We start from the raw sequence: 45354 nt of genomic DNA, 5'->3' as shown, positions 1-45354 counted from the left end.
CGGGCAGAGCTGATCGACGGCTGCCTCACCGAGACCGGATTACTCATGGGCGCCGGATGATCTACCGGCCCGCCACTGCGAGTTCAACCTCAGTACGCAGCGGCACTGCCCTGGTACGAACGGCCCCTTGGCCCCCCGCCCACGTTCGTCGAGCGATGCCGACCGGGTTCCTGATCTAGTCCGCGGCGACGAACTCCCCGGCCTGCGTTGCCTGCGTGACGGGCCGTCGCCGGATCACCAGCGCCATCAGCGCGGCCGCCGCGCACAGCGCCCCCGACGCGTACCACATCACGTCGTACGACCCGAAGGTGTCCCGCGCGACCCCGCCGAGGAAGGCGACGAGGGCGGCGCCGACCTGGTGGGAGGCGAGGACCCAGCCGAAGACGATGGCGCTGTCGTCGCCGTAGTGCTCGCGGCACAGGGCCATGGTCGGCGGAACCGTGGCGACCCAGTCGAGGCCGTAGAAGACGATGAAGAAGACCATCGGCAACTCGACGCTCGGCGCGAGCAGCATCGGCAGGAACAGCAGCGACACGCCCCTGAACGCGTAGTAGACCGCCAGCAGCCGCCGTGGCTCGAAACGGTCCGTGAACCACCCCGACGCGATCGTGCCCAGCACGTCGAAGACGCCGATGACCGCCAGCAGCGAGGCCGCGGCCGTGATCGGCATGCCGTGATCGTGGGCGGCGGGGACGAAGTGGGTCTGGATCAGGCCGTTCGTCGAGGCACCGCAGATCGCGAACGTACCCGCCAACAGCCAGAACGGTCCCGTACGCATGGCCGACAACAGCACCGACACCGTACGCCGGGCGGCCCCCGGCACGGGCGCGGGCTTGGGCACGAACTCCGTCGCCCCGTACGGCTTCACCCCCACGTCGGCCGGATGGTCCCGCAGCAGCAGCCATACGAAGGGGACGACGGCCAGCGCCGCCAGCGCGACCGTGACGGCGGCCGGGCGCCAGTCGTACTCGGAGACGATCCACGACAGCAGCGGCAGGAAGATCAGCTGCCCGGACGCCGAGGCGGCGGTGAGGATGCCGCTCACCAGCCCGCGCCGCTCGGTGAACCACCGGTTCGTGACCGTCGCCGCGAACGCGAGCGCCATCGAACCGGCGCCCAGGCCCACCAGCAGCCCCCAGCTGAGCATGAGCTGCCAGGCCGAGGTCATCCACACCGTCGAACCCGAGCCGATCGCGATCACCGTCAGCGCGACCGCGACCACCCGGCGGATGCCGAAGCGGTCCATCAGCGCGGCGGCGAACGGCGCCGTCAGCCCGTACAGCGCCAGATTGATCGACACCGCCGCCCCGATCGTGCCCCGCGACCAGTCGAACTCCTGGTGCAGCGGATCGATCAGCAGTCCGGGCAGCGATCGGAACGCCGCCGCGCCGATGATCGTCACGAACGTGACGGCGGCGACGAACCATGCCCGGTGGATACGCGAACGGGAGGGCTTGGCGGGCCGAGGTCCTGGTACGGAGGCTGGGGATTCCGTCGTCTGAGTCACGTCATCGAGCTTCGTTCCCGCGATCACGACAATCGAGTGGCCCGAAGGACAGCATTCGTTAAGATCGGGCCATGGCCACCGACAAGGACCCCGAGCACACCCCCCGACACCGCGTGGTCGTCCTCGCCCTCGACGGCCTGATCCCCTTCGAACTGGGCATCCCGCAGCGCATCTTCGGCAAGACACGGGACGCGGTCGGCCGGCACCTGTACGAGGTCGTCACCTGCTCGATCCGCCCGCCCGGCCCGGTCAGGACGGACGCCGACTTCGCGATCCTCGTCCAGAACGGCCCCGAGGCCCTGGCCACCGCCGACACGGTCGTGATCCCCGCCTCGTACGAGTTCGGCCCGGTCCACGAGGAGGGCGTCCTGACCCCCGAGCTGGCCGCCGCCCTCGCCCACATCCGCCCCGGCACCCGGCTCGTCGCCATCTGCACCGGCGGTTACGTCCTGGCCGCCGCCGGCCACCTGGACGGCCGCCCGGCGACCACGCACTGGTCCTCGGCGGAGCACTTCCAGCGGCTCTTCCCGAAGGTCGAGGTGGACGCGGACGTCCTGTTCGTCGACGACGGCGACGTCCTGACCTCCGCCGGCGTCGCGGCCGGCATCGACCTGTGCGTCCACATCGTGCGCCGCGACCACGGCACCGCGGTCGCCAACGAGGTGGCCCGCCGTACCGTCGTACCCCCGCACCGCGACGGCGGGCAGGCCCAGTACATCCAACGCCCGCTGCCCGAACCCCGGGCGGCGACCACGACCACCGCCCGCGCCTGGGCCCTCGGCCGCCTCCACGAACCCATCCAGCTCCGCGACATGGCCGAGCAGGAGTCCATGTCCGTCCGCACCTTCACCCGCCGCTTCCGCGAGGAGGCCGGCATCAGCCCCGGCCAGTGGCTCACCCAGCAACGCGTCGAACGCGCCCGCCACCTCCTGGAGTCCACCGGCCTCTCCATCGACCAGGTCGCCCACGACGCCGGCTTCGGCACGGCCCAGTCGATGCGCCAGCACCTACAGGCGGCGCTCGGGGTCACGCCGACCGTGTATCGGCGGACGTTCCGGGCGGGGGGTCGCAGCGACAGCCGTGTCCCCGGCGACGGCAACCTTCGTTCCCCCAGCAGGAGTTGATCCAGTGGAAGCCTTCGCCGAAACCGCAGCGCGCCTGCTCTCCCCCACCGCTCCGATCGCCGTGAGCGCCAGGGTCAGGGCGACGCCCGCGAGGATCGCCGGCGACGAGCCGACGAGGTTCAGCAACGCGCCCGCGAGGGCGTCCTGTTCGTCGTACGACTGCTGAGCTTCGCGACAGATGCTTGGTCGCCACATCGCCGCTCAAGGGGACGTACGTGATCCGGGTCGAGCCGTCCTCCGAGAGCACGCCCGGAACCGTCGAGGGTGACCGGAGCAAGCAGTAAGTACCCCCGGTGAAGGGGCGGGCAAGCCGGGCAGCCGGTGGGAAGTCACACAGCCGCGCGATGGGCCGCCCAGGAGCTTGCGGCGAGGCGCATGCGTACGGTCCACGGGTCCGGGTCCGCGTCGGCGATCTCCTCCCAGAGGTTTTCGTTGGCCTCGGCGAAGGCGGTCACGCCGACGGGCGGAGCGCTACGGAACGCCGGGATGCGGTCGGCCCACTGCTCGGCGCACTCCGGGCTCTGACCGCCTGCGGCCACGAGCCAGATGACCCAGTAGGCGGCGTCGAGCCAGTCGGCGCCGCGCGTGGCCCAGGCCCAGTCGACGAGACGGGCCTGATCGCCGACGATCACATTGGTGTCGTTCAGGTCCGTGTGCGCGAGAGCATCTCCGGCGAAGTACTCCAGGTCCGCAGGCGTCGCGACGTAGTTCTTCAAGCGGTCCTCGGCTCGCTTGAGGGTGATCCCCTCAGGGGCTCGGATCGCCGAGAGACGCGTGAGCGTCTCGGCGACGAGCCGCAGGTCCGTGGAGTGGGGGCGGTAGTCGGCGTGGTGGCCGTTCAGAACGTCGAACGCGATCAGGTCCCAGCCCTCGGCCTCGATCCGCCAGAACAGCCGGGGAGCCACCCGGCCACTGACGTACGGATTGATCTCGGCCTCGCGCTTCTGCGTCCAGACGCGCGGATGCGTCGACCGGAGGCCCTTGACATAGCAGACACCTGACGCCGTGGTGAGGCAGGCCGAGATCTCCGAGTTGAAGCCGTCCCGCACATTGTCGATGGCCTTCACAGGGCCCGTGCGCTCCTCGATCAGTGCGAGCAGCGGTGCCGGGAGATCTTCAAAGGGGATGCGCGCTGTGGCCATGACGACACACCTTTACACGAACGACGAGATGTGGGCCCTGCGACACCGACGGCGCAGGGCCCACGCGATTGACGGATCTACCGGTAGGGGTTGTCGTCGTTGCAGGGGGCGGCGGACTCCTCGGCCAGCGCCTCCAGGTCCTCGACGATGACCAGCCCTGTCGGCTCCTCCTCGGTCTCCGGGCGTCGGGTGATCTCGATGGCTACAGCGGTCCTTCCGGTACTCCTCGCAGTCCGTGTCGGCAGTAGGTTTCCAGTAGTGCCTTCGCGTTCTGGTACGCCTTGGCCAGCGGTCGGCACACCCGCGGCAGGAGCCGGAGAGCTTGCAGCCGGAGCATCCACCAGTGCGAAGCATTTGGGCGTCGGCGATGGCGGGCAGTTGGCGCTGGCTTTGTTAGTGGAACCTGACACCACTTGTTGCTCAGGCCCGAGAACGCCTTGTTTCGCCCGAGGGCGCTGTCTGTAAGTTCTGGCAACACTTGAGGGCTTGCGGTGGGAGCATGGACGTGCTCTGCGGGATGAGGCTGCGATGGCGCCACCGAAGTCCAAGGTCGACTTGTACGCGGCGATCCGCCGTGACGCCCGGGCAGGGATGTCGTACCGGGCCTTGATGCGTGAGTACGGAGTCGGATTCCGCACGGTGAAGGCCGCGTTGGAGTCGGTCTGACCGGAGCCGCGGAAGAAGCCGCGGCCGCGTGGGACCCGTCTGGATGCCTACAAGCCGTTGATCGACGAGATGCTCCGGGCAGATCTGGATGCGCCGCGCAAGCAGCGTCACACGGTCAAGCGGATCTTCGACCGGCTCCTGGACGAGCACGGGGCGGAGGCGGTGACCTATCCGATGGTGCGGGCCTATGTCGCCGACCGGCGACCCCAGATCGCCGTTGAGGCCGGCCGCGGGGTGGTGCACGCCTTTATTCCGCAGTCCCACCGGCCGGGGGCCGAGGCTGAGGTGGACTTCGGCGACGTGAAGGTACGCCTGGCCGGTGAGCTGGTCACCTGCTTCGTGTTCGCGATGCGCCTGCCGTATTCGGGCAAGGCCGTGCATCGAGCGTCTTCGCCTCCTGCGGCCAGGAGGCGTTCCTCGAGGGCCACGTTCACGCTCTCAGCGTGCTGGGCGGAGTGCCGACCGGCAAGGTCCGAAGGGTCTGCCGCTCTGCCTGATCGGCGACTCCGGCACGGGCAAGTCGCACCTGCTGATCGCGCTGGGCACCGAGGCCGCCATGGCCGGATTCCGGGTGCGCTACACACTCGCCACCAAGCTGGTCAACGAGCCGGTCGAGGCCGCGGACGAGAAGATCCTGACCAAGACCATCGCCCGCTACGGGCGTGTCGATCTTTTGTGCATCGATGAGCTGGGCTGTATGGAGCTGGACCGCAGGGGCGCTGAGCTGCTGTTCCAGGTCCTGACCGAGCGCGAGGAGAAGACAGCGTCGCCATCGCCTCGAACGAGTCGTTTGGGGGCTGGACGAAAACATTCACCGATCCGCGGCTCTGCGCGGCCATCGTCGACCGGCTCACCTTCGGCGGCAACATCCTAGAGACCGGCACCGACTCCTACCGGCTCGCCAGCACTCGGGGGGGCAGGGACAGGACACCGCCACTACCTGATCGCTCCTGCCGGCGCCCGCGGTTGCCATCCCCGAGTTGGTGCGAGCCAGTCACGCTGGGTTTGTCCGGGCCGCTACTTGGGCTGCTCGCTTACTGCTCGGCGAAGAGTTCGGCGTATCAGTTCGTCCACGCCGTGCCGTGGTACGAGTCCGTCGGCGGCGGCTCGCAAGCCCGTGTAGACGGTGCTCCAGATCATCAACTCTATCCACCACGCGGGAACTGCCGAGTCGAGTGCACCTTCACGCTGGCCTCGTTCGATCTCGGCGAGGATCAGCTCGTCGACCTCGCGTGCGATACCGGCGTCAGCCTCAGAAGGCGTGCCTTCGGTGGTGGTGAACAAGAAGCTCATCCGATCACCAGCGTGCGCCATCGCGGTGATGATCCGTTGGATCACCTCGAGCGCCGAGTCTGTGGCGGGGCCGGCATGCTCGATCGCCGCTCGTAGCGTCATCCACGAGTCGGTGATGAGCGCTGTGTGAAGGACCTGACGGTCGGAGAAATACCGGTGAATGGTTGCTCGCCCCACGCCGGCGGCGGCGGCGATGTCGCCAAGGCCGACGGTGGGATCGCGAGACCACTGCGCTGCTGCGGCGTCAAGGATCGCCTGACGGGTCCGTGCACGTTGAGGGGAGAGGTCCATTGCATCATGATACGTCGACGTCTTATAGTGAGAATCTATGTCTCATTTAAAGAAGATCCCTCCCATTATTGTCATCGGGGCCACTGGGACGATCGGCAGCCTGGTCGTCGAAGGGCTGCTTGATGCCGGTCACACAGTGCGCGGAATGTCGCGACACCCGCAACGTGCCTCACTCCCGGATGGTGCGGACGTGGTCTTCGGCGACCTGGACGACCCGTCCACACTGAGGCACGCATTCGACGGTGCCGCGCAACTCGTCCTGATCGCGGTCCCTGAGACCGTTGAGGCGGTCGTCTCTCGCGCAAAGCAGGCGGGCGTCGAGCACGTGGTCGTGGTCTCCTCCGCCGCCGTAACGGCCGGCTACGACACCACGCACAACGCCGTCGTCGAGCAGGCTGTCATGGACTCGGGACTGGATTGGAGCATCGTGCGTCCCGGTGAGTTCGCGACAAACTCACTCCTCATATGGGGACCAGCGATCAAGGCAAATCGCCGAGCTGTGGAGCCCTTTCCTGATCAGATCGGGCATCCCATCCATGAGGCCGACGTTGCCGACGTCGTCCTGGCCAACCTGCTCGACCCACGCCGCCTCGGACGGATCGACACGATCATTGGACCGGAAAGTCTCACCAAACGCGAACAGGTTGCAGTGATCGCGGAAGCGATCGGAGAACAGATCACGCTCGATGAGGTCTCCGCCGAACAAGCCCGCGGCTTCTACCGAGCCCAAGGGGGCTTCGCGGCCGCGAACGCAGACTTCCTGTTCGGCTTCGAAAGCTACGACGGCGTCGAAGGCATCACAGATGAACCCCATGACACGAGCGCCCCGGACGACGATGCCTACCTCACACTCGACCAGATAACGGGAGCTCCAGCTCGCACCTTCCGCCAATGGGCGCACGGTCACGCCTCCGACTTCATTTGAGCGATGGCAGGGGCAAGCGCACTCTCAGAGGTCGCTTCCTCCCGATGTTTCATCCCGGAATTGGTATTTCATCCGGTTATACCGCGTCGCGCCACGGGGTGGCGGCTTCTCCAGTGAGGCGGCGGGCCATCAGGTCGGTCATATTGATCAGAAACACATTGGGTTCATTCGTCGAGGAAGAGCTCTTCGATCCTCAGGCCGAACAGCTTGGCAAGACGGAAGGCGAGGGGAAGGCTTGGGTCGAACTTCCCTGTTTCGATGGCGTTGATCGTCTGCCTGGACACGCCGGCACGCTGAGCCAGGTCGGCCTGCGTCCAACCGCGTTCGGCGCGAAGGTCCGTGATGCGGTTCTTCATCGGTATCGGATCTTGCCGACGACGAAGGCGACCATAAAGACGACTCCCATGAGCGCGGGGAGGACGGCGATATCGACATCGCGGGCGACGAGGCTGGCAGCGTCCGCGACGACATAGGAGAATCCGACGACCCACCCCACGCCGAGGGTGACCGCCAGCGCATCCTGCATGATCTTCCGTTGCAGCTCATCGAGCGCGCGGAGAAAGCCCGTGAAGGCGACGATCCAGCCGATGCCGACGGCGAGATTGACGGCAACGGCGGCCCAGCTCGCCACCTGCTGTGGACGTACTGCCGGACCCTGCGCGGTATGTCCTTGCAGGCATCAAACCTCGGCTTCGGCAAGAAGTCGCTGGACCTCGCGGACTCCGCGGCCGAGGCGGCGCCGAAGGCGGGTCCTCGTCTCGTCGCCTTCCTGCGCGGACAGCAGGCGCACGCGGCCTCGATGGTGGGCGACCGTCACGCGGCGTTCACCCGACTGCGGGAAGCTGAAGCCGCCCTTGCGAAGGCCGACTCGCGGCGGGAGTCGATCGGTGGATACGACCAGTCCGCGTACCAGTTCCACGTGGCCCACGTGCTGTACGAGATGAAGGACCTGCCCGGTTCCATCGCGGCCATGAAGCAATCACTGAAGGTCCAGCCCCGGCAAGAACGGCAAGGTCGCGTTCACTCCAACGCGGTCTTGGCCCAACGGCAATTCGAGTATGGGTACTTGGAAGAGGCGTGCTCGACGTGGGGCGTCTTCCTCGACGACTACATGATGTTGTCGACAGCTCGGGGCGACGAGCACTTCGCGACCATGCGCAAGCGCATCGCCCCCTACCGCAAGGCGCGAGCCGTGCGGGAACTCGATGAGAGGGCCCGCCAAGTCGCGGTCCTCAAAGGCTGACACGAAGGCGGCCACGGCCCTGGTCCGCTCAGACACCGGGCGTACTGAGGGCCGCCGGTTGGCGTGGGTGTGACCGACGGCCCTACGGCGGCCGGGCTGCCGGTCACCGCAGCCCTACTTTCGTCCGGGCGGCCGTTCCCACACATCGGCCGAATGGCCGGCGACCCGGCCGGTCTCCGTCCCTGAACCCGGCCGAATGGCCGAGCCGCGCCCCCTTCACGCGTACGCGTCTCCTTGCCCGCGCGTCCGACCGGCGGGTGCAGCGGACACAACGGGCACATGGGCCTCGACCGGTATTCGGTCGGGCCCCATGTGTTCAGAACGTCAGCACCGCCCGCGCCACCCTCCCCCTCCGCGCGTCCTCCACCGCCTTCTCGAACTCCTCCACCGGATACGTCGCCGTCACCAACTCGTCCAGCAGGAGCCGTCCTTCGCGGTACAGGTCGGCGTACAGGGCGATGTCACGCTGCGGGCGGGAGGAACCGTAGCGGCAGCCCAGGATGGACTTGTCCAGGTACATGGAGGAGACGAGGAAGGTTGCCTCGGCCGTGGCCGGGGGTACGCCGAGCAGGACCGCCTGGCCGTGGCGGTCGAGCAGGTCGATGGCCTGGCGGACGAGTTCGACGCGGCCGACGCACTCGAAGGCGTGGTCCGCGCCCGTGGGGAGGATGTCCCGTACGCCTTCCGTCGAGGTCAGGAAGTGGGTCGCGCCGAACTGCCGGGCCACCGCCTCCTTGTCGGGGTTGGCGTCCACCGCGACGATCCGTGGGGCGCCGGCGATGCGGGCGCCCTGGATGACGTTGAGGCCGATGCCGCCCGTGCCGATGACCAGGACGGACTCGCCCCGGTCCACGCGGGCGCGGTTCAGTACGGCGCCCACCCCGGTCAGCACCCCGCACCCGATCAGCGCGGCCGACGGCAGCGGGATGTCCTTCGGGATGCGAACCGCCTGCACGGCCTTGACCACCGTGCGTTCCGCGAAGGCCGAGTTGGACGCGAACTGGTACAGGGGCCGCGCGGCCCGCTTGAACGGCTGCCCCGGTCGCCCGATCGCCTTGCGGCACATCGTCGGGCGGCCCCGGTCGCAGTCCGCACAGGCGCCGCAGTTCGCGAGGGTGGACAGGGCCACGTGGTCGCCGGGCCGGACGTGGGTGACGCCCTCGCCCACCGCCTCCACGACTCCCGCGCCCTCGTGACCGAGCACCACGGGGACGGGGAACGGGATCGTGCCGTCCACCACCGACAGGTCGCTGTGGCACAGGCCGGCGGCCGACAGGGTGACCTGGACCTCGCCCGGCCCCGGGTCCCGTACCTCCAAGTCGTCGACCACCTGCGTCCGTTGCCCGTCGAAGACCACGCCTCGCATCACAACCCCCTCAGCCCTTGGGCTCCCTCGGCAGGCCGAGCACGCGCTCGGCGATGATCGTGCGCTGGACCTCGTCCGAGCCGCCGTAGATCGTGTCGGCCCGGGAGAAGAGGAACAGGTGCTGGAGCGGGTCGAGTTCGTACGGTGTCGACGGCGACCGGTCCGCCGGGCCCACCGCCGCCTCCGCGCCCCGCACCAGCATCGCCAGCTCCCCGAGCCGCTGATGCCAGCCGCCCCACAGCAGCTTGGCCACGCTCGGCGCACCGGCGTCGCCCGAACCGCCCAGCGTCCGCAGGGCGTTCCACCGCATCGTGCGCAGTTCGGCCCACTGGCGTACCAGGCGGTCGCGTACGACGGGGTCGTCGACCGCGCCGGTTTCGACGGCCGTATGGATCACGTGCTCCAACTCCTCGGCGAATCCGATCTGTTGGGCAAGAGTCGATACCCCTCGTTCGAAGCCGAGGAGGCTCATGGCGACGCGCCAGCCGTTGCCCTCGCCGCCGACGACGTGCTCGGCCACGGCGCCGTCGAAGAACACCTCGTTGAACTCGCTCGTCCCGGTCATCTGCCGGATGGGCCGCACGTCGACACGGCCGGGCTGGTCCATGGGGACGAGGAGGAAGGACAGGCCGTGGTGGCGGCGCGATCCGGGTTCGGTGCGGGCGAGGACGAAGCACCAGTCCGCCTCGTGTGCGAGGGAGGTCCAGATCTTCTGGCCGGTGACGCGGTACGACGCGCCCGCTTCGGGTACGGCCGTGGTGCGCACCCCGGCCAGGTCCGAGCCCGCGCCGGGTTCGCTGTAGCCCTGGCACCAGAGTTCCTCGCCGCGCGCGATCGGCGGCAGGAAGCGCTGCTTCTGCTCGTCGGTGCCGTGCTGGATGAGGGTGGGCGCGAGGAGCTTCTCCCCGATGTGCCCCGACCGGGCGGGGGCTTTCGCCCGGGCGTACTCCTCGGCCCAGACGACCTGTTGCAGGAGGCTCGCGGTCCGGTTGCCGTACCCGGCCTCCTGCCACCCGAGCCCGATCCATCCGCCCCGCCCGAGTTCCCGCTCCCAGTCGCGGCGCGGTGGGTCACCCACGAGGTGCGCGCCCAGCCACTCCCGCGCCTCACCGCGAAACGCCTCGTCCTCCGTACCGAACCCGAACTCCATGGCTCTCCTCCCGCCCGCGCCACCCGCATCCCCTCATCGCACACCCGTCACGCGTTCGGCCGTGCCCCCTCCCCCGCGGCCCGCGCCATCGCCTCCAGCCGCTCCAGCATCGGCATCGGGTCCGCCCCCACCGTCCCCGGCAGGAACTCCGCGATCCGCTCGGGCGTCCAGGAACCCTCGGCGTACCCCGCCCGCAACTCCCTCGGCTGCGCCCACACCGCGATCTTCGGCCCGGCGATGGTGTACACCTGCCCGGTGATGCGTTCCTCCCGGGCCCGGTCGGAGAGCAGGTAGACCACGAGCGCGGCCACGTCTTCCGGGTCGCCGATCTCCGTCAGCTCCATCGGGACGTTCGCCGACATCCGCGTACGGGCGACGGGCGCGACGGCGTTCGCCGTGACCCCGTACTTGTGCAGGCCGAGCGCGGCGCTGCGGACGAGCGAGATGATCCCGCCCTTCGCCGCGCTGTAGTTGGCCTGGGAGACCGAGCCCTGGTGGTTGCCGCTGGTGAAGCCGATCAATGCGCCCGACTTCTGCTTGCGCATCAGGGCCGACGCGGCGCGGAAGACGGTGAACGTGCCCTTCAGGTGGGTGGCGACGACGGGGTCCCACTCCTCCTCGCTCATGTTGAAGAGCATCCGCTCCCGCAGAATCCCGGCCACGCACACCACACCGTCGATCCGCCCGTACGACGACACCGCCGCGTCGACCACCCGCTGCCCGCCCGCCATCGTCGAGACGTCGTCGGCCACGGCGACCGCGTCCCCGCCCGCCGCCAGGATCTCCTTGACGACCCCCTCGGCCACGGAACTGGCCGGCTCGGACCCGTCCACCGACACCCCGTAGTCGTTGACGACGACACGCGCCCCCTCGGCCGCCGCCGCGAGCGCCACCGCCCGACCGATCCCCCGCCCGGCCCCCGTCACCGCGACGACCCTGCCTGCCAGGAAGCTGCTCACGCCGACCCCTCCCACTGAATCTGACGGACCGTTAGATTTGCTCGTACCGGAATTCTACGACCCGTCAGATACCAGGAGACAAGCCCTGGGGAGGCCCCATGTCACTGCCGGACGAGTTCTATGAGATCGCCAAGCGCGTGAACAACTGGGGCCGTTGGGGAGCGGACGACGAGATCGGGACGCTCAACCTGATCACCGACGACGTCGTACGCGAGGCCGCCGCGTCCGTCCGGACCGGCCGGCGCGTCCCCCTCGCCCTGCCCCTCCAACAGGACGGCGTGCAGACGGGCATGATCCCGGGCCGGGTGAATCCCCTGCACGTCATGGTGCAGATCAACCAGGAGATCTTCGGCCCCGGCACGGTCGCGTGCAGCGACGACGCCGTGACCATGGGCCTCCAGGCGGCCACCCACTGGGACGCCCTCACCCACGTCTCCCACTCCGGGAGGATCTACAACGGCCGCCCGGCCACCACCATCACCCCGCACTCGGGCGCCGAGTTCAGCGGCATCGACAAGGCGCGGCACATCGTCTCGCGCGGGGTGCTCCTCGACATCCCCCGCGCCCTGGGCCTGGACCGCCTCGACGGCGACCACGCGGTTACCCCCGAAGACCTGGACGCGGCCGAGGAGTTGGCCGGCACCCGGGTACGCGCCGGAGACATCGTCCTCGTCCGGACCGGCCAGGTGCGGACCTACCTCGGGGGTGACAAGCACGCGTACGCGTACCCCTCCCCCGGCCTCTCCCTGCGCACCCCGGAGTGGTTCCACGCCCGGGACGTGGCCGCCGTCGCCAACGACACGCTCACCTTCGAGATCTTCCCGCCGGAGATCGAGGACCTGTGGCTGCCGGTGCACGCGCTGGACCTGGTCGAGATGGGGATGCCGCAGGGGCAGAACTGGAATCTCGAAGAGTTGTCCACAGCCTGTGGACAAGCGAACCGCTACGACTTCTTCCTGTCGGCGATGCCCGAGCCGTTCGTCGGCGGCACAGGCACGCCCGTAGCCCCCGTGGCCATCCTCTGACCTCCGCAGACGACCCCCGCAACAGCTCTGGAAGTTCCGCCCCCGCCCCCGGAGGGCGGCGCGCCGATGCCCGCCCCGAGCTCGGCACCGCGCGCCGCCATCCGGCTCCGGCGTACCCGCCCTGCTCCCTCGGGCCCTGTAGGAGCCGACGCCGAAACACGACCCACACTCGTCGAGGGCTCCCGTCACCGAATCCCTCGTCGTCCCCTCGCGGCGAATCGTTGAACACAAGCGTGATCAAACGGACACGGCACGTCAACACCCGTTCGGGGATTTGCCCGTTCCATCCGATTTACGGCGACGCGTACGGGAGCACGTCCCGGCGCACCGACCCGCGATCACCACCGCGATCTTCCGGCTCCGTGCGCCCACGCGCAGGCGTATGCGGCGCGAACGAAGGCACCGCCGAGCCACCCGCGCGCCGCCGCGGCATCGACCGCATGCCGAAGCAGCCGCTCCAGGCCGCCCCGCAACTACACCACCCCGTAAGCCGCCAGCCCCTCATAGCCTTCATAAGCCGAAGCCGTCGTCCCGCCCACCGGGCAAGCCGTCGGCACCTCGGCCGAGGACCCCGCCGTACACCGGTCCAGCTCGCACCAGATCCGCTTGCCGGCCCCTTCCGGGCTCCAGCCCCACCGGTCGGCGAGCCCCTCGACCAGCGCCAGGCCGCGCCCGTCGGTGTCCTCACCCTCCGCGCACCGAGGCGCCGGAGGGCAGGCGCTGCCGTCGACCACTTCCAGTCGCACGGTGCCCGCGGAACCGTTGCCCGCCGAGCCGCCGCCGAACACCCGGAGCCGCAGCACGGCCGGACACCCGGTGTGCACCACGGCGTTGGTGACGAGTTCGGAGACGAGCAGGATCAGCGTCTCGGCCACTGGCTCATCCGCTCCTATGCCGGACCCGGCGAGCCGCGAACGGGCCCATCTCCGGGCACGCCCCACCTCTGCGGGGTCGGGCCGGATCTCCAGCTGCACTTGAAGCACCTGCACCGTTCACACCATCCGAACCGGCGGACACATCGCCTCGCGCCTCGCAAGGGCCACGATCGTGGTCAAAGTCTGGGCGGCCATGGAGGGCATGGCCGGGACAGGGATCACGGATTGTGATTCCCTTGCACGACAGCATGGTTGACGTACAGTCACCTCAACAAGCGCTTCGGGCATATTCCAGCGCGAAGGAGTACCTGTGCGGCATACTGTGCGACGCTCGTTGCGGGAAGTCGAACAGGCCGGAGCGTGACGCGGTCCGGCCCTGCGAGCGGCGCGCATCGCCAGTTCCGGAGCCGCCCTTGGGATAACCCCTGGGACAACACCGGGATGGCTCGGCCTCGGAACCACTCGCATCCCACACAAGGTACCGGAGCGGAGCTCCGACTCCAGGCCGTGACAAGTCACGCGTAGGACACAACCCGATATCAACGCTCGGTAATTCCGGTATGCCACATTCCGCGACATCCGTACCACTGTCCCCACCAACCCCCCTGGTCAGGCGGGTCCCACCAGCAAATCCCCCGCGAGCAGCTCCTCACCCTCCGTAGCGTCTCCGCCACGCTGAGCCCGCGCCCAAGCCCGCTTCAGGCACAGATGTACGTCGGACTCCCAGGTGAACCCCATCCCTCCGTGCACCTGAAGACAGTCACGGGCCCCGCGCACGGCCGCCTCGTCGGCCAACAGCCGTGCCCCCGCGATGTCCAGGGGGTCGCGGGTCACGGCAGCCGCGTACACCGCCACGCGCGCCGTCTCCACCCGCACCAGCATGCGCGCGCACAGGTGTTTGACTGCCTGGAAGGCCCCGATCGGCTGCCCGAACTGTTCGCGTGTCCGGGCGTGTTGCACTGCCAGCTCACAGGTGCGGGTAGCCGTGCCGAGCTGTTCGGCGGCGGTGAGGAGGACGGCGACGGAGTCGACGGGAGAGTCCACGGGAGCGGAGGCCGTCGTACTGGGCACCTGGTGCAGGGGCGTCAGCGGGTCCACCGACCGCAGCGGTACGGCCCCGGAGGCGTCCCCGCGCACCACGTCCGCCTCCGTCAGCCACTCCACCAGCCCGCCCCCGCCCACGGCCGCCACGGCCACCTCCCCTTCCGCGGCCCCCGCCACGACCCCCGCCGCGAGATGCGTGGCCACCAGCGGCCCCGGCAGCAGTGCCCGGCCGGCCTCCTCGAACGCCAACACCGTCTCGGGCAGCCCGAGTCCGACCCCGCCGTCCGCCTCCGGCAGCCGCAGCGCGAAGAAGCCCGCCTCGCCGAGCGCCCGCCACAGCGCCCGGTCCAGGCGGGGCTCGGCGACCGCGGCCCACAGCGTGTCGCGGTCGAAGCGCCGCGCCAGCAGTTCCCGTACGCCGTCCCGCAGCGCCCGTTGGTCATCGTTGAGTTGGAAGCGCACCGCGCCCCTCACCGCCCCTTCGGCAGCCCGAGAATCCGCTCGGCCACGATGTTGTGCTGGATCTCGGAGGTTCCGGCCGCGATGGTGTACGACAACGACGACAGCCGGTCGAGCACCCACGGCCGGTCGAGATCGAGCGACTCCGCCCCGAGCACCTCGGCGGCGGTGTCGTACAGCTCCTGACGCGCGCGTGAGTACCTCAGTTTGAAAACCGAACCCCCCACGCCCGGAACTCCCCCGCTCAGCTCGGCCTCGCTCACGTTCCACTGCGTGAGCCGCCACAGCGCGCGGAACTCGGCGTTCAGCCGGCCGAGGCGGCGCCGCAGCGCGGGATCGTCCCAGCGGCCGTTCCGCCGGGCCTCCCGGGCGAGTTCGCCCAGTACCCGCCGGCATGCGACCACTTCCCCCACGAACGCCGTCCCCCGCTCGAACGACAGCGTCACCATCGTCACGCGCCAGCCGTCGTTCTCCTTCCCGACCCGGTTGGCGACCGGGACGCGCACCTCGTCGAGGAAGACCTCGGCGAACTCGGTGGAGCCGGCGAGCGTACGCAGCGGCCGGACGGTCACCCCGGGCGCGTCCATCGGCATCGCGAGCCAGGAGATCCCCTTGTGTTTCGGCACGTCGGGGTCGGTCCGCACCAGCAGCTCGCACCAGTCGGCGACCTCGGCATGAGACGTCCAGATCTTGGACCCGCTCACCACGTAGTCGTCGCCGTCCCTACGCGCGCGCGTACGCAGTGCCGCGAGGTCGGACCCGGCGTCCGGCTCGCTGAACCCCTGGCACCACACCTCCTCGCCGCGCAGGATGGGCGGCAGCCAGCGCGCCCGCTGCTCGGCGGTCCCCTCGGCCGCGATGGTCGGCCCCGCGTGCAGCAGCCCGACGAAGTTGGCGCCCACGTAGGGCGCGCCCGCCTTCTCCGTCTCCTCCAGGAAGATCAGCCGCAGGGTCGGGGAGGCATCCCAGTGGACGTCGGCGTACCCGGCGTCGTACAGCATGCGCTGCCAGCCGAGATCGTACGCACGCCGTCCGGGCCAGTCGTCCGGTGACGGCTTCGGCGGCAGCGTGGGCAGCACCTTCCCCAGCCACTGGCTCAACCGCGCCCGGAACTCCTCCTCCTCGGGCGTACAGGACAGATCCATGACGCGAACCCCTATCTGACATGCCGTCAGGTAACGGCAGGCTAGTCCCGCACCCCTGGACCGACAAGGCGCCGAGCCCTACGCTCTGCCCACGATCTGACTGTCCGTCAGCTAAAGGGGGGTCCCTCAGTGACCGACACCGCCCACGCGCTCGGCGACTCACGCACCCTCTGGGAGCTGCTGTCCCGCCGCGCCGACCTCACCCCCGACCGGCCGGTCCTCCTCCAGGACGACCGCACGCTGAGCTTCGGCGAACTGCGCGGCCGGGCCGAGCGGGTGGCGGCCGGGCTGTACGACATGGGCGTACGCCCCGGCACGGTCGTCGCCTGGCAGCTGCCCACCCGTATCGAGACCGCGCTGCTGTCCTTCGCGCTGGCCCGGCTCGGTGCCGTGCAGTCCCCCGTCATCCCCTTCTACCGCGACCGCGAAGTCGGCTTCGCGCTCGGCGAGTCGAAGGCCGAGTACTGCGCCGTACCCGGCGAGTGGCGCGGCTTCGACCACACCGAGATGGCGCGGCGGCTCGGCGCGAAGGGCATCTTCGAGGCGTACGGCAGTGATGACCTGCCCGACGGCGATCCGGCCGTACTGCCCGCCCCGCCCTCCGACGGCACCGCCGTCCGCTGGATCTACTGGACCTCGGGCACCACCTCCGACCCCAAGGGCGTACGCCACACGGACCGTTCGCTGATCGCGGGCGGCTCCTGCCTCGCCCATGCGCTCCGCCTCACCGCGGACGACGTGGGGTCGATCGCCTTCCCGTACGCGCATATCGGCGGCCCCGACTACATGGTGATGCTGCTGCTGTACGGCTTCCCGGCCGTGATGTTCGAGCACTTCGCGCTGCCCGCCGCGCTGGACGGCTACCGCCGGCACGGGGTGACGGTGGCGGGCGGGTCGACGGCCTTCTACTCGATGTTCCTGGCCGAGCAGCGCAGGCAGCCGGGGGCGCCCGTCATCCCGACCCTGCGGCTGCTGGCCGGCGGCGGGGCGCCCAAGCCGCCCGAGGTGTACCACTCCGTCGTACGCGAGATGGGCGTGCAGCTCACCCACGGATACGGCATGACCGAGGTGCCGATGATCACCATGGGGGCGCCGGACGACACGCCGGAGAACCTGGCGACGACGGAGGGGCGGCCGCCGGAGGGGATGGAGATCCGGGTCGTGGACGGGGAGGTGCGGCTGCGCGGGGAGGCCGTCTGCCAGGGCTACCTGGACCCGGCGCAGTCGGCGGAGGCCTTCGACGAGGAGGGCTTCTTCCGCACGGGCGACCTCGGACACGTCACCGAGAGCGGCCATCTGGTCCTCACCGGGCGCCTCAAGGACGTGATCATCCGCAAGGGCGAGAACATCTCGGCGAAGGAGATCGAGGATCTGCTCCACCGCCACCCGGCCGTCCAGGACGCGGCGGTGATCGGGCTGCCGGACGCCGAGCGCGGGGAGCGGGTGTGCGCGGTGGTCGAACGCGCGGCGGGGGCCGAGGAATTGACCCTGGAGACCGTCACGTCGTATCTCCGCGCGGAAGGGCTGTCGGTCCACAAGCTGCCGGAGCAGGTGGAGGTGGTCGACGCCCTTCCGCGGAACGAGACACTGAGGAAGGTCCTCAAGTACAAGTTGCGGGAGCGCTATTCGGAGGCTGCTACCTCTCCGTCGGTTACCGCTATTCGGGAACGGTGAAGTAGCGCGCGAACGCCGTCACGATCTCCGTCTCGCCGATGCGGCCGTCGGCGTCCGTGTCGAGGGTGGCGGCGGCCATGGCGGCGATGTCGTCGCGTACGCCGAAGGCATTGAGGACGCGGACGGTGTCCTCGACGGTGGCCGCGCCGTCCCCGTCACCGTCCGCGACGGCGAGGACCGCGTGGAGGAAGGGACGGGCGATCTCGGCGAAGCGGTCGGGGTTGTCGCGCAGGCGCTTGACGGCGCCGCCGACGAACTCGTCACGGGTGATGCGCTGGTCGCCGTCCCGGTCCGCTATCCCGGCCATGCCCTGCCAGAAGGCCTCGGCGCCGCTGTACAGGGCCTGGCCCCTGTCCGACCGGGCGGTGGTGCCGAACTCGGTGAGGACCGCCTTGGCCGCGGCGCTGAAGTCCTCCCGGTCGATCCAGCCGTTGCCGTTCTGGTCGAACGTGGCGAACCGGGCGGCGATCTTTCGCTCGTATTCGGTGCTGACCATGTCTGTTCGGGCCCGCCTTACCTCGCGTGGGGTGTCTCTCGCACGGAGCGTACGACGTCAGAGGCGGTGAGGGTGCGGGAAAGCGACGCTTGTGTCAGGACTGCGGGAATTCCGGGACAACTTCTGGGACAACGGTGTGACCGCGATGTCATGCGGTGTCATGCGGAGAGGGGTTCGGCCTCCTCGTCGACGGCCTCGTCCACGTCCGGGTAGACGTCGAAGAGGCGGCGGACCCCGAGGGCGCCGAGGACACGGTTGACGTGGGAGGCGTCGGCCGTTCCCCGCGCCGGGAGGATCAGGCGCAGCCGGCCCTGGCAGGAGCGGATGAGGCGGCGGGTGGCGATGAGGACGCCGACGCCGCTGGAGTCGCAGAACACGACCGCGGAGAGGTCGAGGACCAGACAGCGGCGGCCGTCGGCCACCGCCTCGTGCACGCGCTGGCGCAGCACCGGTGACGTCACCAGGTCCATCTCGCCGTACACCCGTAGCACGGCCCACTGGCCGTGCTCGTAGTCGGTCACTTTGAACGCCACCGCGATGCCTCTCAGTCGCCGAACCGGAAGCCCAACCCTCGCTTCCTTCTGCGCGGCTGCCCCGCCGTTGTTCCATGAAACACCCGTCGGCCACTGATGGCGCGGGGCAAGCTCGCCATTTCTCGGGCGTTTTCAGGGCTGTTTCAATCGAGTACGGTCGAGTTTGATCAACATCAGATCAGTCATCGATCACGCTTGACCGTGCTTGACCTCGCTTGGTCTGTTTCCGACAGGGTAGACGTAGGAGGCTCATATCACCCTCGGCTCTCCAGGGGGCGCACATTGCCGCAAAGGAGCGTGCGTCGTCAGAAGTGCCGACTACATTCGAGGAGACAGTACACACAGGCTGGAGACCAGGAACGGCGCAGGTACGACCGGGGGTGAGGGAGCCGCATGGCCAAGAAGGACACACCGCCCCGCTGGGACCGCAAGATGCAGCAACGGCTGGCGCGCGGCGAGGCGGCCGCGCTCGGTGAGCTGTACGACCGTTTCGCCTCCCTCGTGCACGGCCTCGCCCACCGCGTCCTCGGCGACGAACGCGCCGCCGACGGCATCACCCGCGAGGTCTTCGTCCACGTCTGGGAGAACCCGGACGCGTACGACCCCAAGCAGGGCCCTCTGCGCTCCTGGGTCGCCTCCCTGACGCACCGCCTCGCCGTCCAGCGCCTGCGCGCCGACGAGACCGCCGCGCTCGCCGGGGGCGGCGGCCAGGGCAGCACCGAGGAGTTGGAGCGCAAGGTCCGCCGCGCCTCGGTCGCCGCCCGCGCCGACTACATCGTGACCTCCATGCCGACGCCGTTGCGCGCCGCCCTGGAGCGCGCCTACCTCCAGCGCCGCGACTACCGCCAGACCGCCACCGACCTCGGCATCACCGAGGACGAGGCCCGCCGCCGCCTGCGCCTCGGCCTCCAACTCCTCTCCACCGCCCACGACTCGGGCCCCTCCGGGACCCCGCCCGAATACGGCGGTGCGGCGTGAACGGCGGCGCGGACCGCTCCGAGGCGCACGGCGGGGATGAGGAGGATGAAGGGTACGAGGAGTACGAGGGGCGCGAGGGGTACGAGGCGCACGAGGGGTATGAGGGGCACGAGGGTCATGGCGGTGACAACGGACGAGCAGCCGGGGGACCTCCCCGCATACCGCTGCCGCGTGCCTCCGTCGAGGACACGGGGCTCCCGCTTCCCGAACCGGCCCGGGCGCCCCTGATGTTGGAGCACCGGGTGCTGAAGTCACTGCTCGGGGCGTGGGCGTTGACGGCATGCTCGCCGGAGGAGACGGCCGCCGTCGAGGAGCACCTCGGGGAGTGCGGGGCGTGCGCGGACGAGGCGCGGCGGCTGCGCGAGGCCGTCGAGCTGCTGCACTCGGAGGAGAGCCTCGACCTCGACCCCGGCCTGCGCACCCGCGTCCTGGAGCGCTGCCTCGACCGCAGGCCGCCCCGGATCCCCGTACCGGAATGGGCAGCTCCGTACGACGCGGAAGCCGCCCGCCTGGACGCGCTGCTCCAGGACATCGGGGGCGCGGAGTGGCACGCGCCGGTGGATCTGAGGTGGTTCGAGGGCTTCAAGGACGTCGAGAGCGAGGGCCCGAGAAGCCGCCGTACGACCGTTGCCGGGGTCATCGCCCACCTCCTCGCCGTAGACGGGCTCGTCGCGGTCGCCCTCGGCCTGGACGACCCACTGAACGCGGAGGGCCTCGGGAAGGCCCGGGAAAGCGGGAAGGCCGGGGAGAACTGGGAGACCTGGGAGACCGGTAAGGCCGGGGAAACCGGAAGAACCGGGGAAACCGGGGAAACCGGGGAATCGACGCCCGAGTCCCGCACCGAGGCGTACTGGAGCGCCTCCCGCTTCCCGCCCACCAGCTCCGTACGCGGGCTGTGGCGCGAACAGAGCCACAACCTCGTCCGCACGGTGTCGTTCACGGGCGGCGCCCCCGGCGACTCCGCGCGGCTGTCCGTGTCGTACGGCCGCTTCGAGCTGCCCCTGCACGACGCGATGCTGGACCGGGCCTTCGAGTGCTGGGTCCACGCGGGCGACATCGCGGAGGCGGTGGACTACCCGTACGGGCCGCCCGCCCCGCGCCACCTGTACAAGATGATCGACCTGGCCGCCCGGAAGCTGCCCGCCGCCCTGGCCGGGCGCCGCCGCGCCGGTCTCGCGGCCCCGCCGCCCCGGCAGACCCGCCACCTCGTCCCGGCGGGCTCGCCCGGACGCAGCCTCCGCCTGGAGATCGAGGGCGTCGGCGGCGGCGAGTGGCTCATCCCCCTCGACTCCCCCGCGTCAGTGGGCTCCGCCGACCACGAAGTGGCGCACGTCGCCCTGGACGGCGTGGAGTTCTGCCACCTGGCCGCCGGCCACGTGTCCCCGGAGGAGGCCGCCTCCGGCCAGGTGGGCGACCGGGAGGCGATCAGAGACGTACTGAGCGCGGCGGCCGCTTTGAGCCGGATGTAGCCCGCCGCCAACTTCTCAGGCACCCGGCACCTGGGCTGAGTTCGGGGTCGGGACGCTCACCGGTTGCCGCTCTCCTCGGGGCGGCCACCGCCCGCAGCTCCGACCAGCCAGACGCCGGGCGGCGCAGCGCGGTGGGCTACCGCTCCGACGGCACGTCTGCCTGCGGCTACGGCCGACCCGGCTCCCGGCCCCACCGCAAGGTGGTCTTCCGCTCCAGCGGTACGGCCGACCACGACTCCGGCCGACCCCGGCAGATGCCCCGCAGCGCGGCCCCAGCGTGGCCGCCCGGCTACGCGAAGACCACCGTCCGTCGCCCGTTCAGCAGGATCCGGTGCTCGGCGTGCCACTTCACGGCGCGGGCCAGGGCCTGGCACTCGACGTCGCGGCCGATGGCGACCAGCTGGTCCGGGGTGACGTCGTGGCTCACGCGCTCGACCTCCTGCTCGATGATCGGGCCCTCGTCGAGGTCGGCGGTGACGTAGTGCGCGGTGGCACCGATCAGCTTCACGCCCCGTACGTGCGCCTGGTGGTACGGCTTGGCGCCCTTGAAGCTCGGCAGGAAGGAGTGGTGGATGTTGATGATCCGGCCGCTGAGCTGCTTGCACAGGTCGTCGGAGAGGACCTGCATATAGCGGGCGAGCACGACGAGCTCGACCTTCTCCTCCCGCACGATCTCCAGGAGCCGCGCCTCCGCCTGCGCCTTGCCGTCCTTCGTCACCGGGATGTGGTGGAAGGGGATGTCGTACGACCCCACGAGCTCGGCGAAGTCGGTGTGGTTGGACACCACCGCCGCGATCTCCACGGGCAGCGCGCCGATACGGGCACGGAAGAGCAGGTCGTTCAGGCAGTGCCCGAACTTGCTGACCATGAGGAGGACCCGCATCTTCTCCTCGGCCCGGTTGATCTGCCACTCCATGTGGAACGAGTCACCGATCGCCGCGAAGCTCGCGCGCAGCTTCTCCACGGTCACCGGCGCCTCGGCCGAGAAGTGGACGCGCATGAAGAACAGGCCCGTGTCGTGGTCGCCGAACTGCTGGCTGTCCTCGATGTTGCAGCCGGTCATGAACAGGTAGCTCGACACGGCGTGCACGATTCCCTGCTTGTCCGGGCAGGAGAGCGTGAGGACGTATTGATCGGCGGGCGCGGCGGCACGGACGGACTGCTCAGTCATGCCGGACAGGGTCCCACAAGGTGCACCACCAGGGCCAAGCGTCCCGAGTCCGGACGAGCACGGCACGGGCACCGCACGGGCACGTGACGACCAGGGATCGGCCGTCCCCGGCCCCCACTGCCCCCTCCCGTGGCCCTACGCCGTCCTCGTCAGGATCTGCAGCACTTCGAGCGTCCGTGGCGGCGTATCCGGTTCGTCGCCGTCGTTCGTCGCGAGGTGGACGTGGGCGTCGCGGGCCGCCCGTACCGCCTCGGGCCACGCGTGGTGGTCGACGTAGGCGGAGACGGGCGCGTCGGGGCCGACCTGGTGCATGATCCGCAGTACCCGGAGGACGGCGGTGTCGACAAGGGCCGCTTCCTGCGAGTCGCGGAAGATCGTGCCGACGTACTTCTCGGCGGACCAGTTGTCCAGCCAGGTGTCCTCGACCAGGCGGTACACGGCGTCGGTGACGTCTCCGTACCCGTCCACACCGGCCAGCCAGACGTCCCGCTGGAACACCGGGTCGGAGAGCATGTGCAGCGCGGAGCGCACATTGCTGCGCCAGCGCCACCACGGCATGTCGTTGAGTGGCATGCCGCCCATGGTGGATGAGCGACGCCCGCGACGGGAAGAGGGTTCCGTACCTTGCACGGTCATCGATCGTACGTTCCCCTCAAAATGCGGATCATCAACCCCCCGCAATTCACCTCCCCGTCACCGAAAGTTGACCATCGGGCACGCCTGGGTTAGCGATGTGGCGGAATGGTGCGTGTCCATGACCGGCAGTCGACGCACGTTCAGCCCTGTCCGCCGCCCTCGCCCCACCCGCCCCTTCAGAGCCACCGCGTTGGCGGCGTGTGCGTCGCTCGCTGTCGGGTGCGGGGTCATCCCTGGTACCACGGGGGGTTCCGGGGACGGCCCCGTCACTGTCATGACCTGGGCACCGGAGGGGACCGCCGCCACCAACAAGCCCGGCATGCCGGCCATGGCCAAGGCGTACGCGCGCTGGATCAACTCCCAGGGCGGCATCAACGGCCGCGAACTCAAGGTCATCACCTGCAACGAGCGCAACAACAACAGGGAGGCCGCGCGGTGCGCCCGCAAGGCGGTCAAGTCGGACGTCGTCGCGGTCGTCGGCTCCTACAGCCAGCACAGCCGCGCGTTCCTCTCCCCGCTGGAGGGGGCCGGGATTCCGTACATCGGCGGGTACGGCGTCACCGACGACGAGTTCACCAGTCCCCTGTCCTACCCGGTCAACGGCGGCCAGCCCGCGCTCCTGGCCGGCCTCGGCGAACAGCTCGCCAAGGACTGCGGCCCCGTCACCCTGGTCCGACCCGACTCGCTCGCCGGCGACCAGCTGCCGGAGATACTCGACTCCGGGCTGCTGTCCGGGGGGCACGCGGTCGCCGTCGACCAGCTGGCGCCCGAGGACGCGAGCGAGTACGGGGACCAGGCACGGCAGGCGTTGCGGCGGGCCTCCGCCGATCCCGAGGAGACCGGCTGTGTCGTTCCGGCGCTCGGTGACCGTACCGACACGTTCATGGACTCCTTCCGCCGCAACCGCGAGGACTATCCCGAGGTCCGTACCGCCACCGTGCTCGGCAGCATCGACCAGAGCCTCATCAATCAGAGCGGGGGCAAGTCCGGGCCGTACGAGGGTTCGTACGTCACCGGCTGGTATCCGGTGTCCACGGACTCCCGGTGGAACACGATGAACCGGGTGATCCGCGAGCAGGCCTTCGGCGACAACCGCATCGATCCCGCCGATCCCGGTGTCCAGACCACGTGGATCGCGTACGGCGTCCTCAAGGACGTGCTCGAAGAAATCGGGGAGGGCGAGGTGACCTCCCGTACCATCCGCCGCACCCTCGACGACGGTCTCCAGGTCAACACCCGTGGTCTCACCCCCACCCTCCGCTGGCGCTTCGAGGACCTCATCGCCGCCGGTGATTTTCCTCGCCTCATCAACGCGGACGTGACCTTCCAGATCGTCCGCGACGGGCGGCTCGTGTCCGCCCGACAGGGCTTCGTGAACGTCCTGAAGACCCTGGAAAACGCGAACGACATCGACTGAGCCCTGTTTCCCGCCCCGGCCGCCCTTACCTGTCCCATCCTCCAGGGGCTGCGCCCCTTCGGCCCCTCAAAAACGCAGCCGGCCAAACGACAAGCGAAGAAGTCAACCACCCCACGGCCCCGCCGCACAGGTCAAAGATCAAGCTAGATGGCCGGGCGGATGCAGATGCCGCTGCTCGTGTGCCATTTCATGGCCTTGCGGGTCAGCGGCCCGTAGACGCCGTCGATGTCGCTGCTGGAGAGGCCTTCGTACCTCTGGACGTACTTCACGGCGCTGCTGGTACTTGAGCCGTACCTGCCGTCGGCGGTGAGGTCCTGGTTGTAGCAGTTGCGCAGCACGATCTGGAGGCGAGTGACGGCACTGGACCGGGTACCGACGCCCATGACGCAGTTCCGGGAACCTGTGCCCGTGTAATAGGGCTGGCGGACGTTTCCATGGCTCGTGTCCACGTTCTTGACGCCGTTGCATGTCGGGTATGCGGCATGTGCGGTGCCGGGCAGCGCCACGAGGGAGGCGGTGGCGACCGCCGCTGCCCCGAGGACGGACGCGGTCTTGGCGCGGAAGTTCATGGGTCTCCTGATCAGTCTCGACGAGAGGCCCCGCAGGTCCGGCAGGGCCGAGGTGATTGTTTCCACGCTTGCCTTGGCCCGGCCACAGGGACGGGGTTGACTGGGACAATGAGAGATCCCATCCCCTGTGACCTGCAAAAATGTGTCTGCCTCTGGGATTTCCTGGGACGCGATTCCACCGGATGTGCCCGGCTCCCCTGGGACAGCGCCGGCGCCTCGCGCAGAGGCTGCCGTTGATGCGTATGGGCGCGGTCAGCGAGGACCGTCCCGCCTGCCGGCCCGGTCTCTATGTGGTGCCTGGTGACGGAGCGGCTTGTTCTGCGTGCCGAGGGGCATCTCCGCCAGCGTGGTCCAGGTGTGGTAGCCCAGTTCAGGGTGCCGACTCCCTGGACCCCAATTGGGTGGCGGACAAGTTGGCCAAGGGCAACGTGGACGAGTAGCCCGCGATCGGACATGAGCAGACCCCCTCTGCGGCCAACCACAGAAGGGGTCCAACCAGACTCGGCCCTCAAGACGACGGGCGGGCCAAGTCTGGAGTCAGCGGAGCGCGTACACCAGTAGCGCCAGGGCCGCCCCGGACATGGTCACCAGGGCGAGTGTCCACCCGAGCGACTCCAGGCGCTTCCTCGGCTTCCTGTGGGACATCACAACGCCTCCCCCTCCTGCCGCTCAGGGCACCCGAAGCAAGGCAGCCACGCCCCCTCGATGGGAGTGTGGTGGGTGTGCACGCTGATCGTGTCCGACGCGAAGCGCCACCCTCCGGGGGTGTCCGCGTCGGCCCGTACCGTCTCGGCATCCTGAGGGGCCAGCGGCAGGTAATCACGGAGACTGGCGAGCATGCTGGGCACGTCCCGACCGGTGAGGGTGCCCTGCTCGACCGTCCGGCCGTCACTCCGGATCGACCAGCACACCCGGAACCAACCCGACGTGGCCTCAAGGGAGTTCACAGTCACGCCTGCCTCACCAGGACCTTGACGGACGGTGGCACGGGCACGTGCACACCAGGATGCGCACCCCCGGAACGCCGCTCTCCTTGGGCTCAGCGTCCCTGCACCGGGGGTGCTGCCCGAGCCTGCACCGGGGGGACCGGTACGGGGGTTCCGGCATCCAACTCGACACACCGGCTTGGGAGTTCATCGGGTGCCCCCCTTCCCGTGACAGGAGCACGGGCAGCGACGCACCAGCACGATCTTCCCTCCGCTGTGGGGCAGAGGTACATCATTGGTCCGCCTGCACTCGCGGTGCAGATGCTCGTACTCGGGACGCTGCGCTACCGCGCAGTGAGGCGACATGAACTCCGTGTCGGTGCTGACCTTGCTCTTCCCGGTCGTGTGGGTCATCGGACCGCACCCCCGACCAGGGCCGCGTGGATGTTGCGGGTGTCGAGATCAAGGCCGAAGTCTGCGGCCAGCACCAGGGCGGTACGCCTTCCCCATCGGGTGACGCCTTCCCGCGCCGTGAGGTACGGGCGCACACGGGTCGTACGCGGACTCACGAGCGCCTCGGGCACCATGTCGTCGAGGGCGGGCAGGCAGGGCCGGGACAGGCGGGACGCGGAACCGTCGAGGGGTGCCCGGTCGGTGCTGTACGGCGACCGCCGCGGGACAGGTACCCGTGCGACCAGACGGACGTGATCGTTCACGTCTGCCCTGGTCAACGGCTTGCGAATGGTCATCGGTGCCTTCCGGTGAGTGCCGGTGGCCGGGAACACCCGGGTCAGAACCCAGAGCACCAGGACCAGCACAAGCCAGTGCAGTGCAGCCGCGCTACGCTCGGCCATGTTCATCAACTCCAAGACAGTTGGTGGACCACGCCCCCGGACGTTCGCCGCGTCGCGGGGGTACTTGCGTGATCACCGAGTTGTGACCACTGGGCCACGTAACGAATGTGTCCTAGGTCAGAAGATAGAGTGTCCTAGGTCACCTAGCCAACCTCTCGCGAAAACCTCACAGTTGCCCGTTCGACGTGTCCTAGTACACTCGGCAGTGGCCTAGGACATCGGGAGTCGCCATGCCAGACGAACGTCAACCGCCCTACATGCAAGTGGCCGAGCGCATCCGCCGACGCATCCTCGATGGGGAGCTGGAGGAGGGAGCCAAGCTCCCGCCGATCCGTGAACTTGCCCGGCAAGAGGGGGTGGCCGTGGCGACCATGGGACGCACCCTTGATCACCTCCAAGTGGAGGGGTACATCACGACATCCCGCCGGGGAACTTTCGTCGCCAACGCTCCCGAGGTGGCCCCGAGTTCATATGACCGGATCACCCGCGTACTGCGAACCGGATCGGTTCTCGGTGAGGGCGAGACCATGATCGTGACGAGCGCCGAGCTGGTGGCACCACCGGTCTACGTCGCAGAGATCTTCGGTCTGGACGAAGGAGATCAGGTCGTCCGTCGCCAATGGCATACCGGCAAGGGGAAGAAGCGACTCATGTTGGCCGTGACGTGGCATCCGGCGCAGTTCGCTGCCGCAGTGCCGGAACTCCTTTCAACTGCTCCGGGGAAGGGGAGTGATCTCCTGCCGAAGATTCAGGCAGCTACCGGCCGTCAAGTCGCCGCAGGGCGTGACGACATACACAGTCGCGACGCGGACGAAAGGGAGGCGAACTTTCTCGGGGTCCGAGTCGGTTCGCCAATCCTCGCGGGAGTACATCGGCTGTGGGATGACCAAGGGGTCATCGAGTACGGGGAATGGTGCCTGCCCTACAGACTTGTGATCGGGTACGAGTACAGCTTTGAGGCAGCGCCCGAGGGAGTACAGCCGACGTAATCGGGAGCCACAAAGAAGCACCCCCAACCGTGTGGTCGGGGGTGCCCTCTTACAACTGCACAGCTTGGCGCTTGGTCAAGCCGTACTTGGACGCGATCGTGTTCCACAACCGCGCCGCCTTGGTCTTCTCCGCACTCGCCGTCCCGCTCTCACGGTTGCCGGCCTGGGTCCGGCCGGTGCTGGCGGCCTCCCCCTTCTTGCAGGCACCCTTCTTGGCTGCCACCTGGTCGGCCCACGCGGCGTAGTGGTTGTCGGCGGCGGCGGAGGCCTTCCAGGCGTTGTTGAGTGCGGTGGTCAGCGCACGGTGCTTGGGCAGCTTGTTCACGGAGAGCTTGGACAGCCGCGTGACCAGACCGTTGCGCTGCTTGGCCGCGTCACGCAGATCGCTCGCGGCCTGGCGAAGGTTCTGGCAGGCCTTGACGTTCGCGACCGCCTTGATCACGGCACTCCGGCTGTCACCGCTGTCCGACAGCAGCTTGTCCAGGGCAACGGCCTGCGCCTCCCCCGGATCGGCGGACTCGGACGCCGACGCGGAGGGCGAGTCCTCGGCAGCCGGCACGGTCGCCGCGACGGTCGTGTTGTCGGCCTGCTGGTCGTCGCCACCACCGCTGAGCAGAGCCCCCGCGCCGATGCCGAGTGCGGCGATACCGACCCCGACCACCGCGATCAACGGCACCCGGGATCTCGTACGACCCCCACCACCCTCGTCCTGCCGAGCCGCGGCCCGCCCACCAGGGCTGTACGGGGGCTGCGCGGCCTGGAAGGGGGGCGGCCCGGCCTGGTACGGCGGCAGATGCTGCGTCGGCGCCGCACCCGCACCACCTCCGCCTCCACCGCCGACGCCACCGCCCGGCTCGTTCCGGAAGAGGCTGTCGAAGACGTCCGGCGCCTGCTGCCCACCGGGCGCACCGTGAGGCCCGCCCTGCCCGTACGGCGGCGCGGACGGCACCGGCGCGATGTACTGCGTGGCCTCGGCGTCCGGGTGCGAGGGGTTCGCGGTGGGCGGCAGCGGGCCCGCCCCGGGGTGCTGGGCGTGCCCCAAGTACTGCGTCGCCTCGGACTGCGTCTCGGGCGGCATGGCCCCCGGACCGACCGGCGGGAGGTACTGCGTGGCGGCCTCGGGCACGGGGGCAGGAGCAGCGGCAGGGGCGGCTGCGACCGGCGGTATGTACTGGGTCGCCCCCTCGTCCACCGGGGCCGCCGCCACCGGGGGTATGTACTGCGTGGCCCCCTCGTCCACAGGCGCCGCGACGGGAGGCATGGGCCCAGCCTGACCGGAAGCACCAGAAGCACCGGGAACACCGGACACACCGGGATCCCCATGAGCGGCCCCCGGAGCGCCGTACCCCTGAGCCCCGTACCACGGCTGCCCACCCCCGTACGACCCCTGCTGCGCCCCCTCAGCCTCAGGCGGCAGCGCTCCCGCGGACGGCTGCTGCTGACCCTGCGGCGGCATCGGCCCCGCAGACGCATGCTGCCCCTGCGGCTCGCCCCACCCTGGCGTCGCCCCCTGCGCACCCCACTGCTGCTGCGGCGCCCCGGGGGCGTCCCAGGGCTGGGCCGGGGGCGGGGCGGGGGCCGCCGACTGGTCGGGGCCCCAGGGCTGGTCCCAGGAGGGGCCGGGGGCCGGGGCGGGCGGGATGGCGGCCTGCTGCTCGCCGGGGAGGAGGGGCGCCCCGCCGTCGGAGGGCAGCACGATGCCTTCGCGCGGTATCCGCGCCGAGGGCTCCTCGCCCTGTCCACTCTGCGTCACCGGGACTCCTACGAATGGGGGACCTTCGGAATCGTCGGCTCACGCTACCCGGTCCCCACAACCCGGTGCCATGCAGCACAGCCTGTGACCCCTACCCCTGTGACGCCACTAACAAAACGGCGCGCGGCGTGCCGCACACACCCCTCGCACAACCTCCTTTCACCAGCCGCCCGTCAGCGCCCCGTCAGCAATCAGCCATTCCCCGTACGTTCACACGCACCGCTCAGGCCGCGGCCTGCAACTCCATCCGCGCCCCGAACTCCCGCACCACCGGCTCGTTCCGGAACGGTTCCAGCCGCTGCTGGAAGTCGTCCAGGTACTCGGCGCCGCGGTTGGACCGCAGGGTGCCGAGCAGTTCGACGGCCTTCGTGCCGGTGTGGCAGGCCTGTTCGACCTCGCGCTTCTGCACCTGTGCCGTCGCGAGCAGCACGAGGCCGATCGCCCGGCGGCGGGCCCGCGACTCGGGGTGCCCGGCGAGGGACTCCTCCGCACGCCGCGCCGCCGCCTCGGCCTGTCCGAGGTCGCGGTGGCAATGCGCCAACTCGTCGGCCAGATACGCCTCGTCGAAGTGCCGGATCCACGCCGGGTCGTCCCCGGAGGACGGTTCGGCCGCCTCCATGGCCGCGACCGCGCGCCCGGACGCCGCCTGGGCGGACCGCGCGTCGCCCATGAGGGCGTGCCCGCGCGCCTCGGCCGCGTAGAACATCGACTCCGCGCGCGGGGTCGCGCGCCCCCGTGCGCCCTCTTGCGCCGCCCGTGCCAACTGCGAGATCTCACGCGGGTTTCCGAGCTGCGCGGCGAGGTGACTCATGGAGGCGGCGAGCACGTATCCGCCGTATCCGCGGTCGCCCGCCGCCTGCGCGAGCCGCAGCGCCTGGATGTAGTACCGCTGGGCGAGACCGGGTTGGCCGGTGTCGACGGCCATGTACCCCGCGAGTTCCGTCAACCGGGCGACTGCGGCGAAGAGTTCGCGCCCGACCGCTTCCCGGTACGAGCCCGCCAGCAGCCCGGAGACGACACTGTTCAGGTAGTGCACGACGACCGGGCGCACATGCCCGCTGCCGTACTGGTGGTCGAGGTCGACCAGCGCCTGCGTCATCGCCTTCACGGCCGCCACGTCGGACAGCCCGACCCGGGGCCCGGCCGAGCGCGCGACCTGGGAGTCGGGTGTGGAGATCAGCCAGTCGCGGCTGGGCTCGACGAGCGCGGAGGCGGCGACGGAGGAACCGGTGAGGAAGTCCCGGCGGCCCACGTCACTGCGCCACAGCTCACACACCTGCTCGATGGCGCCGAGGACGGTCGGCGAGAACTGCAGCCCCACGCCCGACGCCAGGTTCTTGCCGTTGGCCATCCCGATCTCGTCGATCGTGACCGTACGGCCCAGCTTGCGGCCCAGGGCCTCGGCGATGATGGCGGGCGCCCGGCCCCGCGGCTGCTGTCCGCGCAGCCAGCGCGCCACGGACGTCTTGTCGTAGCGCAGATCCAGACCGTGTTCCGCGCCGCACATGTTGACCCGGCGGGCGAGCCCCGCGTTGGAGCAGCCCGCTTCCTGAATGAGCGCCTGCAGCCGTTCGTTCGGCTGCCGCGTGACTAGCGGCCTAGCGGCCATGGCGTACCCCCTGCTTTCCAGCGGCTCGCCTCCGGGGCGCGAAGGTCTGTGGGCGCCCCTTCGGCTCGCTCGCCATGTGGCTGCGGTGCCTGCCCATGCACCGAGTTGACGTGTCTTCAGCGGACCGAACCCCTCCGCTCTCGCGAGAGCCAGGTCGGGAACGAAAAGTTCCGGCCTCGAAGATCAATGCCCCGCGGACATGCCGACAATGCGGGACATGCGAGGATTGCCGGGGTAAAGACGCATGCTGTCCCCCCATATGTGGTTACCCAGCCGCGCTGTCGTTCCTCCCGCGCGCCCCCATACGTGCATCCATGCGCCCCGAGCGGAAGAACGGTGCTCCTCCCCCGCGCATGTGACATCCGTAACCCCTGATGACGGCTAGAGTTGTGCTCATCGTGGAAGAGACCATCGCGGGCCCTGAAGCTGCCCACATCCCTAAGCAGCGCGGCGAGTCGCTCCTGGAAGCCGCCGTTCGTTACGCCGAAGAGCGCCACTGGGACGTGTCCCCGGGCACCTGGCTGGAAGCCGTCGACGGGGTGCAGCACTGCTCGTGCGGCCAGCCGGCGTGCGCTCTGCCCGGCGCGCATCCAGCGCGCGAAGACTGGGCGACCCAGGCGACGGGCAGCGCCACCGTCGCCCGCCGGATGTGGTCCAAGCAGCCGGCCGCCTCAATTCTGTTGCCGACCGGCCGTACGTTCGACGCGATCGACGTGCCCGAGACCGCGGGGCTGCTGGCGCTGGCCCGGATGGAGCGCATGGAACTCACGCTCGGGCCGGTGACCTGGACGCCGGACCGGCGTATGCAGTTCTTCGTGCTGCCGGGTGCGTCGGTGAAAGCCCCTGATCTCGTACGGAAGTTGGGCTGGTCCCCACTCTCCCTCGACCTGGTCGCGCTCGGCGAGGGCGAGTACGTGGCGGCTCCGCCGACGCGGTACGGGTCGCGGGGGGCGGTGCAGTGGGCCCGGCGGCCCACGCCCGCGAATCGGTGGCTGCCGGATGCGGAGGAGTTGATCTCGCCGTTGGCGTATGCCTGCGGTAGGGATGGGCGGCGGTAGCTGGTAGCGCGCCAGGGAGGGGCTGCTCGTCGGTTTCGCGGCTGCGGGTGAGTCGTGGTTGCTCGCGCCCACGCGGCGGAGCCGCATGTGTCACAGCCCCGCGCCCCCTACGGGCGCGCCCCTAACGGGGCCGCCCCCTCGTATCGTGTGATCCCATGACCGAAACAGCAGGGGTGGGTGCCGCCGCCGTACATGTGCGGGGGCTCTGGAAGCGGTTCGGGCAGCAGGTGGCCGTCGCGGGGGTCGATCTGGAGTTGCCGGCCGGACGGTTCATCGGGCTGGTCGGGCCGAACGGGGCGGGGAAGACCACCACCCTCTCGATGGTGACGGGACTGCTCCGGCCCGACCAGGGCACCGTCGAGGTCGTCGGGCACGACGTGTGGCGGGACCCGGTCGAGGTGAAGGCCCGCATCGGTGTGCTCCCGGAGGGGCTGCGGCTCTTCGAACGGCTCTCCGGGCGTGAACTCCTCGCGTACACGGGCAGGTTGCGCGGCCTGCCCGGCGCCGAGGTCGACAAGCGGGCCACCCAGCTCCTCGACGTGCTCGACCTCGCGGGCGCCCAGCACAAGCTCGTCGTGGACTACTCGACGGGCATGCGCAAGAAGATCGGGCTTGCGGCGGCGCTCCTCCACAACCCCGAAGTCCTGTTCCTGGACGAGCCGTTCGAGGGCGTCGACCCGGTGTCGGCGCAGACGATCCGGGGCGTCCTGGAGCGGTACACGGCGTCCGGCGCCACCGTGGTCTTCTCCTCGCACGTCATGGAACTCGTCGAGTCACTGTGCGACTGGGTGGCCGTCATGGCCGCGGGCCGCATCCGCGCGCACGGCCCGCTCGCGGACGTACGCGGGGACGCGCCCTCGCTGCAACAGGCGTTCCTGGAACTGGTGGGCGCGAACGGCCGGAACACCGGGTCGGACCTGGACTGGCTGGGCGGCGGGGCGCGATGAGCGCGGCGACCGGTGCCGGTGTCGCGTCCGTCACCTCCGTCGTCGTACGGCTGAAGCTGTCGCTGTTGCGCAACGGGCTGCGGCAGTCGGCCGGGCGGCGGGCCGCGTATGTGTCGTCCATGGTCGTCGCTCTCCTCTTCGCCGCGCTGCAACTGCTCGGGCTGATCGCGCTGCGCGGGAACGCGCACGCGGACTCGGTGACCGTGCTGCTGGTGGCCGTGATGGCGCTGGGCTGGGCGGTGATGCCGCTGTTCTTCCCGAGCGGCGACGAGACGCTCGATCCGACCCGGCTGGTGATGCTGCCGCTGCGGCCACGGCCGCTCGTGCGGGCGCTGCTGGTGGCCTCGCTGGTGGGGATAGGGCCGCTGTTCACGCTGTGCCTGTTCGTCGGCTCGGTGATCGCGGTGGCGCGCGGGGCGGCGGCGTACGTCACCGCCGTGGTCGCCGTACCGCTCGGGCTGCTCGTCTGTGTCGCCCTCGCACGGGCCGTCGCCGCCGCCAACATCCGGCTGCTGACCAGCCGCAAGGGGCGCGATCTGGCGGTGCTGAGCGGTCTGGTGATCGCGGTGGGGGCGCAGGTCGTCAACTTCGGTGCGCAGCGGCTGAGTTCGGCCGGGCTCGGGCAGCTCGATCCGGCGGCCGAGGTGGTGGGGTGGCTCCCGCCGTCCTCGGCGATCGCGGCGGTGGACGCGGTGAGCGAGGGGGCGTACGGCGTCGGGGTGGCCCAACTCGCCCTGAGCGCGGGTGCGTTGGCGGGGCTGGTGGTCCTCTGGTCGCGCACGCTGACCCGGCTGATGACCTCCCCGGACTCCTCCACCCTTCAGGTCCCCGAGTCCGGCGCGCGGGAGCGGACCGGGTCGCGGGGGCTGGGCCGGCTGCTCCCGGCGGGCCGCACGGGTACGACGATGGAGCGCGCCCTGCGGTACGTGTGGCGCGACCCCAAGACCAAGGCCGCGTGGGTGACGTCGCTGGCGATCGGGCTGATCGTCCCCGTCTTCAACGCCCTGCAGGGCACCGGCTCGATCTACTTCGCCTGCTTCGCCGCCGGGATGCTCGGCATCCTGATGTACAACCAGTTCGGTCAGGACACCTCCGCGTTCTGGATGGTCGCCATGACGATCTCCTCCACCCGGGACGCCTACGTCGAACTGCGCGGGCGGGCCCTGGCGTTGCTCCTGATCACCCTGCCGTACGCGACGTTCGTGACCGTCCTGACCGCCTCTCTCCTCGGCGACTGGGCCGCGCTGCCCGAGGCCCTCGGCCTCTCCTTCGCTCTCCTCGGCGCGATGCTCGCCACCGGCGCCTGGTCCTCGGCCCGCTTCCCGTACTCCATCCCCCAGGAGGGCCACAAGAACGTGGCCCCCGGGCAGGCCGGCCTCGTCTGGATCTCCATCTTCGGCGGCATGGTCGCCGCCGCTCTGCTGTGCGTCCCCGTCATCGCGCTGACGATCTGGCTGAACGTGACCGCGGGCGGCGACACCTGGACCTGGCTGCTGCTGCCGCTGGGCACGGCGTACGGGGCGGGGATCACGGTGCTGGGGCTGCGGCTGGCCGCGCCTCGGACGGCGGGGCGCCTGCCGGAGATCCTGGCGGCGGTCAGCAAGGGGTGAGCGGACGAGGCCGGGCAGGGGACCCCGCGACGGATCGGCCACGCGGCATCCGCCGCGCGGGCACAGCTTAGAGCCTGGGTTTTGACGCAGGCTCTTACGGAGCCCCCGAGCAACACGTGCTCCGAACGGCTCAGCTCGGGAGCATCTCGTCCAGGAACGGTTCGATCGCGGCGCGCCACGCGTCGGGCTGGTCGTAGTGGATGAGGTGGCCGGCGTCGGCGATCTCGGCGTACTGGCCGCGAGGGAGGACGCGGACCATTTCCTGGGACTCGGCGCGGCCGAGTTCGCCGTCGAGGCCGCGGACGACGAGGGCGGGGCACTGGACCTGGGCGAGCTCTTCCCAGTGGGGGTCGTAGACCCAGGTCTGGCGGGACTTGAGCATCTGCTCGGGGTCGAAGACGGGGCGCCAGCCGTCCTCGCACTCGTGCATGACCTCGGCGTAGAACTCGCCGCGGGTGGGGTTGGGGCGCTCCACCCAGGGGTCGTCCTCGCCGAACCACTTGCGGACGTCGGCGAGGGTGGCGAAGGGGACGGGCCAGGCCTTGAACCAGTTCTCCCACTCCCGCTGGGAGGCGGCGCCGAGCGCGGAGGCCCGCATGTCGCAGATGACCAGGGCGCGAACCAGGTCGGGGCGCTTGGCGGCGAGCTGCCAGGCGGTCAGGGCGCCCATGGCGTGGCCGATGAGGACGGCCGGGCCGAGGCCGAGCTGTTCGAGGGCGGCCTCGGCGTCCTCGACGTAGGCCTCGCGGGTGTAGGCGGCCTCGGGCAGCTTGTCGCTCCGGCCGTGGCCGCGCTGGTCGAGGGCGACGGCGCGGTGCCGCTCGGAGAGCCAGCGGGCGGTCGGCGCCCAGTGCGAGGCACGGCCCATCAAGCCGTGCAGTAACAGCACCCCCGGCCGTGGCGCTCCCTCCCCGGTCTTGGGCGGGTCGCCGAACTCCCAGGCAGCAAGACGTACACCGCCCGCTCCGGTCACGTCGATGCGCCGCGCCATTGGCACCCCCCAGGCTCCGCTCGGACCGCTCGTTCCCGCCTTTCGCTTCCGCTCGGGGCCGGCCGGTCCACTCGTCGTACCGCTGTCCTAGCTGCTGCTCCTGCTGGTTGTTGCTCCTGCTGGTCGTTGCTGCGCGCACGTCCTGTCACGGTGAGCGCTGATTGTTTCAGCGTGCGTCCGGTCCGTTCCGTCACGTACGGGGTCACAGGCCGCTCCGGGGAACGGTTGTACGGACGCCCGCACACACAAGCCCTACGCTATCGAACACGCATTCGGAAATGCTCTTTCTGGCGGCAACACCCCTCCTTCGAGTGACCTCCCCCAAGGATTGCCCGCCGCCACCGAGGGGAGATCTTCAGCGGGAGGCGGACCGATCGGGGAAACCGGTCCGAGGGGGATGACCCTGGGAGCTCGGGGCTCCGGGTCAACACAGGGGAGGACAGGCCCCGGCGCCCTAGGGCGCCGGGGCCCTCCACAACTCCGCGGCACATCCGCCCGCCCCCTCCCCGGCCGCCGTGACATCGCTGTCCGGTGCGGCCAAGAGCCCTCAGGTCATATGCCTCATGCGCAAGCCTCGCATGCGAACGGCCCGAGCGCTGCGATTCAGACCACTGAATCTTGGGTTTCGGTGTACGGAATCCCGGATTCGGGGCCGACGCGGCGACGCCTCAACTGTCCCTTGAAGCCCGGGAGTTGACGACCTCGGGGCGTCGACCAGGCGTAGGGCGAGTCTGGCCGCCCGGCCGTCCGGCCCTGCGGAAGGCCGGGGTCCGGGAAGCCCAGGACGCCAGGGCCCCTCAGCGCTTCGCCACGAACACGTGGGACGCGATGTCCGCCTCCAGCTCCGCCGCCTCGCCGCCGCTGCCGACGAGCACACCGCCCGCCGCCTCGGTCACGCTCACCACGGAACCGGGCTGTACGCCCGCCCGCCGCAGCGTGTACATCAGCTGGGCGTCCGTCTGGATGGGCTCGCCGATGCGCCGTACGACGACGGTCTTGCCGTCCGTGCCCGGGTCGAGGTCCGCCAGCGACACCATTCCCTCGTCCAGGAACGGGTCGACCTCGGCCTTCTCGCCCAGCTCCTCCAGACCCGGGATCGGGTTGCCGTACGGCGACTCCGTGGGGTGGCGGAGCAGTTCGAGCACGCGGCGCTCCACGGCCTCGCTCATCACGTGCTCCCAGCGGCAGGCCTCGGCGTGCACCTGCTCCCACTCCAGACCGATCACGTCGACGAGCAGACACTCGGCGAGCCGGTGCTTGCGCATCACGCGCGTGGCAAGACGGCGGCCCTCGTCGGTCAGCTCCAGATGACGGTCGGAGGCGACGGACAGCAGCCCGTCACGCTCCATGCGCGCCACCGTCTGACTGACGGTCGGGCCGCTCTGGTCGAGCCGCTCGGCGATCCGGGCGCGCATCGGGACCACACCTTCCTCTTCCAGTTCGAGGATGGTGCGGAGATACATCTCCGTCGTATCGATCAGTCCGGACATACGTGCCCCTCGATGAGAATTGCCGGAGGCTCCAACGGCTCACCGGCTCGTGCGCTGGCCCTGACATCAATTCTGCCGCACCCCACCGACAACCGTGCCGCGCCGTTGGAACCAAGGCGTTACGACTTCGGACTCCTGCGGAGCAGGGCCGGATGCGGTGTTTTGCCCCCAGGGCAAAACACCGTCCACCTGATCGGGTAAGCTGCACGCTGTGCGTCGCGAGAACCAAGCGCGTACACCGTGCTGATCGAGAGCCAAGACAGCACATGCACCTCCAAGCTTTGCCGTATCAAACCGGGCTGGTTTCAACCCGGCTGGTGTTGATCGTGGAAGACCTGTTGGGTCGCTCACCCGCAGGCAGCGTGAGCCAGGAATCCCTCTGCTTCAACTGGGGGAGGATTCAAGGATGAGTGACAGCACGCTGGCCGAGCAGTACTTCGACGCCGCGATCGGCCTGCTGCGGCGGGTGCGCGAGGAGGAGGCGGAGACCGTCGCGGCGGCCGGCACGCTGATCGCGGACACCGTCGCCGACAGCGGCCGCCTCTTCGCCTTCGGCGCCGGCCACTCCTCCCTCGCCGCCCAGGACATCGTCTACCGCGCGGGCGGCCTGGCCCTCATGAACCTCCTCGCCGTCCCGGGTCTCGTCGGCGTGGACGTCGTGCCCGCCACGCTGGGCTCCGCCCTGGAACGGGTCGACGGCCTGGCGAGCGCCGTCCTCGACACCGGCCCGCTCCGCTCCGGGGACCTCCTGGTGATCATCTCCCTCTCCGGCCGCAACGCCCTGCCCGTGGAAATGGCGACGAAGGCCCGCGCCCTGGGCGTCAGGGTCATCGGCGTCACGTCGGTGTCGTACGCCTCGGAGACGACGTCCCGTCACGCCTCGGGCACCTTCCTCAAGGACCACTGCGACCTCGTCCTCGACTCCAAGATCGCCCCCGGCGACGCCGAACTCACCGCCGACACCATCTCCGCCCCCTTCGCCCCCGCCTCCACGGTCGTGGCGTCGGCCCTCCTCCAGGCCGTCATGGCCACGGCGGCGGGCACCCTCGCCGACCGCGGCATCGAGCCCCCGCTCCTGCGGTCGGGGAACGTGGACGGGGGGCACGAGTGGAACGCGCGGGTGGTGCGGGAGTACGGGGAGCGGATCTTCTGGAACTGAGGCCTGCCCCCGCGTCCGGCCCCGGTGTCCGGGGCGGGTGTCCGGGGCGGGTGTCCGGGGCGGGTGTCCGGGGCAGGGGTCCAGGGCAGGGGTCCAGGGCGGGTGTCCGGGGCGGGGATCGCGGGAAGAGTGGGGTGGAAATTCGGTGTACAACGATTTCCCTCAATCTTGTGGGAACCCGATGTGGGCTGGGTCACGTTCGAGTTGAATGATTGCAAGTGAGCGAACCGCCGCGCCGTACGTGCGGACGCAGCCTGCAGGGGGTCCAGGTGAGTGCTTCCCGCCGTAGTGGGACCACGGACGAACTGGGGCCGGACGAGCCCGAGCCGGACGGCTCGGATCTGCTCGCCGCGCTGCTGGACGGGATGGACGCGGCCCTGTGCGCCTTCGACGCCGACGGGGTCGTCACCCACTGGAACCGCGAGGCCGAGCGGATCCTCGGGTGGACGGCGGAGGAGGCCGTGGGACGGCGCGGGTTCGCCGGGTGGGCCGTACGGACCGCGGACGCCGAGGAGGTCGAGTCGCGGCTGATGGCGGCGATGCACGCGCCCGGCAGGCAGGTGCACGAGTTCGCGCTGCTGACGAAGGACGGGGGGCGGGTGCTCGTACGGACCCAGTCCGCCGCCGTACGCGGGCCGGACGGGAAGCCCGCCGGGGTGTACTGCGCCTTCAGCGAGGTGCACGCCCAGATCGACCTGGAGCGGTCCATCGCGCTGAGCGAGGCCCTGTTCGAGGACGCCGGCTGGGGTGTCGTACTCGTCGACGTCGACCTGCGGCCCGCCGTCGTCAACCCGTACGCGGCCCGGGCGCTGGGCGTCGGCCGTACGGCCGCCCTCGGGCGCCCGCTCGGCGAGCTGCTCACCCAGGGCGTCGAGGAACTGGAGAACGCCCTCACCCACGTACTCGCCGAGGGCGCCCCGCCCGCGCCCGCCGAGATCTGGGTCGGCGTACGCACACCCGAGGGCGAGAAACGGCGCTGCTGGCGCAGCGGCTTCCTCCGCCTCGCCTCACCCCTGACCGAGGAGCCCGTGCCGCTCGGTGTCGGCTGGCTCTTCCAGGACATGACCGAGGCCCGGCAGAGCGAGCAGGAGGCCGCCCTCCTGCGCTTCCGCACCAACCAGCTTCACCGCGCCGCCCGCGCCGCCGCCGAGTGCGAGGACCCCGGCGAGGCCGCCACCGTCCACCTCGACTTCGCCCTCGCCGGCTTCGCCGACCACGCCCTCATCGACCGCGTCGCCGGCGGCGCGGCGGCACACGGCCGCGAGGAGCCCGTACGGCTCGTCCGCGCCGCCGCCACCCCCTCCGGCTCCCCCGGCCCCAGCCACCTCGCCGGGCACGCGGGAATCCCGGTCCGCTACCCCGACGGCCACCCCGCCCTCCAGTGCGTCGAACGCATCGGCTCGGTACGCGCCGGCGCCGGCACCGCCGACCCGGAGGCCGCCCGCGAATGGGCCCGGGCCCGGCAGTGGCCCGCCGACTCCGTCCACGTCCTGTGCGCCGTCCTGCGCAGCCGGGGGCGCACGCTCGGCGTCGTCACGTTCCTGCGCGGGGCGGGGCGGAGCCAGTTCGAGCGGGCCGATGCCGTGTACGCGGAGGATGTGGCGGTACGGATCGCCGCCGCGCTGGATCTGGAGGCGTTGAGTCCAAGGGAGTGAGCCACTCTCTCCGTGAGCCCCCACGGCCCTCCCGGCCCTCTCGGCCCTCCCGGCGCTCCCGGCGCTCCCGGCGCTCCCGAGAAGTGGAGGGCTCGCATCCGCTCGGCGGCCCGGACGACAATCCCGACCATGGCCCTCATCCACCACACCACCCTCAAGCCCACCAAGGTCGAACTCCTCACCTCCTGGCTCCCCACCCGCCCGTGGTACGTCGGCGGCCCCGCCGAACCGGAGCTGACCAAGGCCGGCGGCTTCCGGCTCGACGACCCCGCGGGCGAGGTCGGCATCGAGTTCATGGTGGCCACCGACACCTCCGGCCCCGCCCCGGTCCACTACCTGGCCCCCCTCACCTACCGCGGCGCCCCCCTCGACGGCGCCGACCACGCCCTCATCGGCACCATGGAACACGGCGTACTGGGCCAACGCTGGGCCTACGACGGCTGCCACGACCCGGTGCTGATCACCCAGCTCCTCGCCCTGTTCGAGGGCCGCGCCGAAGCCCAGGCCCAGAGCCTCACCGACACCCCGGACCACGAGGTCACCCACTCCTACAAGGGCCCCGCCCTCCCCGACCTCCCCACCACCGCCGCCGCCGAGGACGACGAAAACGGCACCGAACTGTCCGTCCAGCCCGCCACCGCCCTACGCCTGAACCGAGTCCTGCACCCCGCCCCGGACGGCCCGATCGACCTCCCGGAAGGCGCAACGGGCCAGGTCATCGGCCACTGGACCCTGCCGGACAGCACCAGCGCCCACGCACCGTTCGCCGTACTGCACACGGGCCCCCGGCTCTGAGGAGCAGCGAGCAGCCGGCAGCAACGCCGCGAACCGGCCGAGAATCCTCTCGGAAAATCGCTTGAGCACCTCCCGACCGCTTCCTAAGGTGGGGCGCACGCCGAAAGGAGGTGATCGGGTACATGTATGAAACCCGGACGCGCGAGGTGGCTGCGGGCTAACGGCCTGTCACCACACCGAGTGCGGTGCCGGACCAGCACGTGAGCTGAGCGTGCAGCCGGCCCAATCCAATGCAGTCACCCGACCCGCGGGCTCGCCGGTACGTCCGGCCGGCTCCCGGCCGTCAGGCCGGGGACCAGAGCCCGCGGGTCGTCTGCGTTCGCGGCGCTCTTGTGTCGTCAGCGGGCGATGTCCTCGTAGCCTTCGATCGCGCGGGGGTTGCGGGTGCCGGGGCCGACGTAGCGGGCGGAGGGGCGGACGAGGCGGCCGGTGCGCTTCTGTTCGAGGATGTGGGCGGACCAGCCGGCCGTGCGGGCGCAGGTGAACATGGACGTGAACATGTGGGCCGGGACCTCGGCGAAGTCGAGGACGATGGCTGCCCAGAACTCGACGTTGGTGGCGAGGACGCGGTCGGGGCGGCGGGCGTGGAGTTCCGCGAGGGCGGCCTTCTCCAGGGCCTCGGCGACCTCGAAGCGGGGGGCGCCCAGATCGCGGGCGGTGCGGCGCAGGACACGGGCCCGGGGGTCCTCGGCGCGGTAGACGCGGTGGCCGAAGCCCATGAGGCGTTCGCCCTTGTCCAGGGCCTGTCGTACGTACGCCTCGGCGTCGCCCGTGCGCTCGATCTCCTCGATCATGCCGAGGACGCGGGAGGGGGCGCCGCCGTGCAGGGGGCCGCTCATCGCTCCTACGGCGCCCGAGAGTGCCGCCGCCACGTCCGCGCCCGTCGAGGCGATGACCCTCGCCGTGAACGTGGACGCGTTCATGCCGTGCTCGGCCGCAGAGGTCCAGTAGGCGTCCACCGCCGCCACGTGCTTGGGGTCGGGCTCGCCGCGCCAGCGGATCATGAAGCGTTCGACGACGGACTGGGCCTTGTCGATCTCGCGCTGGGGAACCATGGGCAGGCCCTGGCCACGGGCGGACTGGGCGACGTACGACAGGGCCATGACGGCGCCTCGGGCCAGGTCCTCGCGGGCCTGCTGCTCGTCGATGTCCAGGAGGGGTTTCAGGCCCCACACCGGCGCCAGCATGGCCAGCGCGGACTGGACGTCGACGCGGATGTCGCCGGAGTGGACCGGGATCGGGAACGGTTCGGCGGGCGGCAGGCCGGGGTTGAAGGCGCCGTCGACGAGCAGCCCCCAGACGTTGCCGAAGGAGACATGGCCGACCAGATCCTCGATGTCGACGCCTCGGTACCGGAGTGCGCCGCCCTCCTTGTCCGGTTCGGCGATCTCCGTCTCGAACGCGACGACTCCTTCGAGCCCGGGTACGAAGTCGGACATCAGGCGGCTCCTCGTGATGTGTGCGACAGGGGGTACGGGGTGGGGGCCGGGGGTGGTGTGCGGTCGTCCCGCATCCCGGTGGTGCCCCGGTGATGCCCCGTGCGGTTGGTGGTCACCCAACCGCGCACCCGATGTGGTTCCAGCACGATATCCCTGAGTGCCAGGTTTGGGGAGGGTGTGCGGCACTCAGTGCCATAACTCTTGGGTGCCGCCTTCGATACGGCAAGATGACCGTGTGGACGATCACGATCACCCTCTCGCCCCCGGTCCCGATCCCGCCGCGATGCGCAAGCACTACCGGGCCGAAGGGCTCGACGAGAGCGAGCTGGCCGAGCACCCCATGGAGCAGTTCGCGCGCTGGTTCCGGCAGGCGGCGGCCGAGGGCGCGGTGTTCGAGCCCAACGCCATGGTCGTCTCCACGGCGGACGCCGAGGGCCGCCCCAGCTCCCGTACGGTCCTGATGAAGGCGTACGACGAACAGGGCTTCGTCTTCTACACGAACTACGGCTCCCGCAAGGCCCTCGACCTCGCGCAGAATCCGTACGTCTCGCTGGTCTTCCCCTGGCACGCCATCGCCCGCCAGGTGATCGTTACGGGCACCGCCCGGCGCACCGGACGGGACGAGACGGCGGCGTACTTCCGCACCCGCCCGCACGGCTCCCAGCTGGGCGCCTGGGCGAGCGAGCAGTCGGTGGTGATCTACTCGCGCGCCGAACTCGACGCGTCGTACGAGGAGTTGCACACCCGCTACCCGGAGGGCGAGCAGGTGCCGGTGCCGCCGAACTGGGGCGGGTTCCGGATCGCGCCGGACACGGTGGAGTTCTGGCAGGGGCGGGCGAACCGGCTGCACGACCGGCTGCGGTACGTCGAGGAGCCGGACGGGTCGTGGCGGGTGGAGCGGTTGAGTCCCTGAAGGCCCGCACAGAGGTCGGCCGTACGAGTCCTACGGGGCCTGCGGTCCACGGGTCAGCCCAGTACGCGTCTCAGCCCAGTACGTCGTCCAGCAGTGCCGCCCACTGCGCCACCACCCCGTCGCGGCGCGCCCCGTCGTCCGTGAGGAGGTTGGCGAGGCCCAGGCCGCGGGCCATGTCCAGCAGGCCCTGGACGGTTTCGCGGACGCCGGGGACGGACTCGTCGGCGCCGAGGAGGTCGACGGCGATGTGGTGGGTCTCGCGGCCGACGCGGGCCTCCAGTTCGGTGACCCGGGGGCGGAGCTGGTCCTCGTTGGAGGCGGCGACCCAGAGGTGGAGGGCGGCGCGGAAGAGGGGGCCGGTGTAGAGGTCGACGAGGGCGGCGACCACGGCCCCGCGGTCGGCGGGGCCCTCGGGGAAGAGGGCGCGCAGGGCGATGGAGCGCTCTTCGGCGACGTACTCGACCGCCGCGGTGAACAGGTCCTCGCGGGTCGGGAAGTGGTGCTGGGCGGCGCCCCGGGAGACGCCGGCGCGTTCGGCGACGACGGAGACCGTGGAGCCGGCCCAGCCGTGTTCGGCCAGGCAGGCCACGGCGGCCTCCAGGAGCCGTTGCCGGGTGGCGCGGCTACGGTCCTGCTTGGGCACACGCTCGACGGCGGTGTTCACGGAACTCATGGAGTTCGTGGAACTCACGGAACTCACAGCACTCACCGCACCCATTCGGGATCCCGTCTGTCGAGGAAGGCCGTCATCCCCTCGCGGGCCTCGGCCGTGGCGAAGAGCCGCGACGTGAGGGCGGTCAGGGCAGCCGCGTCCTGGTCGAAGGATGCCAGCACCCTAGCCGTGAGCAGCCGTTTCGTCGCGGTCAGGGCCTGGGGGGAGGCCCTGCGCAGTCCATCGAGGACGGGTGCGAGCACCTCGTCGACGTCACGGCCGTCGCCGCCGGCCGCCGTCAGCAGACCGATGCGGGCCGCCTCCGCCGCGTCGAAGTGCTCGCCGGTGAGGCAGTAGCGGGCCAGGGCACGTGGGTCCATGCGCGGCAGCAGGGGCAGCGAGATCACGGCGGGCGCGACCCCGATGCGTACCTCCGTGAAGGCGAAGGAGGCCTCGGGTCCGCCGATCGCGATGTCGCAGGCGCCCACCAGCCCCAGCCCGCCGGCCCGTACGTGTCCGGCCACGCGGGCCACCACCGGTCCGGGCAGTTCCACGATCTGCCGCAGCAGACCGACGAGCGTGTCCGCGTCCGGCGGATCGCGCAGGTCGGCGCCCGCGCAGAAGGTGTTCCCGGTGTGGGTGAGCACGACGGCACGTACGGCGTCTTCCTTGGCGCACGTCGTAAGGGCGTCTTTCAGCTCGCCGACGAGCGTGGCGGAAAGGGCGTTGCGGTTGGCCGGGGAGTCGAGCGTGAGGGTGGTGATGCCGCGCTCGTGGGCGGAGTGCACGACCGTCACGAGCGCTCCCTCAGCTCACGCCGGAGGATCTTCCCGGACGCGGCCCTCGGCACCCCGTCGATGAAGATGACGTGGCGGACGCGCTTGTAGGGGGCGACGCGTTCGGCGACGTACATCATGACCTCTCCTTCGGAGAGGTCCTTCGCGGCCGGCTGGCGTACCACGTACGCGTGCGGGACCTCGTTGTTGTCCTCGTTGTAGCGGCCGATCACGGCGGCATCGGCGATGCCCGGATGGGTCAGCAGGAGGGCTTCCAGTTCGGCGGGGGCGACCTGGAAGCCCTTGTACTTGATCAGCTCCTTGACCCGGTCGACGACGTACAGCCAGCCGTCCGCGTCCACGTAACCGACGTCCCCGGTGTGCAGCCAGCCGTCCTCGTCGATCATCGCGTCGGTGGCGTCGGGCTGCCCGAGGTAGCCCTTCATGACCTGCGGGCCGCGGATGGCGACCTCGCCCGCCTCGCCGACGGCGGCGACGTCCTTGGAGGGGTCGTCGAGGGAGAGGATGCGCATCTCCGTGCCGGCGATGAGCTTGCCGACCGTCCCGGGGGGTGCGTTTTC

The 45354-nt window shown here is 70.3% G+C and carries 43 protein-coding genes and 2 pseudogenes (1 of these 45 only partly in view); 18 read left to right on the top strand and 27 right to left on the bottom strand.

Features of this window, described 5'->3' with window-relative positions; genetic code table 11:
* Positions 1-175 precede the first annotated feature (175 nt).
* The gene (locus tag ACWD3C_RS13290; protein ID WP_451143209.1) at positions 176-1507 is read right to left on the bottom strand and encodes an MFS transporter; all 1332 of its coding nucleotides are present in this window, start codon (positions 1505-1507) and stop codon (positions 176-178) included.
* Between the two features lie 71 nt (positions 1508-1578).
* Here ACWD3C_RS13290 and ACWD3C_RS13285 point away from each other — a divergent pair, with 71 nt between their 5' ends.
* The gene (locus ACWD3C_RS13285) at positions 1579-2631 is read left to right on the top strand and encodes a GlxA family transcriptional regulator (RefSeq protein WP_451143207.1); all 1053 of its coding nucleotides are present in this window, start codon (positions 1579-1581) and stop codon (positions 2629-2631) included.
* A gap of 329 nt (positions 2632-2960) precedes the next feature.
* Here the strand turns inward: ACWD3C_RS13285 and ACWD3C_RS13280 are convergent, their stop codons facing one another.
* Together ACWD3C_RS13280 and ACWD3C_RS13275 are read right to left on the bottom strand one after the other, a co-directional pair.
* Positions 2961-3773, bottom strand: a complete 813-nt coding sequence (locus ACWD3C_RS13280) for an aminoglycoside phosphotransferase (RefSeq protein WP_451143205.1) — start codon at positions 3771-3773, stop codon at positions 2961-2963.
* 77 nt (positions 3774-3850) lie between these two features.
* On the bottom strand, positions 3851-4072 hold the full coding sequence (locus tag ACWD3C_RS13275; protein ID WP_451143233.1) for a hypothetical protein: 222 nt from the start codon (positions 4070-4072) through the stop codon (positions 3851-3853).
* A gap of 229 nt (positions 4073-4301) precedes the next feature.
* Between ACWD3C_RS13275 and ACWD3C_RS13270 the strand changes: the two genes are divergently transcribed.
* Both ACWD3C_RS13270 and ACWD3C_RS13265 read left to right on the top strand, forming a co-directional pair.
* On the top strand, positions 4302-4439 hold the full coding sequence (locus tag ACWD3C_RS13270) for a hypothetical protein (RefSeq protein ID WP_451143203.1): 138 nt from the start codon (positions 4302-4304) through the stop codon (positions 4437-4439).
* A gap of 475 nt (positions 4440-4914) precedes the next feature.
* Positions 4915-5351: pseudogene (locus ACWD3C_RS13265) on the top strand (ATP-binding protein); the annotation flags it as partial.
* Positions 5352-5456: 105 nt separating this feature from the next.
* On the opposite strand, the gene ACWD3C_RS13260 reads toward ACWD3C_RS13265, so the two are convergent.
* The gene (locus ACWD3C_RS13260; protein ID WP_451143229.1) at positions 5457-6023 is read right to left on the bottom strand and encodes a TetR/AcrR family transcriptional regulator; all 567 of its coding nucleotides are present in this window, start codon (positions 6021-6023) and stop codon (positions 5457-5459) included.
* 37 nt (positions 6024-6060) lie between these two features.
* Between ACWD3C_RS13260 and ACWD3C_RS13255 the strand changes: the two genes are divergently transcribed.
* Positions 6061-6948: an SDR family oxidoreductase gene (locus ACWD3C_RS13255; RefSeq protein WP_451143201.1), complete on the top strand. Its 888-nt coding sequence runs from the start codon at positions 6061-6063 to the stop codon at positions 6946-6948.
* A gap of 164 nt (positions 6949-7112) precedes the next feature.
* Here ACWD3C_RS13255 and ACWD3C_RS13250 read toward each other — a convergent pair whose 3' ends face one another.
* Both ACWD3C_RS13250 and ACWD3C_RS13245 read right to left on the bottom strand, forming a co-directional pair.
* Positions 7113-7304 (bottom strand): helix-turn-helix transcriptional regulator, encoded by a 192-nt coding sequence (locus ACWD3C_RS13250; protein ID WP_451143199.1) that lies wholly within the window; start codon positions 7302-7304, stop codon positions 7113-7115.
* On the bottom strand, positions 7301-7579 hold the full coding sequence (locus ACWD3C_RS13245) for a hypothetical protein (RefSeq protein WP_451143231.1): 279 nt from the start codon (positions 7577-7579) through the stop codon (positions 7301-7303). Before ACWD3C_RS13245 ends, ACWD3C_RS13250 begins: the two co-directional genes overlap by 4 nt.
* A 9-nt stretch (positions 7580-7588) precedes the next feature.
* On the opposite strand from ACWD3C_RS13245, the pseudogene ACWD3C_RS13240 reads away from it, so the two are divergent.
* A pseudogene (locus ACWD3C_RS13240) lies at positions 7589-8191 on the top strand (hypothetical protein); the annotation flags it as partial.
* Positions 8192-8507: 316 nt separating this feature from the next.
* On the opposite strand, the gene ACWD3C_RS13235 reads toward ACWD3C_RS13240, so the two are convergent.
* From ACWD3C_RS13235 to ACWD3C_RS13225, 3 genes are read right to left on the bottom strand one after another with little or no spacing between them, the layout of a single operon-like run.
* Positions 8508-9557, bottom strand: coding sequence for a Zn-dependent alcohol dehydrogenase (locus ACWD3C_RS13235; protein ID WP_451143197.1), 1050 nt, complete (start codon positions 9555-9557; stop codon positions 8508-8510).
* A gap of 10 nt (positions 9558-9567) precedes the next feature.
* Entirely contained in the window at positions 9568-10707 is a 1140-nt protein-coding gene (locus tag ACWD3C_RS13230) for an acyl-CoA dehydrogenase family protein (RefSeq protein ID WP_451143195.1), read from the bottom strand.
* A gap of 47 nt (positions 10708-10754) precedes the next feature.
* Positions 10755-11666, bottom strand: a complete 912-nt coding sequence (locus ACWD3C_RS13225; protein WP_451143193.1) for an SDR family oxidoreductase — start codon at positions 11664-11666, stop codon at positions 10755-10757.
* Positions 11667-11764: 98 nt separating this feature from the next.
* Here ACWD3C_RS13225 and ACWD3C_RS13220 point away from each other — a divergent pair, with 98 nt between their 5' ends.
* Positions 11765-12691 carry a cyclase family protein gene (locus ACWD3C_RS13220; RefSeq protein ID WP_451143191.1) on the top strand — a complete coding sequence of 309 codons (927 nt, stop codon included), beginning with the start codon at positions 11765-11767 and terminating at the stop codon, positions 12689-12691.
* A gap of 473 nt (positions 12692-13164) precedes the next feature.
* Here ACWD3C_RS13220 and ACWD3C_RS13215 read toward each other — a convergent pair whose 3' ends face one another.
* The 3 genes from ACWD3C_RS13215 to ACWD3C_RS13205 all read right to left on the bottom strand — a co-directional run bounded on the left by ACWD3C_RS13215 (position 13165) and on the right by ACWD3C_RS13205 (position 16214).
* Positions 13165-13680, bottom strand: coding sequence for an ATP-binding protein (locus tag ACWD3C_RS13215; protein WP_451143189.1), 516 nt, complete (start codon positions 13678-13680; stop codon positions 13165-13167).
* A gap of 495 nt (positions 13681-14175) precedes the next feature.
* Positions 14176-15072 carry an acyl-CoA dehydrogenase family protein gene (locus ACWD3C_RS13210; RefSeq protein ID WP_451143187.1) on the bottom strand — a complete coding sequence of 299 codons (897 nt, stop codon included), beginning with the start codon at positions 15070-15072 and terminating at the stop codon, positions 14176-14178.
* An 8-nt stretch (positions 15073-15080) separates the two neighbouring features.
* Positions 15081-16214: an acyl-CoA dehydrogenase family protein gene (locus ACWD3C_RS13205; protein ID WP_451143185.1), complete on the bottom strand. Its 1134-nt coding sequence runs from the start codon at positions 16212-16214 to the stop codon at positions 15081-15083.
* Positions 16215-16343: 129 nt separating this feature from the next.
* Between ACWD3C_RS13205 and ACWD3C_RS13200 the strand changes: the two genes are divergently transcribed.
* Positions 16344-17888, top strand: coding sequence for a class I adenylate-forming enzyme family protein (locus ACWD3C_RS13200; protein ID WP_451143183.1), 1545 nt, complete (start codon positions 16344-16346; stop codon positions 17886-17888).
* On the opposite strand, the gene ACWD3C_RS13195 is transcribed toward ACWD3C_RS13200, so the two are convergent.
* The gene (locus ACWD3C_RS13195; RefSeq protein WP_451143181.1) at positions 17872-18384 is read right to left on the bottom strand and encodes an EF-hand domain-containing protein; all 513 of its coding nucleotides are present in this window, start codon (positions 18382-18384) and stop codon (positions 17872-17874) included. The two genes, ACWD3C_RS13200 and ACWD3C_RS13195, sit on opposite strands and share 17 nt — an antisense overlap.
* A gap of 158 nt (positions 18385-18542) precedes the next feature.
* Positions 18543-18923, bottom strand: coding sequence for an STAS domain-containing protein (locus ACWD3C_RS13190; protein WP_451143227.1), 381 nt, complete (start codon positions 18921-18923; stop codon positions 18543-18545).
* Positions 18924-19310: 387 nt separating this feature from the next.
* Here ACWD3C_RS13190 and ACWD3C_RS13185 point away from each other — a divergent pair, with 387 nt between their 5' ends.
* A complete protein-coding gene (locus ACWD3C_RS13185) occupies positions 19311-19895 on the top strand; it encodes a sigma-70 family RNA polymerase sigma factor (protein ID WP_451143179.1) in 585 nt (194 codons plus the stop codon).
* The gene (locus ACWD3C_RS13180) at positions 19892-21364 is read left to right on the top strand and encodes a zf-HC2 domain-containing protein (RefSeq protein ID WP_451143177.1); all 1473 of its coding nucleotides are present in this window, start codon (positions 19892-19894) and stop codon (positions 21362-21364) included. Before ACWD3C_RS13185 ends, ACWD3C_RS13180 begins: the two co-directional genes overlap by 4 nt.
* Before the next feature lie 289 nt (positions 21365-21653).
* Here ACWD3C_RS13180 and purU read toward each other — a convergent pair whose 3' ends face one another.
* Positions 21654-22535, bottom strand: a complete 882-nt coding sequence (gene purU, locus ACWD3C_RS13175) for a formyltetrahydrofolate deformylase (RefSeq protein WP_451143175.1) — start codon at positions 22533-22535, stop codon at positions 21654-21656.
* 135 nt (positions 22536-22670) lie between these two features.
* A complete protein-coding gene (locus tag ACWD3C_RS13170) occupies positions 22671-23171 on the bottom strand; it encodes an SCO4402 family protein (RefSeq protein ID WP_451143173.1) in 501 nt (166 codons plus the stop codon).
* Positions 23172-23289: 118 nt separating this feature from the next.
* Here ACWD3C_RS13170 and ACWD3C_RS13165 point away from each other — a divergent pair, with 118 nt between their 5' ends.
* Positions 23290-24588, top strand: coding sequence for an ABC transporter substrate-binding protein (locus ACWD3C_RS13165; protein ID WP_451143171.1), 1299 nt, complete (start codon positions 23290-23292; stop codon positions 24586-24588).
* Between the two features lie 143 nt (positions 24589-24731).
* On the opposite strand, the gene ACWD3C_RS13160 is transcribed toward ACWD3C_RS13165, so the two are convergent.
* The 3 genes from ACWD3C_RS13160 to ACWD3C_RS13150 form a co-directional block, all read right to left on the bottom strand.
* Positions 24732-25157 (bottom strand): peptidoglycan-binding domain-containing protein, encoded by a 426-nt coding sequence (locus tag ACWD3C_RS13160; RefSeq protein ID WP_451143169.1) that lies wholly within the window; start codon positions 25155-25157, stop codon positions 24732-24734.
* A 644-nt stretch (positions 25158-25801) separates the two neighbouring features.
* A complete protein-coding gene (locus ACWD3C_RS13155; RefSeq protein ID WP_451143167.1) occupies positions 25802-26110 on the bottom strand; it encodes a hypothetical protein in 309 nt (102 codons plus the stop codon).
* 383 nt (positions 26111-26493) lie between these two features.
* On the bottom strand, positions 26494-26937 hold the full coding sequence (locus ACWD3C_RS13150) for a hypothetical protein (RefSeq protein ID WP_451143165.1): 444 nt from the start codon (positions 26935-26937) through the stop codon (positions 26494-26496).
* 230 nt (positions 26938-27167) lie between these two features.
* Here ACWD3C_RS13150 and ACWD3C_RS13145 point away from each other — a divergent pair, with 230 nt between their 5' ends.
* The gene (locus tag ACWD3C_RS13145) at positions 27168-27926 is read left to right on the top strand and encodes a GntR family transcriptional regulator (protein ID WP_451143163.1); all 759 of its coding nucleotides are present in this window, start codon (positions 27168-27170) and stop codon (positions 27924-27926) included.
* 49 nt (positions 27927-27975) lie between these two features.
* On the opposite strand, the gene ACWD3C_RS13140 is transcribed toward ACWD3C_RS13145, so the two are convergent.
* Together ACWD3C_RS13140 and ACWD3C_RS13135 are read right to left on the bottom strand one after the other, a co-directional pair.
* Positions 27976-29679 (bottom strand): hypothetical protein, encoded by a 1704-nt coding sequence (locus tag ACWD3C_RS13140; RefSeq protein ID WP_451143161.1) that lies wholly within the window; start codon positions 29677-29679, stop codon positions 27976-27978.
* A gap of 223 nt (positions 29680-29902) precedes the next feature.
* A complete protein-coding gene (locus tag ACWD3C_RS13135) occupies positions 29903-31288 on the bottom strand; it encodes a transcriptional regulator (protein ID WP_451143159.1) in 1386 nt (461 codons plus the stop codon).
* Between the two features lie 374 nt (positions 31289-31662).
* On the opposite strand from ACWD3C_RS13135, the gene ACWD3C_RS13130 reads away from it, so the two are divergent.
* The 3 genes from ACWD3C_RS13130 to ACWD3C_RS13120 all read left to right on the top strand — a co-directional run bounded on the left by ACWD3C_RS13130 (position 31663) and on the right by ACWD3C_RS13120 (position 34903).
* Positions 31663-32346: a bifunctional DNA primase/polymerase gene (locus tag ACWD3C_RS13130; protein ID WP_451143157.1), complete on the top strand. Its 684-nt coding sequence runs from the start codon at positions 31663-31665 to the stop codon at positions 32344-32346.
* Positions 32347-32501: 155 nt separating this feature from the next.
* Positions 32502-33293 (top strand): ABC transporter ATP-binding protein, encoded by a 792-nt coding sequence (locus tag ACWD3C_RS13125; RefSeq protein ID WP_451143155.1) that lies wholly within the window; start codon positions 32502-32504, stop codon positions 33291-33293.
* The gene (locus ACWD3C_RS13120; RefSeq protein ID WP_451143153.1) at positions 33290-34903 is read left to right on the top strand and encodes a transporter; all 1614 of its coding nucleotides are present in this window, start codon (positions 33290-33292) and stop codon (positions 34901-34903) included. The genes ACWD3C_RS13125 and ACWD3C_RS13120 overlap by 4 nt, the downstream gene beginning before the upstream one ends.
* Before the next feature lie 130 nt (positions 34904-35033).
* On the opposite strand, the gene ACWD3C_RS13115 is transcribed toward ACWD3C_RS13120, so the two are convergent.
* Positions 35034-35894, bottom strand: a complete 861-nt coding sequence (locus ACWD3C_RS13115) for an alpha/beta fold hydrolase (RefSeq protein ID WP_451143151.1) — start codon at positions 35892-35894, stop codon at positions 35034-35036.
* 797 nt (positions 35895-36691) lie between these two features.
* Complete coding sequence (locus tag ACWD3C_RS13110) at positions 36692-37384, bottom strand: metal-dependent transcriptional regulator (RefSeq protein ID WP_451143149.1); 693 nt, start codon at positions 37382-37384, stop codon at positions 36692-36694.
* 406 nt (positions 37385-37790) lie between these two features.
* On the opposite strand from ACWD3C_RS13110, the gene ACWD3C_RS13105 reads away from it, so the two are divergent.
* The 3 genes from ACWD3C_RS13105 to ACWD3C_RS13095 all read left to right on the top strand — a co-directional run bounded on the left by ACWD3C_RS13105 (position 37791) and on the right by ACWD3C_RS13095 (position 40993).
* Positions 37791-38543, top strand: a complete 753-nt coding sequence (locus tag ACWD3C_RS13105) for an SIS domain-containing protein (RefSeq protein ID WP_451143147.1) — start codon at positions 37791-37793, stop codon at positions 38541-38543.
* A gap of 269 nt (positions 38544-38812) precedes the next feature.
* Complete coding sequence (locus ACWD3C_RS13100) at positions 38813-40198, top strand: PAS domain-containing protein (protein ID WP_451143145.1); 1386 nt, start codon at positions 38813-38815, stop codon at positions 40196-40198.
* Between the two features lie 129 nt (positions 40199-40327).
* Entirely contained in the window at positions 40328-40993 is a 666-nt protein-coding gene (locus ACWD3C_RS13095) for a maltokinase N-terminal cap-like domain-containing protein (RefSeq protein WP_451143143.1), read from the top strand.
* Positions 40994-41331: 338 nt separating this feature from the next.
* On the opposite strand, the gene ACWD3C_RS13090 is transcribed toward ACWD3C_RS13095, so the two are convergent.
* Entirely contained in the window at positions 41332-42432 is a 1101-nt protein-coding gene (locus ACWD3C_RS13090) for a citrate synthase 2 (protein ID WP_451143141.1), read from the bottom strand.
* Positions 42433-42715: 283 nt separating this feature from the next.
* Between ACWD3C_RS13090 and pdxH the strand changes: the two genes are divergently transcribed.
* Positions 42716-43345, top strand: coding sequence for a pyridoxamine 5'-phosphate oxidase (pdxH, locus tag ACWD3C_RS13085; protein WP_451143225.1), 630 nt, complete (start codon positions 42716-42718; stop codon positions 43343-43345).
* A 70-nt stretch (positions 43346-43415) separates the two neighbouring features.
* Here the strand turns inward: pdxH and ACWD3C_RS13080 are convergent, their stop codons facing one another.
* The 3 genes in view from ACWD3C_RS13080 to ACWD3C_RS13070 are tightly spaced (at most 32 nt apart) and all read right to left on the bottom strand, a layout consistent with a single transcriptional unit that may run on beyond the window.
* Positions 43416-44018 (bottom strand): TetR/AcrR family transcriptional regulator, encoded by a 603-nt coding sequence (locus tag ACWD3C_RS13080; RefSeq protein ID WP_451143139.1) that lies wholly within the window; start codon positions 44016-44018, stop codon positions 43416-43418.
* Positions 44019-44050: 32 nt separating this feature from the next.
* A complete protein-coding gene (locus ACWD3C_RS13075; protein WP_451143137.1) occupies positions 44051-44794 on the bottom strand; it encodes an enoyl-CoA hydratase family protein in 744 nt (247 codons plus the stop codon).
* Positions 44791-45354, bottom strand: the 3' portion of a protein-coding gene (locus tag ACWD3C_RS13070) for a 4-coumarate--CoA ligase family protein (RefSeq protein ID WP_451143135.1). 1005 nt of this gene lie beyond the right edge of the window; 564 of the gene's 1569 nt are visible here — the last part of the coding sequence; its start codon lies beyond the right edge, outside the window; it ends in the stop codon at positions 44791-44793. The genes ACWD3C_RS13075 and ACWD3C_RS13070 overlap by 4 nt, the downstream gene beginning before the upstream one ends.

Source organism: Streptomyces sp. NPDC002845, from assembly GCF_053591955.1.
This window is presented reverse-complemented; position numbering and strand designations above follow the sequence as displayed.

Coding starts and splice junctions, on each gene's coding strand:
- pdxH (WP_451143225.1), top strand. CDS start 42,716: ATGCGCAAGCACTACCGGGCCGAAGGGCTCGACGAGAGCGAGCTGGCC.
- ACWD3C_RS13105 (WP_451143147.1), top strand. CDS start 37,791: ATGAGTGACAGCACGCTGGCCGAGCAGTACTTCGACGCCGCGATCGGC.
- ACWD3C_RS13270 (WP_451143203.1), top strand. CDS start 4,302: ATGGCGCCACCGAAGTCCAAGGTCGACTTGTACGCGGCGATCCGCCGT.
- ACWD3C_RS13285 (WP_451143207.1), top strand. CDS start 1,579: ATGGCCACCGACAAGGACCCCGAGCACACCCCCCGACACCGCGTGGTC.
- ACWD3C_RS13260 (WP_451143229.1), bottom strand. CDS start 6,023: ATGGACCTCTCCCCTCAACGTGCACGGACCCGTCAGGCGATCCTTGAC.
- ACWD3C_RS13110 (WP_451143149.1), bottom strand. CDS start 37,384: ATGTCCGGACTGATCGATACGACGGAGATGTATCTCCGCACCATCCTC.
- ACWD3C_RS13255 (WP_451143201.1), top strand. CDS start 6,061: ATGTCTCATTTAAAGAAGATCCCTCCCATTATTGTCATCGGGGCCACT.
- ACWD3C_RS13160 (WP_451143169.1), bottom strand. CDS start 25,157: ATGAACTTCCGCGCCAAGACCGCGTCCGTCCTCGGGGCAGCGGCGGTC.
- ACWD3C_RS13145 (WP_451143163.1), top strand. CDS start 27,168: ATGCCAGACGAACGTCAACCGCCCTACATGCAAGTGGCCGAGCGCATC.
- ACWD3C_RS13130 (WP_451143157.1), top strand. CDS start 31,663: ATGACGGCTAGAGTTGTGCTCATCGTGGAAGAGACCATCGCGGGCCCT.
- ACWD3C_RS13165 (WP_451143171.1), top strand. CDS start 23,290: ATGACCGGCAGTCGACGCACGTTCAGCCCTGTCCGCCGCCCTCGCCCC.
- ACWD3C_RS13120 (WP_451143153.1), top strand. CDS start 33,290: ATGAGCGCGGCGACCGGTGCCGGTGTCGCGTCCGTCACCTCCGTCGTC.
- ACWD3C_RS13220 (WP_451143191.1), top strand. CDS start 11,765: ATGTCACTGCCGGACGAGTTCTATGAGATCGCCAAGCGCGTGAACAAC.
- ACWD3C_RS13230 (WP_451143195.1), bottom strand. CDS start 10,707: ATGGAGTTCGGGTTCGGTACGGAGGACGAGGCGTTTCGCGGTGAGGCG.
- ACWD3C_RS13135 (WP_451143159.1), bottom strand. CDS start 31,288: ATGGCCGCTAGGCCGCTAGTCACGCGGCAGCCGAACGAACGGCTGCAG.
- ACWD3C_RS13280 (WP_451143205.1), bottom strand. CDS start 3,773: ATGGCCACAGCGCGCATCCCCTTTGAAGATCTCCCGGCACCGCTGCTC.
- ACWD3C_RS13195 (WP_451143181.1), bottom strand. CDS start 18,384: ATGGTCAGCACCGAATACGAGCGAAAGATCGCCGCCCGGTTCGCCACG.
- purU (WP_451143175.1), bottom strand. CDS start 22,535: ATGACTGAGCAGTCCGTCCGTGCCGCCGCGCCCGCCGATCAATACGTC.
- ACWD3C_RS13205 (WP_451143185.1), bottom strand. CDS start 16,214: ATGGATCTGTCCTGTACGCCCGAGGAGGAGGAGTTCCGGGCGCGGTTG.
- ACWD3C_RS13250 (WP_451143199.1), bottom strand. CDS start 7,304: ATGAAGAACCGCATCACGGACCTTCGCGCCGAACGCGGTTGGACGCAG.
- ACWD3C_RS13090 (WP_451143141.1), bottom strand. CDS start 42,432: ATGTCCGACTTCGTACCCGGGCTCGAAGGAGTCGTCGCGTTCGAGACG.
- ACWD3C_RS13125 (WP_451143155.1), top strand. CDS start 32,502: ATGACCGAAACAGCAGGGGTGGGTGCCGCCGCCGTACATGTGCGGGGG.
- ACWD3C_RS13150 (WP_451143165.1), bottom strand. CDS start 26,937: ATGGCCGAGCGTAGCGCGGCTGCACTGCACTGGCTTGTGCTGGTCCTG.
- ACWD3C_RS13080 (WP_451143139.1), bottom strand. CDS start 44,018: ATGAGTTCCGTGAACACCGCCGTCGAGCGTGTGCCCAAGCAGGACCGT.
- ACWD3C_RS13115 (WP_451143151.1), bottom strand. CDS start 35,894: ATGGCGCGGCGCATCGACGTGACCGGAGCGGGCGGTGTACGTCTTGCT.
- ACWD3C_RS13170 (WP_451143173.1), bottom strand. CDS start 23,171: ATGACCGTGCAAGGTACGGAACCCTCTTCCCGTCGCGGGCGTCGCTCA.
- ACWD3C_RS13095 (WP_451143143.1), top strand. CDS start 40,328: ATGGCCCTCATCCACCACACCACCCTCAAGCCCACCAAGGTCGAACTC.
- ACWD3C_RS13185 (WP_451143179.1), top strand. CDS start 19,311: ATGGCCAAGAAGGACACACCGCCCCGCTGGGACCGCAAGATGCAGCAA.
- ACWD3C_RS13235 (WP_451143197.1), bottom strand. CDS start 9,557: ATGCGAGGCGTGGTCTTCGACGGGCAACGGACGCAGGTGGTCGACGAC.